Here is a 57,059-nt window from a genome sequence, read left to right as displayed (position 1 = left end):
CGGCAGGCCGTTGATGGTTGTTTCCTTGACGCTGTCGGGAATGAGGCCGTTGATCCAGCCCGCATTCATGTAGCTGCGCAGGCTGTCATAGCCGGTCAGATCGGCGCCATCAAAGCGCATGGCCGTGCCCGAGCCATTGCTGGCCAGCACGGCCTCTGGCGAGTTTTCCAGCACATAGCCGGCCGGCACCGAGAAACCGATGCCAAGCGCCTTGTGCAGGAAGTCGCGCCCGCGCACGAAGCCTTCCAGCGGATCATCGCCAAACAGCATGCCGTCGATGTTCGACAGATAGGCCGTGCGGTCACGCTCGCCGATGCCCGGTGCGCTGATGGCGCGCGCCTCCTGGACGGCAAGGTTCATGCGCTCCGGCGTGCTCGGATGCGAGGAAATGAAATCCGGCGCGGAGGAACCTTCCTTGCGCGCGCTCTGCAGGGCGGCAAAGGACGACATGGAATTGAGGAAGCGGGCGGCGGCGAAGGGATCAAACCCGGCGCGGGCCAGCGTGCGCACGCCGATCTTGTCCGCCTCCAGCTCCTGCGCCTGCGAGAAGCGGGCGAAGGAAAGCTGCGAGGAGATGACCGCCTCTTTCACCTTCTCCGGATCCTTCACCACATTGCTGACAACGCGGTTGGCAAGCTCGGTTGCCTCGGCCTTCTGCTGCCGCTGGATGGCGTGATTCGCCGTCACATGCGCCATTTCATGGGCCAGCACCGCCGCAGCCTCGGACGTGTCATTGGCCAGCGCCAGCAGCCCGCGGGTGATGTAGAGATAGCCACCCGGCAGGGCGAAGGCATTCACCGCCGGAGAATTGAGGATGGTGATGCGGTAGCTCTGGCTCGGATCATCGGAAGCGGCCACGAGACGGCCGACAACAGCCGCAATTGCCCGCTCCGCGCCGGGGTTCTGATAGACGCCGCCATAGGTCGCCACCACACGTGGATGTTCACGCGCGCCGATATCAGCCGCAAGGCCCGGCCGCAGCGTGCCCGGTGCCACGACGCCCACAGAAGCCGAATTGCCGCCCAGCATCTGGCAGCCCGCGAGACTGGCCATCAGGCCTGCCGTCAGCAGGGTGCGGAGCGCCTTGCGCACCGGAGTAGACTGGTTCTTCACTGGCACTGTTCCAACCGGCAATTCATTCACCGCCCGACACTCTGTCCCTGGCAAAAGCTTCAATCTGGACCGGATCGGTCACCTCCAGCAAAGGCCCGTTCCTGTCCTGCAAAATTCCCCTCACCCGGACCCAGCGCCCTTCCAGCGCCTCCGGCGGCACCCCTTTGGCGGCCAGTTCGGCATCCAGCCGGGCATCAATTGTGACTGTGAAATCCGAAGACCAGTGACGGCCAAAATTCAGATAGCGAGTCTTGCCGCTTTTTCCAAGAGATACAACAGGTCCTTCAACGATCGTGAAGAGCCCTGTGCGCTCCGAAAGCCCGGCCAGATCGCCCGAGCGCAACCGCACCCCTTCGCCCCAGTCCGCCCCAAGCTTCTTTCGTGCAACGCTTTCGCGAAGCTGGAGTTCCCTCAGGCACTCAGAGGAAATGGCCGGCGCCGCATTGCCACGGGCCTTCACGGGCGGCAGAACGAAGGCAAAACCATCGGAAAGAAGCCGCCCCTGCAGCCATCCGCCCGGTGCCTCCACCTGGGCGGACCGGCGGCCCCAGCGGTCTTCCGGCCCCAGGTCATGCACTGTCAGCCCGGTGCCGGGCGCCAGCATGTCCCGCAAGGCATCGCGGCCCGGCTGAGCCAGCCAGACGCCCGCCAGCACGATGCGGCGGCCATCTTCAAGGGTCAGTTCGCCGCTATCCGATATGGAGGCGAGGCGAACGGCTTCGGCCTTGCCTGCACTGCCATGGCAAGCCAGTTCGGAGGGAAGGCCGGCGGCCTGCGCCCGTGCAGCAGGCATGGCAAAGGGTGGAAGAACCAGCCCGAGCCCGCACACAAAGGCAGCGCTTCCCGCCCTGCCCCAAAGGCCTCTTGCCCTGCGTATCACAGAACTTGCCTGCATCCACCCTCCAGCCAGCGGAAACCACCTGCCCCGAACCGCCCAAAGTCCTGCAGGCCCGGCAAGCCACAGCCAGGTGAGGAATATCCCGGTCTGGCACCCCTGTCGCATAGGGGATGATTGCGGCTCATAAATGGCGGAAAAGGCACAAGATTTGTGCGCATTGCGGCTTCACCCGCAATTCACACCCACCGCGGCGGCACCCTGCCCCTGACAATGGATTGTCAACAGCCCCCTGCCACCACATTTCCCGCCACACACACTCTCGCCCTCACCCGCAAATCATGCTATGCGCATTCCCGGCTGGTCCCGTAGCTCAGCAGGATAGAGCATCAGATTCCTAATCTGAGGGTCACAGGTTCGAATCCTGTCGGGATCACCATTTTTTCAGGCCAGTCAAACCGCTGTTACCGCTCTGCACTCAGTGCAGCGGAATCTCCGGCAACACATGCTTCCTTCTCTTTCGTCATGGCCGGGCTTGTCCCGGCCATCTGCAAACCATTGATTTGTTTAGATCCTCGGCACAAGGCCGAGGATGACGATGGAGGGGCTACAGGTTTGCCGGCGGCCTAATGCCCGCCCGGACCTCTCAACCTCACACCTTCACCCAAGCTCCCGCCTTGTCCGATGCAAACAACGCGTCGAGGATGACCATGTTCTGGATGGCGTCTTCGGGGCCGTAAGGGAACGGGACTTCGCCGAGGATGGCGAGGCCGAAGGCGTCGATGAGTTCGGCATATTGATCGGCAGGCTCAACCTCGATGCGCTGTGCACCGGCATCGGCAAACTGGACGCCATCATCCAGCAGCAGCGAGACGGATCCGCCCTGCGGGGCGTTGTAGGGGATGGTGATTTCCAGCCGCTTCTTCGTGCCCACAAGCTGCAGACGCTGATAGGGCGCAAGCTGGGTGGCGACGGTGAAATCAAGACGGCGGCCGCCGCCGAAATCCAGAATGCCGCTGGAAAGACGGTCCGTGCCGAAGGCCGGATCCCGGTCGACCATCGACATGACGCGGACAGGCTCGGCCTCGAAGAAGAAGCGCCCGGCCACCATCGGATAGCAGCCGATATCCAGCAGCGCCCCGCCGCCGATGTCGGCCCGGTTGCGGATGTTGTCCGGGTCGGCGTTGAAATAGCTGAAGAAGGACTGGATGGCCCGCAGCTCGCCCAGCTCGCCCGAGCGGACGATCTCGCGCGCCTTCAGCCACTGCGGATGCCAGCGCACCATGAAGCCTTCGGCCACCAGCGGGCCGGACTTCGGCAGGGTGAGCAGCTGGCGCGCCTCTTCGGCATTGAGCGCCATCGGCTTTTCGCACAGGACGTGCTTGCCCACCCTGGCGGCCTCAAGGGTCAGCGGCACATGCAGGTGGTTCGGCAGCGGATTGTAGATCGCATCGATGTTCGGATCCGCCAGCAGCGCCTCATAGCTGCCGTGCGCCACCTGAATGCCGAGCTGGTCTGCGGTTTCCTGCGCTTTGGCCGCATCGCGCGAGGCAATGGCCACCAGTGAGCCGGTATGCGAGGCACGGATGCCGGGGATCACCTTTTCACGGGCAATCTTTGCGGTGGACAGGACACCCCAGCGGATGGGCCGTGAAACCAGAGACATGAGTTACGCTCCTCAACGTATGGAAAGCCGTTCCTCCGGCAGCTGCGGAGGAACGGAAAGACGGGAGCCGCAGATTGTCAGGCTTTGCTGCAGAAGGCCAGAGTCATGAGCTGAAAAACCTGCCCAGACTGCGTCACACTCTCAGTAACGCTTGGGCACGTAAAGTTCTTCCGGCAGCGTCATCCGCTCGTAATCCGGGTTGAACACGCGGTCCGGCAGCTTAACCGGATCATGCGGGATCTCCTCGTAAGGCACCATGGACAGAAGGTGCGAGATGCAGTTGAGCCGCGCCGCCTTCTTGTCGTTGCCTTCGACGATGAACCAGGGCGCCTCGGGAATGTTGGTGCGGGCGAAGGTTTCTTCCTTGGCCTTGGTATAGGCCTCCCAGCGCACCCGCGATTGCAGGTCCATAGGCGACAGCTTCCACTGCTTCAGCGGATCATGGATGCGCATCAGGAAGCGCAGCTGCTGCTCCTGATCGGTGATGGAAAACCAGTATTTCACCAGCTTGATGCCGGAGCGCACCAGCATACGTTCGAACTCGGGCACGTCGTGGTAGAATTCCTCCACCTGATCATGGCTGGCAAAGCCCATAACGCGCTCGACGCCGGAGCGGTTGTACCAGGAGCGGTCGAACATCACCATTTCGCCGGCAGCCGGCAGATGCGGCACATAGCGCTGGAAATACCACTGGCTCTTTTCGCGCTCGGTCGGGGCGGGCAGCGCCACGACGCGGGCGACGCGCGGGTTCAGCCGCTGGGTGATGCGCTTGATCACGCCGCCCTTGCCGGCGGCATCGCGGCCTTCGAACAGAACCACGAGTTTGTAGCCGGTGTGCTGCACCCAGTCCTGCATTTTCACCAGCTCGGCCTGAAGGCGCAGCAGCTCGTGGAAATAGACCTGCCGCTCCACCGTCGACTTGTGCTTCAGATCGGAAATGAAGGCGAGCTCACGGGCCAGTTCCGGCGACATGAGCTGGTCGTCGATCTCCATTTCCAGCTCTTCGTCCAGGCTGTCCAGCCACTCCGCCTGCGCCCAGCTGATATCCCGATTGTCGTCCATGACCGTCCCGTCTCCAGATCCGGCGGCTGCGCCGCCCCTTGATGCCGGCAAACTACACGCAGATTGCGACAGATTGCCGAAGGTCCCGGCCTGATGTGGGGATTTTCGCGCAAGCCGGAAAGAGAACCAGGAACGAAAACGGGCGGCAAAACGCCGCCCGTCCTGTCTTTGTGAGCCGGTTGCCGGATCAGAGCTTGTCGGTCACGACCGTGGTGGTGGCGCCAGAGGGCTCCTTGGTGATCACCGGGTCGGAGCCGCCGGAGAGCAGCGACTTCACGGTGCGCTCGTAAGCCTCCATGTCGAGCTTGCCGTCGGATCCATCCACCAGCTTCACCACTTCGCCGACCATGCGCTTCTGGTGCTTTTCGGTCTGGGCACCGGTCGCATCGTTTTCCAGCACGATCTCGGCGGCTTCATCCGGATTCTCGGCCGCATAGGCCCAGCCCTTCATGGAAGCGCGCACGAAGCGGGCGTATTTGTCCACCATGGCCGGGTCGTTCAGGCTGGCTTCCAGCACATAGAGCCCGTCTTCCAGCGTGGCGACGCCCTGATCCTCATATTTGAAGACCACCAGATCATCTGCCGGAATGCCGGCATCGATCACCTGCCAGTATTCATTGTAGGTCATGGTGGAGATGCAGTCGGCCTGCTTCTGCAGCAGCGGATCCACGTTGAAGCCCTGCTTCAGCACGGTGACGCCATCGGCCCCGCCTGCCGTGGGCATGTTCAGCTGGCTCATCCACGACAGGAACGGATATTCGTTGCCGAAGAACCAGACCCCCAGCGTGCGCCCCTTGAAATCCTCAGGAGAGGTGATGCCGGTTTCCTTGCGGCAGGTCAGCATCATGCCGGACTTCTTGAACGGCTGGGCGATGTTGACGAGCGGCACGCCCTTCTCGCGCGAGGCGAGGGCAGAGGGCATCCAGTCGATGATGACGTCGGCACCGCCACCGGCGATCACCTGCGGCGGGGCAATATCCGGACCGCCCGGCTTGATGGTGACATCAAGGCCTTCAGCCTCGTAGAAACCCTTGTCCTTGGCCACGTAGTAGCCCGCGAACTGGCCCTGCGTCACCCACTTGAGCTGCAGCGTCAGCTGGTCCGCCGCATGGGCCGCGCCCGTGGTGAGGGCTCCTGCCAGCATGGTGGCGGCGGCGAGGGCCTTTACTGCGAAATGCGCCATTCCCCTTCTCCTCTTGCATGCCCGGAGCTGAAGCCCCGGTCTCTGGAAGTGTCATGCGGGAGCAGGCGCGGCGGCGTGAAGACTGCCAGCCGGTTTCCGGTGGCGGGTCCCCCCATATCCTTCGCCTCCCCCTCCGGGCCCGTTTGCCGGGCCATCTTCTTGTCGTCACCTGACCATTTGGTCAAAAAAGCCTAGGGAACCTGCGGCCCCAAGGTCAAGGTGATTATTTACGCAGCGGCGGCTATTTTGTAACCAGACGCAAGGTCAAGAGTGCGCGGCTTTCGGGGCCGGGTCAAAGGGATTCCGTCTCCGCAATTGGATGGATTGCAGGCAGGCAGCTGTCATCTTATGTTCATATGAACGTCGCCAGCGGTTCATATGAACGGACTATGGGAGAGGAACCGCCCGGTGCACAGTCAGCCGAAAGACGGCAATGGCTTGAGGCCTGACCCCGGAAGAGCGGGCGGCAACCAGAGTGGTGGTGCGAATATGCTCGGTCAGCAGGACTTAAGCAACAGGCAATCGGAGATTGCCGATCTGGTGCAGAGCCATGGCTTCATGTCGGTGGAGAGCCTTGCCGAACGCTTTGACGTGACGACCCAGACCATCCGGCGCGATGTGAACCGGCTGTGCGAAATGGGCATCCTGCGGCGCACCCACGGCGGGGTGGAACCGCCCGTGCCGGGCGGCAACGTGCATTACAGCACCCGCCGCATCATGAACCTGCCGCAGAAGCGCCGCATCGCCCGCATGGTCGCCAGCATGATCCCCGACGGGGCCTCGCTTGCCTTTTCCATCGGCACTACGCCGGAACTGGTGATGCAGGAACTGGTGCGCCATGAGGGCCTCCATATCTTCACCAACAATCTCTATGTGGCGGTGACAGCCTCGGAGAACCCCGGCTTTCACGTCACCATTGCGGGCGGACGCCTGCGTTCGGGCGACAGGGACGTGCTGGGCACTGTGACGCAGGACTTCTTCGCCAGCTACAAGGTGGACTACGGCATCTTCGGCGTCGGCGGCGTGGATGAAGACGGCACGCTGCTGGATTTTACGGAAGAGGAAGTGGCGGCGCGGCAGGCGATCCTTGCCAACTGCCGCAATTCCCTGCTGGTGCTGGACCAGAGCAAGTTCGGCCGCGTTGCCCATGTGCGCGGCGGGCACCTCAGCCACCTCAGCCATGTGGTCTGCGATGGCCCCATCCCGGACGCGCTGGTTCCCGTGCTGGAAGCCTCGGGAACACAGCTCGTCATCTGTCCGCCGGAAGAAGACTGACCGGCCTACCGGCCGTCATCCGCACGTCTGCCCATCTGTCCGCCCGCGATCACCGCGACGGATTTCAGCACCATGAAGCAAGGCACATCCGGCGCCAGCTGCAGGCTGGTAGCGGAGCGGGCGGTAATCCGGGCGAGGAACAGATGCGGGCCGCAGACCAGTTGCACCAGCAGGCTGCCGGTCTGGGCCGGTGTCAGACCAGTCACCTTGGCCGGCAGCACGTTGAGAGCCGACAGGCCCTGCGGCACCTGGCGGGAGATGAGGATATCCTCCGCCTCGATGCGCAGCCGCACAGGCTCACCCGGACTGGCGGAGAGGCGCGGCAGCAGCAGGCGGTTCTCAGCTCCGTCTCCGTCAGGCAGGCCGACTTCCGTCAGGCCATCGTCCGTATGGGCACGAACGGTTCCCTCCAGCAAAGCGCCAGCGCCGGAAGGCCCGAGGGCGGAGAGGGACTGCGGATCGGCCAGAACTGCGCCCGGTGCCCCGGCATGGCGCACACGGCCAGCCTCCAGCAGCACCACATGGGAGGCAAGGCGGGTGACTTCCACCAGCGAATGACTGACATAAAGCACCGGCACATCGCTCTCGTGCGTCAACCGCTCCAGATAGGGCAGGATTTCCGCCTTGCGCGCCTCGTCCAGGGCCGCCAGCGGCTCGTCCATCAGCAGGAGACGCGGACGGGAGAGCAGCGCCCGGCCAATCGCCACCCGCTGCTTCTCACCGCCCGACAGCGACGCCGGACGGCGGGCGAGCAGCGGCGCAAGCCCAAGCAGATCAACGATCCGCTCCAGATCCACCGGCCTGCCGCCGCCGTTGAAGGCATGGCCATAGAGCAGGTTCTGCCGGACTGTGAGATGCGGGAACAGCCGGCCTTCCTGAAACACATAGCCGATGCGGCGCCGGTGCGGCGGGATGAAGACCTTTGCGGTACTGTCCCACAGCACCTCACCATTCAGCCGCACGTGACCAGCATCCGGGCGCAAAAGGCCTGCAACCGCCTGCACCAGCGTCGTCTTGCCCGAACCGGAACGGCCAAACAGCGCCGTCACCCCGGCGCTGCCGGTGAAGGCTGCATCCAGCGAGAAGCCCGGAAAGGCATGACGGATGGAAACATCAAGCGTCATCGGCCGGAAATCCTGCGGGCGACCCGTGCGGAGACGAATTCGGACAAAAGCAGCGCCGCCATGGCAATGGCAATCGCAATCAGCACCAGCCGGAAGGCGGCAGGCTCGCCGCCCGGCACCTGCAAAAAGGCATAGATGGCGGAGGGCAGCGTCTGCGTCTGGCCGGGAATGTTGGAGACGAAGGTGATGGTGGCGCCAAACTCTCCCATCGCCTTGGCAAAGGCGAGGATCGCCCCGGCGATGATGCCGGGCAGGATCAGCGGTAGGGTGACGGTGAGAAACACCCAGAGGCGCGAGGCCCCCAGTGTCGAGGCCGCTTCCTCCAGCTTCACATCCACCGCCTCGATGGACAGGCGCATGGCCCGCACCATCAACGGAAAGGCCATGACGGCTGCCGCGAGCGCCGCGCCGGTCCAGCGAAAGGCGAAGACGATGCCGAAGGTTTCCTCCAGAAAGTTTCCCACCGGGGCCCTGCGGCCAAAGGTGATGAGCAGCAGATAACCGGTGACGACCGGCGGCATGATCAGCGGCAGATGCACGAGGCCATTGAGCAGCTGCCGCCCGTAGAACCGCCCCCGCGCCAGCGCAAAAGCGGTGGCGAGGCCCAAAGGCAGGCTGATCAGCGTGGCCCAGAAGGCAACCTTGAGGGAGAGCGCCACGGCGCGCCACTCTTCAGGACTGAGCCATTCCGTCATTGCCACCCCGCCAAACCTGCCGATGCTTCAGGCCCATCACTGCTTCAGAACCGTAAAGCCTTCCGCCTGGAACACGGCAGCGGCCTTTTCACCCTTGAGATAATCCAGAAACGCTTCCGCCCCATCCCGTGCCGAAGCAGTGAGCGCTACAGGAAACACGATAGGAGCATGGCTTTGCGCCGGAAAGGTGCCAACAACGCTCACCTTGCCGTCCGCCGCCGCATCGCTGCCATAGACAATGCCGTAAGAAGCGCCGCCAACGGAAACAAGAGCCAGCGCCGCACGCACATTGTCCGCCTGCGCCACCTTGGGCGCAACAGATTCCCAAAGTCCCAGCGAGGAGAGCGCCTCCTTGCCATAGACACCCGCCGGAACGCTGTCCACCAGCGCCATGGCCAGCAGGCCGCTGCCGATCAGCCCGGACAGATCCAGCTCCGGGGTGAGTGCCACCTTGGGCGCATCGCTGCCATGGGCAACAAGCACGAGCGTATTACCCAGAAGATCAACCCGGGTTCCGGACCTGATCAGACCAGCCTCGTCCAGCTTGTCCATCCAGTCCGTGCTCGCGGAAATGAAAATATCCGCCGGCGCCCCCTGCTCGATCTGCCGGGCGAGTGCCGCACTGCCGGCATAGGACACCACAACAGACCCGCCTCCACCGGCTTGATAGTCCGCCACGATCTGCTGCAGCGCCGTCTGAAGCGAGGCCGCCGCAAAGACTGTCACCTCCTGCGCCTGCGCTGCGAAGCTGGAGAGGAACAGGGCCGCAACGGCGGCCACCGCGAGTGCGGCACCACGCAGGCGCCCCGCCGTGCTGCGCCAGAGATGGTTGGTCATGCGTCTCTCCCTGACAGGCATAAGGCAGCCATCAACTGCCTTGAGGTTGATGACAAAGCAGGTTTTCTTCTCTTTCGTCATGGCCGGGCTTGCCCCGGTCATCTGCAAGCCATTGATTTGTATAGATCCTCGGCACAAGGCCGAGGATGACGATGGAGAAGCAGCAGGTTTGTCAGCAGTCTGAAGGCAACCATCAGCTGCCCCGTTATATTCGACAGGAAACATCGCAAAGCTCACCTTGCAAGGCAAGCGTTATTTCTCACCGGGAATATCCCTCAGCAGGGCGCATATGGCGTCGATCTCGGGCGCGCCTTCCTGTGCGAGCCGCTCCACCAGCCGGTGATAATTCGCCAGAACCAGCTCCCCGGCCTCCGTCAGCCGCGCACCACCGCCCTTTGCCCCGCCGCGGGCACTGTCCACCAGCGGCTCGCGGAAAGCCGCATTGAGATGCTCCACCAGCTGCCAGGCGCGCTTGTAGCTCATGCCCATGCGCCGCCCGGCCCCGGCAATCGAGCCTTCCTCGCGGATGAATTCCAGAAGTTCGGCCTTGCCCGGCCCCAGCATCGCATCATTGCCGAAGACAAGCCGCAGCCTGAGGCGCGGCCAGGGCTCGCCCGCTGGCGCCGGAGAGGTATCGGAAGCGGTGGCGGAGGGATCATCTTGCATCATCCCGCCACCCTGCAAACCGCCCGCCACTTTGGCAAGCGGAAAGCTGCGCTTCTCCCGCGGCAGCGCCATCCGGCAGGCCGGCAGCCCCTCACATTCCGGTGCACGGCTTGCCGCGGACTGGGCAAGCGGGGCGGGACACTCCATATTGCATCCGAGGCCTTGAGAAGGCACCCCTCTCCCGCCTGACATTCAGGAGTTCATCCATGACACGATACGAGAAGTCGGCAGATGCCATTGCGAAGCTGACGCCCGAACAATACCGCGTGACGCAGCAGAACGGCACCGAACGGCCGGGCACGGGCGAATATCTCTATAACAAGGAGCCGGGCATCTACGTGGACATCGTCTCCGGCGAGCCGCTGTTTGCCTCCTCGGACAAGTATGAATCCGGCTGCGGCTGGCCGAGCTTCACCAAGCCGATCGAACCGGCCAACGTGGCCGAACTGCATGACGCGTCCCACGGCATGATCCGCACCGAAGTGCGCTCCGCCCATGGCGACAGCCATCTGGGGCACGTGTTCCCCGACGGCCCGCGTGACCGGGGCGGTCTGCGCTATTGCATCAACTCGGCCTCCCTGCGCTTCGTGCACAGGGACGACATGGAGCGGGAGGGCTATGGCGCCTATCTCGATCAGGTGGAGGAAATCTGACGATGACAGAGACAGCCATTCTCGCCGGCGGATGCTTCTGGGGCATGCAGGATCTGATCCGCAAGCTGCCGGGCGTCCTCTCCACCCGCGTCGGCTACACCGGCGGCGATGTGCCCAATGCCACCTACCGCAATCACGGCACCCATGCGGAAGGGATCGAGATCGTTTTCGATCCGCAGCAGATCAGCTACCGGCGGATTCTGGAGTTCTTCTTCCAGATCCACGACCCCACCACACCCAACCGGCAAGGCAATGACGTGGGCATGTCCTACCGTTCGGCCATCTATTACCTGAGCGATGAGCAGAAGCAGACGGCGATCGACACTGTCAAAGATGTCAATGCATCGGGCATCTGGCCGGGGAAGGTGGTAACGGAGATCGAACCTGCCGGTGACTTTTGGGAAGCCGAGCCGGAACATCAGGACTATCTTTTACGTTACCCGAATGGATATACTTGCCATTATCCCCGGCCCAACTGGGTCTTGCCCCGCCGCCCGGCGGCGGACTGATTTTCCGCGGCGGGCGCCGCTTCGGTGCCCCCCGTTCCAGCCTGTTTCTCCACGCCCGCCGGGCCGCATTGCCGGAATACCGATGACCGAGCCGCTTTTCCGTTTCGACAACAGCTACGCCCGCGAGCTTGAAGGCCTCTATGTGGCCTGGAACGGCGCGCCTGCGCCTGCGCCCCGGATGCTGAAATTCAACAAGGATCTGGCCAGAACGCTGGGGCTGGATGCGGTGCGGCTGGCCGGTGACGAAGGGGCACAGATCTTCTCCGGCTCCGTGGCGCCGGAAGGGGCGTCTCCATTGGCGCAGGCCTATGCCGGGCATCAGTTCGGCGGCTTCTCGCCGCAGCTGGGCGATGGCCGGGCGCTGCTGCTGGGGGAAATCCTCGACCCGGATGGCAGGCGCTTTGACCTGCATCTGAAAGGCTCCGGCCAGACGCCTTTTTCCCGCGGAGGGGACGGCAAGGCTGCCGTGGGGCCGGTGCTGCGGGAATATGTCATCGGCGAAGCCATGCATGCCCTCGGCATCCCCACGACGCGGGCGCTGGCGGCCGTCGCGACCGGGGCACCGGTGCTGCGCGACAGCGTTCTGCCCGGCGCCGTGCTGGCGCGGGTGGCCTCAAGCCACATCCGGGTGGGCACGTTCCAGTTCTTTGCCGCACGCGGTGATATTGCCCGGCTGACGAAGCTTGCCGCCCATACCATCGCCCGCCACGACCCCGGCCTTGCTCCGGATGGCAAGGTGACGCCCGAGGCAGCTCTTGGCCTGCTGGATCGCGTGGTCCGGCGGCAGGCCTTTCTGGTGGCGCAATGGATGCTCGTTGGCTTCATCCACGGTGTGATGAACACCGACAACATGACCATTTCGGGCGAGACCATCGACTACGGCCCTTGCGCCTTCATGGAAGGCTATGACCTCAGGACCGTGTTCAGCTCCATCGACACCCATGGCCGCTACGCCTATGGCAACCAGCCGGCCATCGCCCAGTGGAACCTTGCCCGGCTGGCCGAGGCTCTTCTGCCGCTGATGGGGGATGATGAAGATGCGGCCATCGAGAAGGCCGGCGCCTGCGTCAACGGCTATGCGGAGCATTTCCAGACCGCCTGGATCAACGGCGCGCGGGCGAAGCTTGGCCTTGCCTCCAGCGAAGAGGGCGACGACGCCCTGGTGAAATCGCTGCTTGCCGCCATGAGCACGCCGCAGGGCGCCCCGGGCCAGCATGCGGCGGATTTCACCGGCACCTTCCGGGCCCTCTGCCGCTTCGCGGATGAGGGCGAGGCCGCCCTCGCCCCGTTCTTCGGTGGCACGGAGCGTATCGCAGACTTCACGCAAGCCTACACGGCTCGCCTTGCCCGCGACAGCATGGCGCCCACCCGGCGCCGGGCTGCGATGGAAGCGGTGAACCCCATCTACATCCCGCGCAATCACAAGGTGGAGGAAGCCCTTTCCGCCGCCACAGAGGGCGATCTTGAGCCCTTCGACAGGCTGGTGGATGTTATCTCCCAGCCCTTCACCGAGCGCCCGGGCCTTGAGCCCTACGCCGAACCCGCCCCCTCCACCTTCGGCCCCTACCGCACGTTCTGCGGGACGTGAGGGGAAGGCAGCAGGTAATAACGTTCACTTCTCCGTAGTCATCCCGGACGCAGCAAAGCGGAGATCCGGGATAACTACGGGGGAAGCTTGTGGTTCACATCTCCCCTCACCCCAGCGGCGAAAAGCTCAGCCCGCCGGCATAGCGGCTGACCGGCTTGCCCTCATCATCCAGCAGAAGCAGATGCAGCCAGCGCTGGTCGAACAGGGCCCGCACGCCGGGATGGCGGGAGAGGATGTCCAACACGGCCTGTTCCGGTGCTTCCACCATCACGGTCAGCCGCAGCGGCTCGTGCATCAGCTTTTCCCCGTCATGCACCGACTGCCAGGTGAGGCCGGTGCGCAACAGGCCGCCATTGCCTTCCACCACGCCCATGCCGCCAGCCGCATTGTGCAGCAGCTTGTTGCCCGCACCGAAAAGCTGCGGCACCACGGCCGAGCCGTAATATTGCAGACTGATCCAGCTGGCGACGACGACCGGTGCGGTGAGGATCAATTCCAGCACGCGGAAGCCTTCGTCCTTTTCTGCCACATAGTCGTGCAGGAACACCCGCCCCCCGAGATCGGCCCCGGCGCTGTGCTGGCGCGGGGCGGCGATGAAGGCGGCGCAGCCTGCGAGGCCCCATTCGGGCCGGGTCTGCGACCAGTCCCGCGCCCTTGCGCCCATCGCCTGCTGCCGATCAGCCCCCGGCAGCTTCTCTGCCCGTTCCGCCCGCGCCAGAGCGCCAGCCGATGCCAGCCAGTCCTTCAGCTGCGCCAGATCCTGCGCATGGGCAGATACATCCACATCGCCCTCATAGAGTGTGACGCCATCAGAGGCGGTGTCATGCAGTCCGGCGAGGAACAGGGTGTCCTCAGGGATGCTGATGCCTTCAGTGGTCAGCCCTGCCCGCACTACCGGGTCATTCAGAAGCCCCGCCAGAAGCCGGGCGTTGACCTCGCCGGAATGGCCGCCGCAGGCGCCGCATTGCAGGGCGCTGGAATGCAGGTTGTTGCGCACATCCGAGCCATGGCCCGCAATCAGCACGATCCGGGCAAAGCCTTGCGTCAGCGACATGGCCCGCAGCACGGTGGCCGCCGTGGCAACCGCCTGATCTGGCGCCAGCGGCGGGTCAAACCGGGGTGCGGGTGTGACGTCAGCCGCAGCCTTTGCCGGCAGCAGCGCATCCTTGACCAGCTTGGCCGCATAGAGCGGACCTGCCGCCTCGACAAAGGCAAAGGATGACACAGCCGCCTGCCGGAACCGGCCAAAGGCCCGCTTTGCGCGCGCCGCAATCCGGGTGTTCCTGTCTGCCTCTTCCTGTCCAACCGGCGTTGAGCAGGAGAACCGGGCCGGCTGCAGGAGCACGGGCAACCGCTTTTCCGCCCGGCTTGAGGCAAAGCCCCGGTGGCTGGTGCCGATGCCGAAGAAACCGGCAAAGCCAAGGGTCCGGATGGCAGGATCCAGCGACTCCAGCGCCCGCCGGAACACTTCCGAACGCACGTCGATGCAGAAGGCTGCCTGCACGGCGGGCCTCTCCACGGCGCTGGCGGCAAGCGGCGTCTTGCGGGCGGCCAGCTTGCCGGAAAGCTTGCGCTGCGTGGCCCGCTCCGATGCTTCCTGCAGCACCGCGTCGATGATCATGTCTTCGGCAGGCAGGACAGGCTGGGCATGGGCAGCGGCCGTCTGCCGCCACTTCAGCAGGGCAGCCTCTCCCTTGATGCCCTGCCCGGCCAGATGCAGGAACAGTGCCTCTTCCCACACGAGCCGGATGGCCAAGAGGTCAAGAAGCGTTGCATCCGTGCTGCCGGAAAGCTCTGCCTCCCACAGCCGGTAGCGGGCGGCCTGCGCCCAGCCGCCAAGACCGAGCAGCAGCTGATGGAAATAGCTTTCCAGCGCCTCACCCGTCAGACCCAGCGTCGTCACGGCCCGCAGGAGAGCGCCCTGCGCCGTATCCGGTGCGGCGGCAACGAAGGCGCCAAAGCCTGTCAGCCCCATGATTTCGGGCGTGAGGTCATGCGAGCCGTTCATCTGCCAGCCGGCATAGACCGAGCGGCCCTTCGCCAGCGGCCAGAGTGCCTGGCCCTCATCGAACAGCGCGGCACAGAATGCGCCCATCCGGTCGGTCACCAGCGCCTCGAAATCCCAGTCCCCCAGCGCCGTGGCAAGTGCCGCGACGGTGGGCAGAGCCTGGGGTGCGGACCGCTCGGCATTCAGCCGGGCGATGACCGCCCCGGCATCGAGGGGCAGCGGCTCAGGGCTTGCCGCAAGTGCCTGTGCGATGTCTTCCCGTGTCAGATCCCCCGCCGCCAGCTTGGCGGCAAAGACGCTGCGGGGCGGAGTGATGCGCACACCGGCCAGCCGGGCCAGCTTTGCAGCCGTCTGGGCAAGGGTCATGCCCGTCTGGCCAAGGAAGGGATTGACGGCGACGGTTGCCGCCAGCGGGAAGGCAGGCGGGATCTGCCGCTGGGCGGCCTGTGCGGCCTCCATAACGGTGGCGAGCGGCAGGGCGGGAAGCGTATCACCAAGAGAAGCGGCTGCAGCCGGATGCATGTGCAGGGTCATTTCAGGTCTCCCGTTCGGAGAAAAGGACAGGAAGAGGTCGGCAGGTCAGGAGCGCAGGGCGGGCCGGGCCAGCCAGCGGTCCAGCAGCGCATTGACGTAAAGCCCGTTGGCGAGATGCACCCTGAGGCCAGCTGCAGCCGGATGCGCCGCCCAGAGCGGGAACATCGCCTGCGTCACCGCGATCACACCGAAGGTTGCCAGCGACAGCAGCAGCAGGGCCGTTTCCAGCGGGCCGGGCTCCGGCACCGGTGGCAGCGTGCCGCCGTAGATGGCTGCAGCCACACCGTGGAAGGCGAAGTAGGCTGCAGCGGTTGCCAGCGAGGCGGCAATCGTGCGCAGCATCAGCCCGCGCGGCGCGGCACCAGCCAGCCCCTGCGCCATCAGATAGGCCACACCGAAGATGAGGATGACACCGAGGGCCAGCGCCTGCGGCGGCTTGTCGGCCCAGCCGAAGGCCGCAGCCGCCAGGGCATAGACACCCACCGCCAGCGCAAAGGCCCGCGCCACGGCTCTGGCTTCCGGCACTGCCACCGGCCCCGGCCGGGAGGCTGCGGTCACAGCTTCCACCGCCGTGCCCGAGGAGAGGAAGGCGTGGGCCTTGTAGAGCGAATGAGCCACGATGTGCAGCAGCGCCAGATGGAACAGGCCGAAACCGCACTGCAGGACCATGAAGCCCATCTGCGCCACGGTGGACCAGGCAAGCGCCGTCTTCACCAGAGGCTGGGTCAGCATCACCAGCGCGCCGAAGAGCGCCGTGAAGCCGCCGATCACCACCAGCAGTGCCAGCACACCGGGGCTGAGCAGCATCACATCGGCAAAGCGCACCAGCAGGAAACCGCCCGCATTGATGACGCCCGCATGCAGCAGGGCCGACACCGGGGTCGGGGCTTCCATCACTTCCGTCAGCCAGCCGTGCAGCGGGAACTGCGCCGACTTGAGGCAGGCAGCCAGAGCAATGAGTGCAGCCGCCGCGACCGCCAGCGTGCCGCCTTCGCCCATCCGGGCCTCAGCCAGAATGGCCGCGATGTCACCCGTGCCATAGGTGAAGCCCAGCGCGAGCACACCGGCCAGCAGCACCGCATCGCCCGTCCAGGCGCTCAGCCGCTTCTTGGCCAGCACCTTGGTCACACCCGGCCGTTCCGGATAGAACCGCAGCAGCTGCATCAGCGACTGGCTGGCCATCACCCAGGCAAGCCAGATCTGCGCCAGCGTCGCGGCAGAGACGAGCAGGATCACGGCCGCCAGCGTCAGGCACAGCCAGCCCGTAAAGGCCCCCTGCCGCGCTTCGCCGTCGAGATAGGTCCGCGAGTAGCGCAGCACGATCCAGCCGATGAAGCTGACCAGCACCAGCATGGTGACCGACACCGCATCCAGCCGCAGACCGGGCATGAACAGATCCGCCAGCGGATGTCCCGTCTGCACGATGACCTGCTGCGGACCCGTGATCAGGAAACCGGCCAGAGCCGCCAGCGCCAGAAGAAAGGCCGCAAGACCGGAAAGCTCAGCCAGGCGCGGCAGCGGATGGGGACGGCGGCTCCGCCGCAGCACAGGACGCAGCGCAGCCACGGAGGCCACGAGAGCCAGCAGCCCGGCAGCGCCAGCAACGGCAATCACGCCATGGGACGCGGCAGAGAGAAGCGCAGCAGGCAGAAGCGCGGCGGACATTTCAGGCATCGGAACCTCCGGGTTACTCGGACGCCGCAGTTGGTATCAGCCCGCCAAACCCAATAAAAATACATTGTTTGTGCGTTTTCGTTCTATAAAATAGAACTATGCCTGACCTGAACTATCATCACCTGCGCTATTTCCGGGCCGTGGCCCATGATGGCAATCTGACCCGCACGGCGGAGCGGCTGAACCTGTCGCAGTCGGCCCTGTCCGTACAGATCCGCCAGTTGGAGGAGCGGCTGGGCCATGCCCTGTTCGAGCGGCGGGGCCGCCAGCTGCATCTGACCGAGGCCGGGCGGATCGCACTGGATCATGCGGACGCCATCTTCTCAGCCGGAGAAGAACTGATCGCCACCCTGCGCCAGACCGGCACCACCCGGCAGGTGCTGCGGGTGGGCGGCATGGCAACGCTGTCGCGCAACTTCCAGATTGCCTTCCTGCGCCCGGTGCTGGGGCGGTCGGATGTGGAAGTGGTGCTGCGCTCCGGCTCGCCGGCGGAATTGCTGCATCAGCTGGAAACGCTGAACCTTGACGTGGTGCTGCTGACCCGCCCGCCGGAGAACAAGGCGGATCTGCCCTTCATCGCCCACAAGCTGGCCGAACAGCCCGTCAGCCTCATCGGCCGGCCGGATGCACTCACGGCGGGCCTGAGCCTTGGCGAACATCTTGCCCGCGCGCCGCTGATCCTGCCGACGCGGGACAGCAGCGTGCGCACCGGTTTCGATGCACTGGCCGCCAGACTGGATGTCAGCCCGCAGATTGCCGCCGAGGTGGATGACATGGCGATGATGCGTCTTCTCGCCCGCGAGGGGCTTGGCCTCGCCGTGATGCCGCCCATCGTGGTGCGGGACGAGCTGGCCAGCGGCCTCTTGCGGGAAATCGACCGGCTGGAGGGACTGACAGAAAGCTTCTATGCGGTCACCCTGTCCCGCCGCTTCCCCAATCCGCTGCTGCGCGATCTCATCGCCGCGCGCCCGGCTGACTTTGCCGCCGGGAATGATGCAGACTGAGGTCAGAAACTATCGCGCACCTTGAGGTGCATATGGCTGTGGCTGGCGCCATCGCCATGCTGATGCACCTCCTCTTCCTCACTGATGGGCACAAGTGACAGCGCGCCGTGGCGCACGCCCCGTTCGGTGAAGAGGCCATTGGCGTAGTTCTCCACCGTCTCCACCGGCCCGCGCATCACCGCCACTTCCACCGCCACCGTGTGGTCCAGCGGCACGGACAGCGCGGCAACAGCCATGTGGTGATGCTCATGCCGGGACTGGGGCACCCGGCGGCCAAGGTCGCGCATCGACAGATCCACCGTATAGCTGAGCACGCCGACGCATTGCGCATTGCCCGAGGCCTTGCGCGCCAGCCCGCGCCGCAGAAGATCACGCAGGGCTTCGGAGCGGTTGGTCGCACCCGAGCGCGCCATGAAGGCGTCCAGCTCGTCCAGAAGATCATCCTCGATGCTGATCGTGATCCGCTGCATGGGCCCTGTGTCTCCGCCTCGTGTTCAACCATGCCGCCAATTTGGGCAAGGCGGCCCTGCCAAGAGACTTGCATCGGATTGCCGCCAGATGCAGTATGAAAAAACAAAATGAATTTCATACTCGTCAGGACGACCGCCCCATGCATCTGCGCAGCCGCCTTTTTGCCACCGCCTCCGCCCTTGCTTTCGGGCTGCTTGCCGCCGCCAGCGTGACGGCGCAACCCGCCCCCCCGGCGCTGGTGCTGGCGGTGGGAGGCGAGCCGGAAACCGGTTTTGACCCTATCACCGGCTGGGGCTCCTATGGCAATCCGCTGTTCCAGTCCACCTTGCTGAAGCTCGACACGGATCTGAACCTCACTGGTGATCTGGCAACCGCATGGACCCTTTCGGATGACCGCAAGACCTGGACGCTGACCCTGCGCGAGGATGCAAAATTCTCTGACGGCACCGGCCTGACGGCGGAAGATGCAGCCTTCACCTACAACATGGCGCGTGATGCAGGCGGCGTCGTGGACCTCACCAATCTGCGCGAGGCGCGCGCCACCGGACCCTACACGCTGGAAATCGAGCTGAAGGAACCGCAGATCACCTTCACCAGCCGCCTTGCCAGCCTCGGCATCGTGCCGAAAGCCGCCTATGGCCCGGACTATGCCCGCAAGCCCATCGGCTCCGGCCCTTTCAAGCTGGTCGAATGGCGCGAAGGCGAACAGCTGGTGGTGGAACCGAACCCGCATTGGCATGGCACGAAGCCCGGCTTCTCCCGCGTCAGCTTCGTCTTCGGCTCGGAAGATGCTGCCGTCAGCCTCGCCCGCACGGGCGCCGCCCAGCTCGTGGCCGTACCTTCCTCGCTGGTGGACGAGACGCCGCAAGGCATGAAAAGCCTGCATGTGAAGACCGTGGACAATCGCGGCGTCATGTTCCCGATGGTGCCGGAAACAGGCGCGAAGACGGATGAAGGCTATCCGATCGGCAACAGCGTGACCTCGGACAAGGCCATCCGCGCGGCGCTGAACGAGGCGCTGGACCGGCAGGCACTGGTGGATCTCGCCCTCTCTGGCCATGGACGGCCCGCCTATGGTCCGGCTGACGGCCTGCCCTGGGACAATGCAGATGCGAATGTGAAGGGCGGCGATAGTGAAGCGGCCCGCGCCACGTTGGCCGCAGGCGGCTGGCGCGACAGCAACGGCGATGGCGTTCTGGAAAAGGACGGCAAGGATGCCGCCTTCACCCTGCTTTATCCGGCGTCCGATTCCACCCGGCAGGCACTGACGCTTGGCGTCGTGGAACAGGCGAAAGCGATCGGCATCCGCATCACCCCACAAGGCAAGAGCTGGACCGAAATCCGCACCCTGATGCATGCCAATGCCGTGCTCTTCGGCTTCGGCTCGCACAGCCCGGCGGAGATGGTCCGGCTGAACGGCAGCCGCTATGCGGGCGCGGGCTATTACAATCCGGGCTATTACAACAACCCAGCCGTTGATGCCGCCTTTGCCAAGGCTGAAGGCGCAGAAAGCTTCGAAGCCTCCCTGCCCTTCTGGCAGGCGGCGCAATGGGACGGCGCCACCGGTTTCGGCTCCAAAGGCGATGCCGCCTGGGCCTGGCTCGTCAATCTGGAGCATTCCTACTGGGTGTCGGACTGCCTCGACACCGGCCGCCAGCAGGTCCAGCCCCACGGCCACGGCTTCCCCATCACCCGCAATCTCGAAGACTGGCGCTGGACATGCCAGTGAGGGCTGAACGTTCCGGTCTTACGGGCCGCTTGAGAGGAAAATGGCCCTCTCCTTTTGCCGCAGCGCCCCTCTCCCCCCTTGAGGGGGAGATGTCTGCGCCAGCAGACAGAGGGGGGTGGCAGCGCTTCGGCAAGGCACTACCTCTCTCACGCAGTGACAGTCCGTTACCCCCCTCTGCCCTCTGCCGGGGGCATCTCCCCCTCAAGGGGGGAGAGGAGCTGGTGCCTGACCGGAAGTCCGATGTAAACACTGCCCAGGCAAAGAGCCGCAGCGGCCATACTGATGCATCACTGCGGTTAGCTGTCCGCAATGGACGCGCCCCTGCACACCCGGCAAAGGAAGGCAGCCATCATGACTGACTGGCTGTTGCCTCTGCTCCGCGACCGCTTGATCCGGCTTGCATGGATGGTGCCGGTGGGGGCCTTTGGGCTGTTTGCGCTGGTCTCGCTGGCGCCCATCGACCCGGTGCAGAGCTTTGTCGGCGCGAAGATGATGCAGGTGGGGCCGGAGCAGCGCGAGGCGATTGCGGCGGCCTGGGGCTTGAACGATCCATTCGGCGAGCGGTTTCTCCGCTGGGCCGGCAACGCGCTCTCCGGCGACTTCGGCAATTCCATCACCTACAACGCGCCCGTGCTCGACATCATCCGCGACCGGTTTCCCGCCTCGCTGGCGCTGATTGCGGCGGCCTTTGCCTTTTCCTTCGTGCTCGGTCTTGGCCTTGGCACGGTGGCCGCGGCCACGCGCGGGCGCTGGCCGGACCGGATCATCCGGGGCTTTTCGGTGATGCTCGCCTCCAGCCCCGGCTTCTGGGTGGCGCTGCTGCTGGTCGCCATGTTTGCCGTGGGCCTCAACTGGCTGCCTGCCTGCTGCGCCGCCCCGCCGGGACTGCAGGCCGATGAAGCCACCCTTGGCCAGCGCCTGTGGCACATGATCCTGCCGGCTATCTCGCTCTCCATCGTCGGCATTGCGCCGCTGATCCTGCACACGCGCCAGAGCATGATTGCCTTTCTCGACAGCCCTGCGGGGCGGCATCTGGGCGCCCATGGCTGGGCGAGCCTGCCGCTGGCTTTCGGGCCGGGCCTGCGCCACGCACTCGGCTGCGCCCTGACCGTGCATCTGGCGGGTGCGGGCGAGTTGTTCGGCGGCTCCGTGCTGGCCGAAACCGTCTTTGCATGGCCAGGCCTCGGGCAGGCAACCGTGCGCGCCGCAACGGGCGCAGATGCGCCGCTGCTGATCGGCATCGGCCTTGCCACGCTGCTGTTCGTCTTTGCCGGAAACCTTGCCGCCGACATTGCCGCAAGGCTGCTCGACCCGCGCCTTGCAAGGAGGAATCCGGCATGAGCCTTGCCCAGACTGGCAGCGCCGCCCCCGCGCAGGCCCTTCCTGCCATGCCGCGCAGCAATCCGCAGAAGCGCGTTGCCCTGCTGGGGCTTGCCGCGCTTGGGCTCATCGCCGCCATCGGCCTTGCTGCGCCTCTGGTTCCGGAAAGCTGGTATGCGGTGAACCCGGCAGCACGCGGCCTGCCGCCCTCGCTGGCCCATCCCATGGGCACCGATCTTCTGGGCCGGGACCTGGCCGCCCGCACGCTCTCCGCCCTTGGCCGCAGCATCTGGGTGGGGTTTTTCTCTGCCGCCCTTTCAACGCTGATCGCGCTCGCCATCGGTCTTGCCGCAAGTCTCGACCGGCGGACAGACCGGCTGCTGGGCGGGGTAACGGAACTGGCGCTCGGCCTGCCGCATTTCGTGCTGCTGATCCTCATCTGCTACGCCGCAGGCGGCGGCACCACGGGAGTGATCATTGCGGTTTCCCTCACACACTGGCCGCGTCTGTCCCGCGTGCTGCGGCATGAGGCCCAGACGGTGCTGACCTCGGACTATGTGATGACCTCCCGCGCCCTTGGCCGCTCCCCCGGCTGGATCTCTCGCCGGCATCTGGTGCCGCATCTGCTGCCGCAGCTTGCCGCCGGTTTCGTGCTGATCTTCCCCCATGCCATCCTGCATGAGGCGGGCCTCAGCTTCATCGGCCTTGGCATCGAGCCGCATCTGCCCTCCATCGGCATGATGCTGTCGGAATCCCTGCGCGGGCTGATGGCCGGAAAATGGTGGATCGCCGCCGGTCCCGGTCTGGCCCTGATGCTGGTGGCGCTGTGTTTCGAGCTTCTGGGCGAGCGCCTGCGCAAGGCAGCAGACCCGCGTGCGGTGGATATCGTATGAGCCTTTCGGTCATCAACCTGACGGTCAGTTTCCCCAGCGCGGACGGCCAGCCCGTGCAGGCGCTTAAGGGTCTGAGCCTGACTGTGGAACGCGGCGAAGTGGCGGGGCTTGCGGGCGCATCGGGGGCAGGCAAGAGCCTTGTGGCTGAGGCGCTGATGGGCCTGCTGCCGGGCAATGCCATCACAGGCGGCCATGTGACCGTGGACGGCCAGAAGCCGCGCCCCGGATCGCTTGCCCTTGCGCCGCAGACTATTGACGCGCTCGACCCGCTCGCCCGCACCGGCCCGCAACTCGCCCGCTTCGGCAAGCCATTCGGCCGGGCGGTGGACGCCGGAAAGCTGCTGGCAGATGTAGGGCTTGAGCCGGACGTGGCCCATGCCTTCCCGCATGAGCTGTCCGGCGGCATGGCCAAGCGCGTGCTGCTGGCCAGTGCGCTTGCTTCAGGCGCAGACTTCATCATTGCAGACGAGCCCACCAGCGGGCTCGACCCGGACAATGCGGACCGCATCATGGCGCTGATTGCCAGTCTTGCCCAGAAGGGCCAGGGCCTGCTGGTGATCAGCCACGATCTGAAACGCCTGGCCGCCATCTCCCGGCGCATCACCGTGATGCAGGATGGTGCCATCGTCGAGACGGCAGATGCCGGATGCTTTGCCAGCGAAGGATCAGCCCTTTCCGCCCCCTACACACGCGCCCTGTGGCGGGCGCAGGAGATCTACGGCACATGCTGAGCGCGGAAAGGCTGAGCCTGAAACTCGGGCAGAAGCAGGTGCTGGACGGCGTGAGCCTGACGCTTGAGCCGGGCAGCGTGACCGGCCTTGGCGGGCTATCGGGGGCAGGCAAGACCAGCCTCGGCCGCTGTTTTGCCGGGCTTATTGCGCCAGCAGAAGGCGCCGTGCGTCTCAATGGTTCCGCCCTGCCACCCTTGCGCGCGGGACGCCCGCACCCGGTGCAATATGTGCCGCAGATGGCGGAGCTTGCCGTCGATCCGCGCTGGCGCATCGACGATATCCTGCGCAACGGCGGCACGCCGGATCAGGAGGTACTGTCCGCCCTCGGCATTGATCCGGCCTGGGAAACACGCCACGCGGGGGAAGTTTCGGGCGGCGAACTGACCCGTGTGTCGCTGACGCGGCTGATCCTGCCCTCCACGCGGGTGCTGATCCTCGACGAGGTGACGGCCCGGCTGGACGCGCTGTCGGAAGACGCCCTTTGGCAGGCGCTGCTGCCGCTGGCAAAGAAACGCGGTCTGACCCTCATGATCATCAGCCACAAGCAGGGCCTGCGGCAGCATCTGTGCAGCACGAGCTATCTTCTGGAAAGCGGCAGACTGGTTCAGGAAACCGGCTTGCCGGCCTCCGCGATGCGCCGGTCCTGAGCGCCCAGCGCCTCAAGTGCTTCGAGGGTTGTTTCGGCGGGCACCCAGCCCAGCGCCATCAGCGCGGCCGGGCTGGCGGCGAGCGAGCCGCCCAGCCGTTCGGCCATCTCGCCCTTGCCTGCCAGTTTCAAGCCCAGTTCCAGCAGGGCGGGCGGCACCGGCAGAAGACCCGGCCTGCGGCCCAGGCCTCGCCGGTAGGCCGCAATGATCCCGGCGAGCGTCACCGGTTCAGGGTCCGCCACGATCAGCGGCCGGTTGGGGGCTTCCGGCAGACGCATCACGCAGTCCACCGCACCCGCCAGATTGGCCAGCGAAATCAGCGAGCGCTTGCCGGTGAAAAGCCCAAAGGGCAGCGGCACGGGCTTGCGGGCCAGCGCAAACAGCGCTTCCAGATTACCCCTCGCGCCCGGCCCATGCACCAGCACCAGCCGCAGCGCGGCGTAAGGCATTCCGGCTTCGGCAATCGCGGCCTCGGCCTCCAGCTTCGAGCGCCCATAGGCATCGGTGGGCTGTGCCGCGTCTGCTTCCGTCAGCACGTGATCAGCCGAAGGGCCGGACTGGGCACGGATGGAGGACAGGAACACGAAGCGCTTCACGCCAGCCTTGCGCGCCGCCTGTGCCAGTGCCGCCGTCGCGTCGCGGTTGACAGCCCGGTAGTCATCCTCGGGACGGCCCGACATGGCATGGGCGATGCCGGCGGAATGGACCACGAAATCCACATCCCGCATCGCCTGATCAAGGTTGCGCGGACGGGCAAGGTCACCGATGAATTCCTGATCCGCGCTGACAGCATCCTCCACCGGACGGCGCAGCAGCAGCCGAAGGCGGTAACCCCGGCGGATGAGATCGGCAGCCAGATACTGGCCGGCAAAGCCGGTGGCACCGGTCAGCGCAACAAGCGGGGCTTCGGTCATGGGGCATCTCCGGTCAGCTGGCGTGAACGGGACAAGCGGTACTGCACCCGTCCCGCCCACACAAGCCCCGCTAAAACGGCGGGCCCTTTCCCGAAGCTGTCAGCCTCTTCCCTCGGCCATCGCCCGGACGAGCAGCAGCATGACGAGGGCCTGACCGTAAGGGGCGGGCACGTTGGGGATCTGACGGTAGAAGTCCAGCGTATGGCCCATGGGCGTACCATCCGACACCTGCAGCACGATGCCGCTGTCATCGATCCGCTCCAGAACCGCCGCCAGAGCCCGGTCAGCCACCGGGCGGTAATCCTGCGGCAGCAGGCCAAGGTCGATGCCGCGCAGAATGCCATAGGCGATGGCGGCGGTGGCGGAGGTTTCCTCCGGCGACTGCGGGTCCAGCACCAGCGTGCAGAACATGCCGTTGCCGCGCTGGTTCGCCGCCAGCGTGCGCACCTGCGCGTCCAGAATGAAGGTGAGATGCGCCTTCAGATGACCAGGAATCTCGCTGACGAGACCGAACAGCTCCGGGATCGCCACCGTGATCCAGGCATTGCCGCGTGCCCAGAAGGCCTTGGCGAAGTTGTGGTTCCCGTTGAAAGTCCAGCCGTGATACCACAGACCGGTGACCGGATCGGCGAGGAACCGTTCATGCACGAGGAACTGATAGAAGGCTTCCTCGATCCAGTCCTGCCGGCCGAAGCGCTGCCCGGCGCGGGCCAGAAACAGGCACGTCATGAACAGCGTGTCGTCCCACAACTCGCCATCGTTCATCCGCTCCTTCACCACATGCTGGAAACCGCCGTCGCGGGTGCGGGCAAGGCTGGTCATCAGCCAGTCCGCCCAGTCCTTCACCAGCGCCTCGAAATCCGGCCGGTCCACATGGTCGATCAGCACCGACAGCGGCAGCATGGGCGAGGAGGAATTGACCTGGCGCGGCGGGATGCCCTTGGAGATCTGCCAGTCATACCAGCGGGCAATCGCCTCGATCAGCGACCGGTCGCCCACCGCCTCCGCATGGCGGATGAGACCGTAGATGCCGACGCCCACTTCCCAGTCCCATTCCTCGAACTGCAGGTCATAGGCATCTTCGGAAATGGCGGCGGTTTCGTTCATGCCCTTGAGCCGGGCTAGGCCGACCGCCACGCGGGACAGCGTCGCGGACAAGGTGTCGGGATTGATCATCAACATGGCGGGGTCCTGTCAATCGGCGGATCAGATCAATGGGAGACGGCAGGAAACTGCCGGATGAGCGGGTCAAGGCTGCGGTTGGGGAAAGGCATCGCCGTGCCATCCACAACAAGGCCGGAGCCCCAGGAAAGCGCGAGGGACGGATGGCCCGCCCCCGAAAGCGTCAGGGTGAGGGCATCTGCATCAAAGGCGAGACCGAGGGCCTGAACGCTGGAGCGGAAGCGGGCAAAGGCAGCGGCAGGATCACCGGCACCGGCAGCCTCGCCCATCAGCGCCGCCCAGCCGCAACGGCTGGCATGGGCGCGGAACTCGATACCCGCGCCCGGCCCTTCCGTCACCGCCTCAAGCGGGGCGCTGGCCGAGAGAGCGGCAAAACCGGCACCGGAGCGCAGGAACAGCCAGTTGCCGTCCTGCTGCACCTCGTCAAAGGCAGAAGACTCCACATAGGCGTGGGTGAAACCGATGCGCGGATCCTCACCCAGATCGAACACCAGCAGCGCGGCGTTGCCGTGCTGGCCAACGCGGGGCATGACGCCATTGCCCGCCCAGTAGGACGGGCGCTGGCCGCCCCAGGGATCATCGGCACCGGGATGATTGACCCAGGCACGGGCAAAGGGATGGGCGGCAAAGCGCAGATCCACCTGATGCTGCTGGTGGCCCTTTTTGCCCGGCTCGCCATCCACCATGGAGGAGAGCTGCACATGGGCGGACTTGTAGAGCGCCAGCCGCGCCGCCTCGTCATGGCCCTGCACGTAATGGGCTGTCAGCGCCGTTCCCGGAGCGGGATTTACCACGTCAAGCGCACGTTGCGGCGGGGCATATGAGCCTGCCGCCAGCATCGGCAAGGCGGCCACACCATCATTCAGCCAGCCCTCGCCAAAGCCAAGGGTGGCGAAGGGGGCAAGCTCGGTCAGCGGACCGGCGCGCAGTTCCTTGTCATAGGCCCGGCCCATGGTGCCGGCCGGAACACCGCCCAAAGTATGCAGGCCGATCATCAGGAACAGCCGGTCCAGCAGTTGCGCCGCCCGCTCGCGGATGCGGCCGTCGCCCAGATGCTCCAGCGCCAGAAGGCCGATGAAGTCGATCGGGTAATAGGCGGCAGAATTCCACTCGGCGAGGCCATGCGCCTCGACACTGTCAAACCAGCGCATCAGCCGCTCTTCGCCAAGCCGTGCCTGCTCCGCACCCTTGCGGCCGGAACAGGTGAAACTGGCATCGGGATAAAGCCGTCCGGCGAGATATTGCGAGACGTGGAAACACAGCACGTGGTTCTCGCTCCAGAACCACATCACGTCATTTCCCGGCTCATCCACCCAGTAGCGGTAGCCCAGCACCGAGGCATCGATGGCATCCCGCAGATCCTGCGGCAGGCCCGCGCCGTAATCCGCCGCCAGCCAGAGCAGCGGCACCATCACGAAGTCGGAGCAATCGCGCCGCTCATCGATGGCTTCCAGCGTATTGGAGATGATCTCGCGGAAGGTATCATCCACCGGCTTTCCAGCCGCCTGCATGGCGATGGCCCGCCCGGCGCGCATTTCGCCGTGGCTGGCGAGAAACTCCAGCACTTTCGGCTTACGGTCAGCTAGCGGCAGGGCGCGCCAGTCGAGCTTTTCCAGCCGGTGCGTGGCAAAGGCGATGTGCCGCTCCACCCGCGCCGTGCCGATGGAGAAGGTCAGGTCCAGCGGATGATAGGCATCGGCCAGCCCCTCAGCACCCGGAAGGCTCACCCGTGTTTCCCCCTTCCGCAGCACGGCAGAGGATTGCAGCAGCGGCGGCTTGCCCCGCATGTGCACGCTGGGCTGGATGCGGGCGGCTATGGTCACATCCACATCCGGCGCATGGGCAAAGACAAGAGCCAGTTCGCCGGTGATGCTGTGGAACGGCTCCGGGCGCACGGAGGTGGCCAGCTCCATCAGCGCTGCAATGTCAGCAGGCGCCACATCCACCGGCAGCACCGCCGTGATCGCCGCATCGGACAGCAGCGTCAGCTCGAAGAACCAGATGGCATCGCGCTCGGCCAAGTCTTCGGTCAGCACGACCACCTCACTGCCTTCCGGCTTGAGGGTCAGCACGATGTCCGTACAGCTTTCCTTGTTGCGCTGGAACGGCTCGAAGGAGACGGCTTTTTCCCCATCCACCCAGATGGTGACGCCGCCGCAGGTGGCAAGGCGGAAGCGGCAGGGCGCAGGCGACGAAGGCACCAGCCGGGTCTTGAGCCAGCGCTTCAGCCGGGTTGGCCGGTGCCAGAAGCTGGAGAACTCCACCCGGCGGTTGAAGCCCGGCAGGTTCAGCGCCTCCACCTCGAAAGGCTCCAGCGTAACTTCTCGGGTCTTGATCTCGTCCCACAGGGCGACACGGCAGGGCAGATCGCCCACATCGACGAAACCGTTGATGAAGCGGTATTGCACCCGGTCCTCGGCCAGCGCCGGCGTTCCGGGGTAATAGGTCTGATGCACCGGCCCCATGGCCCAGGCGGTCACGCTGCTGCCTCGCGTCACGGAAAAACCGGCAACAGAGGATGCGGTCAAGGGCGCGGTCATTCATCCTCTCCTTCGCCGGGCAGCGGCAGGCTGAGTTCGATTTTCTCCAGCAGATCCGGCAGGCGGCCGATCTGGTTGAAGGTCAACATCGGGCGCTCGGCCCGGGTGCCGGGCTTGTGGCTGCGCCGGGTGGACCAGTTGAGGAAGAGGGAGATGAGGCCGAAGCGGTTGGCGCCCAGAATGTCCCGCTCCAGATTGTTGCCCACCATCACCGTGCGCGACCGGTCGCCATCCGCAAGATTCAGCGCCTTGCAGGCAGCTGCAAACATCTTCGGCGAAGGCTTCAACTCGCCGATGTCGCCGGAGATGATGTGAGCCTCGAAGCAGTCCCACAGGCCATGATGCTTCAGAATGTTCTCGAAGGTCGCGCGCGGGCCATCGGCCACCAGCGCCAGCCGGTAGCCGCTGCGCACCAGTTCGTGCAGCATGTCGCCAGCGCCGGGAATGAGATCAGCACTGGTGACCACTTCCGTTCCGGGGATCTTCACCTCGGTGCGCTCGTCCACCAGGGTGTCGCCGCAGTCCAGAAACACCGCGGCCAGATGCGGCACGCGGGTTTCCAGACTGGCAACGAGCGCCTCCACCCGCCCCGGCACCCAGCTATCAAGCATGGACCAGGGCATGAGGCACACGCCGCCTTCCTCGTCGCTGCAGCGGGAGAACTGCCAGGACGGGGAAAACGCCATGCGCTTCAGGGCAAGGCGCGCCAGACGGCAGCTCAGCGGGGAGGCCGAGATGCGTCCGGCATCGGAAAACCGGTTGGAGAGGTGCACGCCCCCATCCCCGGCGAAGGCACCGCACATGGCGGCAATGAGGGGCCCGGCGTGCCTGCGCATCTCGCCGTCATCGGCCCAATGGGCATGTTTGCCCGGCTCCAGATAAAGGACCGGACGCCCCGCCTCCACCGGCAGCGCGCCATCTGGACGCAGCATGCGGCGGCGTGCGCCATGGCGTGAGGCCTCGACCATGGCAATGCTGCCGTCCGCCTCCACATGCACCCAGACATGCTCAAGGTCATAAAGGTGCTGAATGTCCCAGTCGTACCAGATCGCATATTCGATCACCGTGCGCCCGCGCGGGCGGATGATGAACCTAGAGGACAGCGAAGGCCCCTCCTCCCGGTAGACCGCATAGCCGGCGGCCAGCGGGCGGAAGGGTTCGGCATCATCCATGCGCAGCACCGGCAGATAGCGGGCAGCAAGGGCAAAGTCAGGCGCCTGATCCGCATCCTCAGGCAGGCCGGAAAGCGGCAGATCTGCAAGAAGGTTGCGCATCAGCCGTGAACTCCGGTCAGGGTGAGGCTTTCGGCGTGATGGCAGCGCACCTGACGTCCGCCCTCCACCGTGCGCAGAGCCGGAACCGTGGTGCGGCAGTTTTCATCCGCGTAGGGACAGCGGGGATGGAACGGACAGCCGGAAGGCACATTCATGGCGTCGGCGATCTCGCCCTTCAGCGGCACGCGCTTGCGGGTGCGGTTGCCGCGCGGGTCCGGCTGCGGCACAGCGGCAAGCAGGGCTTCGGTGTAGGGATGCAGCGGGCGGGCGAACATCTCCTCCGTCGGGCCAACCTCCATCAGGCGGCCCAGATACATGACGCCGATCCGGTCAGAGATATGCTCCACCATGCCAAGGTCATGGGTGATGAAGAGATAGGTGAGGCCCAGCTGCTCCTGCAGGTCCTGCAGCAGATTGATGTTCTGCGCCGCGACGGACACATCCAGCGCCGACACCGCTTCGTCCGCAGCGATGAAACTGGGGTTGAGCGCAAGCGCGCGGGCAATGCCGATGCGCTGGCGCTGGCCACCGGAGAAGGCATGCGGATAGCGCTGCAGATACTCCGGGCGCAGGCCGACAAGGCGCAACAGTTCCGCCACCCGGTCGCGGATCTCGCTTTCCGAGCCAGCGCCATGCACCACCATGGGCTCACCCACCAGCTCCAGCAGCGTCATGCGCGGGTTGAGCGAGGAATACGGGTCCTGAAAGATCATCTGCATTTCGCGGCGGATGTCGCGCATCTCCCGGTCGGAGAGGCGTGAAATATCCACCACGGAGCCATTGCCGCGCCGGAACAGGATTTCCCCGCCGGTCAGGTCATAGGCCCGCAGGATGAGGCGGGCGATGGAGGACTTGCCCGAGCCACTTTCGCCCACAAGGCCAAAGGTCTCGCCCTTGCGGATATCGAAGGTGATGTCATCCACCGCCTTCACCGCCCCCACCTCGCGGCGGAACCAGCCTTCGTAGACGGGGAAATATTTCCGCACGCCCCTGACAGAGATGAGGGTGTTCTCGTCCATGATGAGATCCTGTGCGGCGGTCATTCGGCAGCCTCCGCAATGCCGGCGGTTCCGGCGAAATGGCAGCGGGCGCGCTGGCCGCTGGGGAAAACGGCATCCTCCGGCACGGTAACATCGCAAGTACCAGCCACCCCATGCATGCAGCGCGGATGGAAGGAGCAGCCGCCGGGCACGTTGTAGGGGTCGGGCACCATGCCGGAAATGGTGCGCAGGCGGCGGCCATGGCTCTTGCCGAGGCGCGGGATCGATTGCAGCAGCGCCTGGGTATAGGGGTGCTTGGGCTCGTAGAAGATTTCATCCACGGTGCCGGTTTCCACCACGCGGCCCAGATACATCACCGCCACCCGGTCGGCGATATCGGCCACCACACCGAAATTGTGGGTGATGAAGACGATGGCCATGTTCAGCTCTTCCTGCAGCCGCTTCAGCAACTCCAGGATCTGGGCTTCCGTGGTCACATCCAGTGCCGTGGTCGGCTCGTCGGCAATCAGCAGCGCCGGATCACAGGCCAGCGCCAGCGCGATCATCGCCCGCTGGCGCATACCGCCGGACAGGTGGTGCGGATAACGGTCCACGATGTCGGCCGGCCGGGGCATCTGCACGCGCTTCAGCAGCTCGATGGCCTGATTGCGCGCTTCGGCCTTGGACACCCTCTTGTGCAGCATCACCGTGCGCATGATCTGGGTGCCGATGGTGTGCACCGGCGACAGGGCCGTCATCGGCTCCTGAAACACCATGCCGATTTCGCCGCCGCGCAGGGAGCGCATGGTGCGGCTCTGCCGGTCTTCGGAGGAAATCAGCACCTCGTCACCCGATGAACGGCGGAAGCGGATGGTGCCGCTGGCATTGAGCGCATTGCGCGGCTGCAGCCGCATGATCGAGCGGGCCGTGACCGACTTGCCCGAACCGCTTTCCCCGACAATGCCCAGAACCTCGCCGCGGTTGACATGGTAGGACACGCCGTTGACCGCCCGCACCAGCCCGTCGCGGGTGGGGAAATGCACGCCGACATTGTCCAGTTCCAGCAGCCGCTCGGGCGGCATGGGGGCAAGATCGGGCCTTGGGGCTTTCTGCTTGAAAAACATGATGGCTCCTCCCCCTCAGTGGCCGTAAGGATCGGCGGCATCGCGCAGGCCGTCGCCAATGAAGTTGAAGGCGAGGACAACGAGCACGACCGCAACGCCCGGGGCCAGAAGCCAGGGGGCCAGGGAAATGGTGCGAAGGTTTTGGGCGTCCTGCAGCAGCACGCCCCAGCTGACGACCGGCGGACGCAGGCCCAGCCCCAGGAAGCTGAGCGCGGTTTCACCCAGGATCATCTCCGGGATCGCCAGCGTGACAGCCGCAATGATGTAGCTGGTCATGGCCGGCAGCATGTGGCGGGTGACGATCCGGTACTCCGAAGCACCCGCGAGCCTTGCCGCCAGCACGTAGTCCTCCGTCTTCAACGAGAAGAAGCGGCCACGCACGACACGGGCGAGATGCGTCCAGCCGATCAGCGACAGGATGATGGTGATCAGCACATAGACGAACAGCGGGTCCCAGGCGATGGGCAGCGCCGCCGCCAGGCCCATCCACAGCGGGATCGTCGGAATGGAGCGGATGAACTCCATCAGCCGCTGGATGCCGGCGTCAAGCCAGCCGCCGTAATAGCCAGAGATCGAGCCCAGCGCGAGGCCGAGGATGAAGGCGAAGGCCACGCCGATGAGACCGGCCGACAGGGTGACGCGGGCGCCATAGAGAAGCCGGGTGAAGAGATCGCGGCCAAGGGAATCGGTGCCCAGCAGGTTGATCTGCTGCTTGCGGTCATCGATGCCGAAGAGATGAACACGCGTCTCGTAAAGCCCGAGCAGGTGATACCTTTCCCCTTCCACGAAGAAGCGGATGGGCAGCGGCTTTTCCGTGTTGGGCTGATAGATCACCCGCGCGGTTTCCGGATCGCGCTTGCGCTCCAGCGGGTAGATGAAGGGCCGGTGCAGGCTGCCTTCATGGAAGATGTGCACCATGTTGGGCGGGGCAAAGGTGTTGAGGCGGCTGATCGTCTCCGGCCGGTAGGGCGAAACGAAATCGGCGAAGAGCGCCAGAACGCCAAGCACTGCCATGAAGACGAGCGAAGCCACCGCCAGTCTGTGCTTGCGGAAACGCCACCAGATGAGCGTCCATTGTTTCGCGGTCGAAAGCTCTCCGCCCATCACCTCCTCGCGCGGGGCAAGCGGGGGCAGGACCGGCATTTCAGCGGGCGTGGTCGACAGCGTCTGATCGAGGGTCTGGGTCATATGGCCTTGCTCCTCATGCAAACCGGATGCGCGGATCGGACAGCGCAAGCAGGATGTCGGACACCACCGTGCCGATGACGGTGAAGACGCTGAGAATGAGAATGAAACTGCCGGCCAGATACATGTCCTGCATCTTCAGCGCCTGCAGCAGCAGCGGGCCTGTGGTGGGCAGGTTCAGCACCACGGCGGTGATCACGTCGCCGGAAAAGAGCGCAGGCAGCGCCCAGCCGACCGTGGAGATGAAGGGGTTGAGCGCCACGCGCACCGGATAGCGCCAGACAACGGTGCGCTCGGTGAAGCCCTGTGCGTAAGCCGTTTCCACATAGGGCTTGCGCAACTCGTCCAGCATGTTGGCGCGCATGACGCGGATCAGTCCCGCTGCACCGCCCGTGGCCAGCACCACCAGCGGAATCCAGAGGTGTTCCAGCAGGTTGATGATCTTGGCCAGATCCCAGGGCTTTCCTTCGAACTGCGGCGAGATCAGCCCGCCCACATCCATGTTGAGCCAGACAAAGGCGGTCCACATCAGGATCAGCGCCAGCAGGAAATCCGGGACGCCCTTGCCGAGAAAACCGAAGACCGTGAACACATAGTCGAAGATGGAATATTGCCGGGTGGCCGAATAGACTCCGACCGGAATGGCGATGAGCCAGGTGAAGATCATGCTGAGGGTGGAAATGAGCAGCGTCAGCCCGAGGCGGTCCCAGATCAGGTCACTGACGGGCGCATTCCATTCCAGCGACCGGCCAAAGTCGCCGTAGAAGACGATGTTGGAGATCCAGCGCCAGTATTGCACCAGCAGCGGATCGTTGAGCCCGAACTGGGCGCGCATCATCGCCTCTTCCGCCTCGGTGATGTACTCCCCGCCATTGCGCAGCTGCGCCGCATAGGCCGTGACGAAATCGCCCGGCGGCAGCTGGATGATGAGGAAGGAGATGAAGGAGACGAAGATCAGCGTGGGCACGGCCCAGGCCAGACGCCGCAAGATGTAACCAAGCATGAACACCCTCCAGTTCCGCACGCAGCCTCGGGGTGGAAGCAGGCAGTACGCCGCGCGGGCGGGAACAGGATTTCAGATTGACCGGATCCGGCACCCCCTGCCCTTCGGCATCGGGGGCGCCGGTCTGAACGTTGCAGCCGCAGATGCTACTGCTTCATCCACATCTGCTGGGTCACACCCAGACCAATGCCGCGGGTGATGTCATCCTCGATCAGGTCATCGGGGAAGTTCATGAAGTTGTTCTTCACGATGGTGATGGCAGGCAGTTCCCCGACCACACCAATGACCCAGCCCTGCGTGACGAAGGTCTTGATCAGGTCATTGAGTGCGCCATCGGCTTCGGCGCGGCTCGCAGCCTTGGCCGCCTTGTCCCAATCCTCGAAGAGCTTGCGGATCGCGTGATCTGCAGGCGGCTCGATGCCCGAGGCACCCTTGGTCGAGTACCAGATGTAATACTGGTTGGCGTAGGAATCATTGCCCATCATGATGCGCGGGTCAGCCGCCACGACCGACAGGCGGTCGAAGGGATACCACTGCATCTGGAAGTCATTGTTGTCGCGGTTCGCGTCCCACTGGGTCCGGTCGATGATGCGCGGCAGCAGCTCGACACCGATATCCTTGAAATTGGCAGCGATGATTTCCATGGTCTTGGGACCATTGGCATGCTGCATTTCGACAACGATGGACAGGCGCCTGCCATCCGGGCGCAGGCGGAAGCCCTGGGCATCGCGCTTGTCGAGACCGGCCTTGTCCAGCAGCTCGTTGGCCAGATCGGGATCATACTCGGCCCAGTGCGTTTCCAGCTCGGGATCGAAATTCGGCGACCCGGTGACGGGAGAGGCCTGACGGGGCTCGGCAAGGCCGGAGAAGATCAGCTCGTTCACCGTCTCACGGTCGATGGAAACGCTGAGTGCCTGCCGGACTTCGGGCGTTTCGAACAGCCCGCGCAGCACTTCATCCTTGACGGTGAGGTTCGGCACCAGCGCCCAGGTCTGAGCCTGCGTCCAGCGGCGGACCGTATAATTCCCCTTGGCCTCGTTCTCCTTGTAGAAGGTGAAGTCCTGCGGCTCGACATAGCGCATCTGCATGTCGATCTGGCCCTGCACGATCATCAGGTTGAAGGCTTCCTGATCGTTGAACAGCTTGTGGGTGATGCGGTCGATATAGGGCAGCTGGTTACCGGCCTGATCGACGGCGTAATAATAGGGGTTGCGGACCATGGTCACGATCTCGGCCGGAGCCGGGGTCTCGATCTTCCAGGCGGTGATCACCGGCAGATCCGGGTTCTGCCACCAGGCGGTTGCCGCCCCGCGCGAGCCCCACAGGTCGCTCCACTTTTCGACGCCGAACTTCGCAGCCGCCGCCTTCAGCTCCTCTTCCGAAGCATATTTGTTGTTGAACTGCTTCAGATAGTGCTTCGGAAACAGGAAGCTCGGGCGGTCAAGGCTCGGGTTGCCGGTGGAATCCTTGGCGAGGATTTCAAGGAAATAGACATAAGGATCCTCGAAGCTGACCTTGAAGGTCTGCTCGTCGATGATCTCCAGCTTCATCGGCTTGCCGCCGGGGGCGAGCGTCTGGTCAATCTCGGCCAGAATGTCCTTGTTGAGATAGACATCCTCATACCAGAAGCGCACGTCTTCCGTGGTCACCGGCTCGCCATCCGACCACTTCAGCCCCTTCAGCAGGGAGAAGGTGAACTCCCGCGAATCCTCGCTGACCGAATAGGACGAGATATAGCCCGGCACCAGTTCCAGCGGGCCGCCGGTCTTCTGGCCCCACTTCACCACGCGCTCTTCCATGAGCTTGGTCGGGCCCCAGCGGTCGCCCGGCCCCTTGTAGGCGCGCTGCCAGTTGCCGCCATACTGGCCAACCTCAGCCGCCTCGATCACCGCCGGTGTCTCCGGCAGGCGCTGATCCACTGGCGGCAGCTTGCCCTCCTTCACAAGTGCTTCCAGCATCGGCGCTTCCTGGAAAGCATGGGCGGAACTGATGGCAGAGCCTGCCAGCAAGATCACCGCCAGTGAAGTGAAAATATTTTTACGAACCCCCATATCAATCTCCTCCCAGAGCCAGAAGCGCAACCATCAACACAGCAGATTAGCTTCTGATAAACTTGACGAAGGAGACGATCCCGCATTGAAAGTACAATTTCAAGAACAAAAATATTTTCATTTACTCGAAGCTTCCCTGGCACTTTCGCGGATAATGAGCTGGCAGGCCAGTTCGATCCGGACGGGCGGGAAATCGGGTGCGTGCACGGCAAGGCGGTTCTCGAGCGTCTGAACGGCCGCCGCGGCCAGATGGTCCAGCGGCACCCGGACGGTTGCCAGCGGCGGCGTGGTCAGCTCGCCGATGGTCACACCGTCAAAGCCGATGACGCTGACCTCCCCGGGGACGCTGATCCCGGCAGCGCGCAACGCATTGAGCGCACCGATGGCGAGATTGTCGGCCGCGCAGAAGATGGCCGTATTGCCGCCCAAGCCTCCCCGGGCTGCGATGAAGCGTGACAGCGCCGCCTCCCCGTGACCGGGTTCATAACCATCGGCATAGAGCACCTCGCAGGCCTCGGGCGAAAGGTCCCGGGCCAGCAGGGCATCTCGCACCCCGTCTAGGCGGCGGCGGATGGTGCTGCGGCCATGCCAGGTAAGATGCAGGATGCGCTGATGCCCGCGCGACAGCAGCCACTCCGCCGCAAGCCGCGCGCCATAGCGGTTGGACGGCACCACAGTGTCGATGGACATGGAGGGATCATCGCCATTGAGCAGCACCGTGGCGATGCCGGACGCGGCCAGCCCCTTGATCAGGCGTGGCGTGTGGTCGTGCACCAGAATGATGCCATCGGCCCCACAGGCGCGTGCTCCGGCAATGATCTCCGGCGCACTCAGATCCCCTTCACTGGCATGCGGCACCAGCTTGATGGCCCGGCGCTCGCACTCCCGTGTGAGGCCGGAGAGCATCGTCCAGGAAAAGAGGTTGGTGTTCACATGCGGCAGATTGGCGTTGGGCACCGCGAGATAGAGCGTCGAGAGCGAGGCAATCGCCCCCTTCTGCTGGCGCTTGGCCAGATACCCCAGCCTGCGGGCTGCATCCAGCACCCTGGCGCGCACCTCGGCGCTGATCGGCGCCGTGCCGTTGAGCACATGCGAGACAGTGCTGAGCGCAACGCCCGCCTCCTGCGAGACATCCTTGATGCCGACCTTGCCCGGCGTCTTCTTCTCCATGCCAGCTCCTCCCAGAGCACACAGCAGCGCGTGCGGCTTTCAGCCTGCGTAATAGGGATTGGTGAAGAGCCGCGGCTCGCCGCCATTCCAGATCTCATAGCGCAGGAACCGGCTGGCGAAAGCCGTTTCGTGGGTCAACGTGGCCCCGTCCGGGGACAAAGCCTCCACGACGCCCTTGTCCGTGATCACCCGCAGCTCGTCTCCGGCTGCAAGGCCGGTTAAGCTGGTGGCCAGTTTCTGCCCGGCCCTTGTTTCTTCGCCGAATTGCGGCCCGGCTTCGTCCGCAGGCTTTGCCATGCGGTCATCAGGGCCTGCCGCCACCACATTGCGCCCCGCACGGATGGCCTCCAGAATGCCCGCGACCGTATGGCTTTCCGCCAGCAGACGGTTGGATGGGTGACCATGGCGGCGGCGGTTCTTGAGGTGGAAATCGCTGCCCGCCGTCACCGGAATCCGGCGTCCTGCACAAAGCAGTTCCTGCCAGAAATCAATGGCCTGCTGGTTCATCGGCGTCCAGTTGCCGTTCCAGATTTCCATGGCATCAAAGGCCACATCAAAGCCTGCCTGCCAGCGCCCGCCATCGGAGTTCTGGAAAGGATGGTTGATCACCACCGTTGCGCCCTTGGAGCGGGCTTCGGCCATCTTGTCCGCCACATCCTGCGGCGATCGGCAGCGCCAGTCCTCCACCGGCCGCTCCAGCCCGAAGAAATTGGTGTGGCCGTAGAATGAGGTCAGTTCCATCGCCGGGATCACCAGAATGTCCGGATCATCCGGGCGGATGATGTTTTGCGACACGGTGTTGTGGTCGGTGATGGCGACGAAATCGAGCCGCGAGGCGCGGGCGCGGTGGATCGCATCCAGCACCGTGACGCCGCCGTCGGAATGTTCCGAATGGCTGTGAATGTCGCCCACCAGCCATGTCCTGCGCTTGGGCACGAGGCGCACGCGCAGGTCCGTGTAGCAGTTGGGGCCGATCTTCACGATGCCCAGCACCACATCCCAGCGGCCCGGCAAGGCCCCAAGATCATAGCCCGGCGTCGCCCTGTCAGCTGCCACATGCACATGGCCGCGCTCGGAGCCCGACCAGCCGCGCATGCGCCCGTTCTGGGCAAGGCCAATGTCGATGACGCTGCCGCCGCTGCCGGCCGGGAACACATAGCTGACCTCGATCCGCTCGATGCTGTCATCCACCGTGAAAGGGATCTCGATGAAGGACTTTTCGCCTTCCGGAAACTCGGTGATGCGGCGGGTGAATTCGTGCAGCGGCTGGGTCATGTCAGGCTCGGCATTGAAGAAGTGGCAAGAGCGCTCCGCGACAGGCTGAGCGTCAGGATTTCAAACGGCGCAAGGGAGAGACTGACAGCGCCCTCCTCCACCGTCAGGGCTTCAGGCTCACGCTCCAGAAGGTCCGTGCGCGACACGGCGGCGATGGCTGGGTCCAGCCGCAGCAGCGCCTTACGGCGGGTGCCGGAAACCTCCCACAGGCGCAGGATGATGGCATCGCCCTCTTCGGCCTGTTTCACCGCCTCGATGCAGACACCATCGCCTTCCAGCGTGAAAGGCAGGGCAGCAAAGCCGCCAGCGGCAGCATCCGCAGCGGGAACGAAACGCAGCGGCAGATTGAAGGCTTCCGCCGCCTGGTGCACTGCCACCTTGTCCCCGTCATGCAGCATCACCGCATAGCGCAGGTGATGCGCGCCCTGATCGGCCTCTGCCCAGGGCCAGGTGGGCGAGCGCAGCAGCGTCAGGCGCACATCGCTGCCGATCGCGTCATAGCCGTATTTGCAATCATTGAGGAAAGCGGCCCCGAAATCCGGCTCGCTGACATCGATCCAGCGCTGCATGGAACACTCGAAGCGGGCCTTGTCCCAGGAGGTGTTGCGGTGGGTGGCGCGGCGCACGTGGCCGAACTGGATCTCCGCATCAATGGCCGCCGTGTTGAACGCCAGCGGGAAGGCGGCCTTTACCAGCGTGTTGTGCTCGTGCCAGTCAATGAAGCAATCCACCTCCACCTGCCGGGCGCCCGCCTCCAGCGAGATGACCTGCACGATGCGCGAGGATTCATACCGCCATTCAAACCGGATGGCCGCCCGCAAGGGTCCGCGCTCCACCACCTCTGCCGAGACAAGATCGTCGATCTCGAAGACCTGATCCTCGAAATCGGCATCAATGTCCCAGGCATCATATTCGGCCGGCATGTCGCGGAAGGCCTGAAGCCGGTTGGCTTTCGCGCCCGCCTTCAGCACCTGGCGTCCGGTCTTGCGGTCGAGGAGCGAGACCATGCGGCCAGCCTCATCGAACAGCACCTCGACATGCTCATTGGCAAGCCTGTCTGGCGAGACTTCCAGCCCGTCCAGCGGCGCTGGAGCCGTGTGCGCCTCCAGGCCGGCAAGCGCCAGCGGCGGCAGGGCCTCGACGCGCACCGCATGAGCCGCCGAACCATCGGCATGCACGATAGCCTGACCTGAAATGAGGCCGCCGGCATCCGGCATCATCACCAGCCCGCTGCGCGCCGTGCCCGACGGATTGAACACCTGCGCCCCCTCACCCGGCAGCACCGCCAGCAGACGGGTTCTCAGCTCATCCGCAGCCGAGAACAGGCGCTCATAATCTGCATCGCTGTCCTCATAGACCGCGCCGATGGAAGAGCCGGGCAGGATGTCGTGGAACTGGTTCAGCATCACGATGTCCCAGAGACGGCGCAGCTCTGCCGCCGGATAGGCCACGCCATACTGCGCCGCCAGAACAGCCAGCAGCTCCAGTTCCCGCAGCGCGGTTTCCGCCAGCCGGTTGCTGCGCTTGTTGCGGGCAACGGAAGTCAGCGTGCCGCGGTGAAACTCCAGATAGAGTTCACCCACCCAGGTGGGATAGTTCTCCGGATTGTCCGCCATGCGCTTCAGCAGCCGCTCGAAGAAGGGGCGCATGGGCGCATGTTCCACCTTCGGGCAGCCGGGGATGCCGCGTTCCATGCGGCGGATGTTGTGCAGCATCTCCCGCGTCGGCCCGCCGCCGCCATCACCATGGCCATAGACGAGGAACAGCTCCTTGCTGAGATGCTGCTGCCCGTGCCGCCGCCAGGTGCCCATCACATGGGTAGGCTTCAGGTTGGGGCAGTAGGTCGTGCCGATGCTCTTGGAGTCATATGGCTGTGTCGTCAGGAAATAGGCGGCCACCTTCGTGCCGTCGATACCCTGCCAGAACAGGCTTTCTTCCGGCATGCGGTTGGTGTCGTTCCACGACAGCTTGTGCGTGACGAAAGTGTCCAGCCCCGCCCGCTGCATGATCTGCGGCAGGGCGGCGGAATAACCAAAGGTGTCCGGCAGCCACACCATGCGCGGGCGCACGCCATAGGTCTGCTCGTGATAGCGCACGCCATAAAGGATATGCCGCACCAGCGACTCGCCGCTGGAAATGTTCACATCCGGCTCCAGCCAGAGCGCCCCCTCGATCTCGAAACGGCCCTCCTGAACGCGGGAGGCGATACGTTGCGCCAGTTCCGGATAATCCTGCGCCAGATAGTCGAGCAGGACGCACTGGTTGTACATGAACTGATAGTCGGGAAACTCGTCCATCAGCGTCATGGCCGTGGCCATGGAGCGCGCCATCTTCTGCCGCGTCTCGCGCACCCGCCACAGCCAGGCGACGTCGATATGGGTGTGGCCGGTGGCGGTGATGACGGGCTTTTGCTCGAAATCCTGAGCCGCATAAATTTTACCCGCGTGATAACGGGCAAGCGCCAGCGAAGCGCGGAAGCGAGCCTCGTTGCCGGGGCGCAGATCAATGGCATCCACCGCCGCATCCAGTTGCCGCAGGATGAAGGAGCGGCGCGGATCATCCTCCGCCAGAAGCCGCGCCACATCGAGCGGCACCCGCAGATCGTAATAGGTTTCCTCAACATCAAGGTCATGGCGCACCAGATGGCAGGCAAACCCGAGCTGGCGCCGGTCCTCGATGGTTCCGGCCTCGATGAGGATATCGAAGGCCTCGCCGGGGCGGGCGTCCTCGGTCAGCGGAAATTCCCGGTGGTTGCCATCAACGCCCTGCACGATGCGGCCGTTGACACGCACGAGGCACTGCGGATCGGACCGGCCCATGACGCTGCCGAAGGCCGCTTCCACATGCACGGCAAGGCGCTGGCCGATCAGCTCATCGGGCAGCGTGATGCCGCCGCCGAACCAGTAATAGCCATCCGGCTCACCCCAGACGAGATCGCGGCTGACCGGCGTCCAGTCTTCGCGCGAGGAGGCAACAAGGGCGGCGCGGGTTTCAGAGGACCCGGCGCAATAGCGCAAGGCCACCTCGTGGCCGGTGCGGGTATAGATCCTCTGCTGCAAACGCGACAGCAGATGATCCAGCTTGCGGATCAGCTTGCTCACGAGGGCTCCTCAAAGACCGTAGACAGACCAGACGGCGGGCACATCGGAGACAACAACCTGCTCCTGCGCATGCCATCCCTGCGGCAGCGGCAAGGGGCGCTCGATCACCACATCCTCCAGCACCAGCCCTTCCACGTTATGGGCATAAAGACCGGGCATGCCGCCCGGATAGGGCACGAGGCCGATAACCTTGCCATCGGCGCCCATCACCCAGGCATTGGCGCGCCCGGCAGCATCCGGCGAAGGGGCCAGATCGGCGGCGGTGGGGCGCACATCGTAATAATGGCCGCGCCAGGCCCCGTCAGCCTGAACCAGACGGATGCGCGACAGCCGCAGACCCGAGATGGCACCGGGCTTGTCGGCGATGAGGTTCACCGCCCCTTCCATGCGCCCGGAAATATCCTCGAACACCACATCGCGCACATCGCCCGCAGCCTTGCCGCCGGGCGTACCCAGCGGGCGGCGGTCCAGCACGGTGATGGTCACCGCCTCGCCCGAGCCCCAGAAGCCTTCCGGCGTTTCCTCGCAGGACAGGCCGATGCGGCGGAAGGCAATGTTGCGCACCTTGCCGCCATCGCGCGAGAAGATGCCAAGCGCCCGGTTGGAGCCGAGGATGCGGCAGTCGCGGAACTCGATGTTTTCGAAATCGCCGTGGCTTTCCGTGCCCAGCTTCAGCGCGCAGCTGCGGCTTTCGATATCGCAATCGGCCACGACAATATCGCGGCAGGCACCGGCAGGGGCGCCATCAAGGCGGGCGCTGGTCTTCAGCACGATGCCATCGTCGGCCGTGGAAATGCGGCAGCGTTCCACATGCACATCCCGGCAGGCATCCAACACCATGCCGTCGGTGTTCGGCATTTCCAGATCATTGGTGACCGACAGACCCGAAATACGCAGGCCCTCGCACTCGACGAAATGCAGCGTCCACATGGGCGAAGCTTCGACGGAAAAATCTGCGAACGTCACGCCCTTGCAGTTCTCCAGCACCATCACGCGCGGGCGGGCGGCGGCGGGAATGAGCGTGCCCATATCCTCCAGACGGCCCGCCACATAGGCAGATCCCGGCGCACTGATGAGACCGGGGCCGGTGATGGAGATATTCGTGGCATCCTTCGCCGTGATCATCGCCCGGCTGGATTTCTCCGCCTCGATGCCAACCTCATTGGCCGCATAGGCCTCGTAGCTTTCGGCAAAAACGAGCACGGCACCGGCGCTGAAACGCAGATCAAGCCCCGAAGGCAGCTTCAGCCCGGCGCAAGCATAACGTCCTGCAGCCAGCCGCAGCGCCTCGCCCTTTGCCGCAGCCGCCTCCATCGCCGCCTGCAGCGCAGCCGTTGCGTCACCCTCTACGGGCGTAAATATTTTTTCATCTGTGCGCAAAGCACCCTCCCACCCGCCGCCCTCCAGCAGCGAAAGATGCAACAGGATTAAACGGTTTTTGCTGGCGATCAAGGGCATGGGAGGCGGCAACAGAAATTTCGTGGCGGAATTAAAAATGAAAAAATTTCATTTCCTATCGGTTCCCGGGTTTCCCCGCCCCACGCTCCGCACCGTCCCGGCCTTGTGCCGGGACCTGTCAGGTACGTGCAGTCTTTCCGCCCCCTCGGCCGTCACCCCGGCCTTCGAGCCGGGGACCACTCGCTTCCAGAGCGCAGATGACCGGCATGAAGTGGTGAAGCATATAGGGGTCAATGACCTGCCACACAGCTTGAGAGAATGGCATCTCTCAGCAAACGAGTAGTCCCCGGATCTCCACTGCGTTCCGCCCGGGGTGACGGCGGAGAGGCGGAGCGCCCCTCACAGGCCCCACCGGAAACCGGTTCCCCCTCCCCCCCGAAATGCGCTAGAGCAGGGCAACCTCTTGCAAGGCCTGCGCCCGGTGCTGGCCTGCCTCACATCAAGGATATCCAGATGCCCGAAGGCACCCCGCTGAATGCCCCCTTTGCCGAACTGACCAGGCCGGACCTGCGCCGCGAGATGGCCGGGATGGTGACCTTGCGCGATGCACTGAGGCTTGCCGTCAGTGCCTTTCAGGAGGCGGGGCTCTATTATGGTCACGGCTCGGCAACGGCGGTGGATGAGGCGGTGTTCATGATCCTTGAAAGCCTCAACCTGCCGGTTGACGACTTCAACGCCTTTGCCGATGCGCGCCTGACAGAACGGGAAAAGACGCTGCTGGGCGAGCGGCTGGCCCTGCGCATCGAAAAGCGCCTTCCCGCAGCCTATATCACCGGCCGCAGCTACCTGCTGGGCCTGCCGTTCCGGTCCGACGCCCGTGCGCTGGTGCCGCGTTCCTATATTGCCGAACTCCTGCGCTCGCCGCTGTTCGACGGCTCGGAGCCTGCGCAGAGCCTCATCGGCGATCCCTATGAGGTGACGTCCGTTCTGGATCTTTGCACCGGCGGCGGCTCGCTCGCCATCTTTGCCGCCTATGCCTTCCCCAATGCCGCGGTAGATGCGGTGGATCTGTCGCCCGAGGCCCTGAGCCTTGCGGCCGAGAACGTGCGCGATCACGGGCTTGAGGACCGCATCACGCTGCTGCAGGGCGACCTCTTTGCCCCGGTCAAGGGCAAGACCTATGACCTCATCATCACCAACCCGCCCTATGTGGGGCCGGAGGTGATGGAGGTGCTGCCGGGCGAATTCCTGCACGAGCCGCAGATGGCGCTGGCCGGCGGCGGTGGTGACGGGCTCGATCTGGTGCGCCGCATCATCGAGGAGTGCCGCGCCCACCTCAACCCGGAAGGCGGCATGCTCTGCGAAATGGGCGAGGACCACGACATTCTCGACGAGGATTATCCGGACTGCGAATTCCTGTGGCTCGATTCCGAAGACTCCGCCTCCGAAGTCTTCTGGCTCCCCGCCACATCGCAGTGGAGCTGAGGGCAAGCCGCCCGCAAGACGCTGCGCCGCAATCGTGTCACACGGTTGCGGCGCTTATCCCGGCACCCTTGATCGCACTTGCAAAGACCGCCGGTTTTGGGTCAGGTGCCGGGAGGTCCAGCCGCGCGCAGGTTTGATTGCCTGGCGCAAGGACCGGTGATTTTCTGGGCGGGAGCAACCATGCGCGAGGTCAATCCGAAGGTCTTTGTCAGCGCAAAGATGGTTGCCGAGCGGGCCGGGGTGTCGCGGTCAGCGGTCTCACGCACCTTCACCGACGGCGCCAGCGTTTCGGAGGAAACCCGCCGGAAGGTGATGGAAGCCGCCGAAGCCCTTGGCTATCACGTCAATCACCTGGCCCGGCAGTTGCGCGAGCGCAGCAACATCGTCTGCCTGATCGTGTCGGACATGACGACGCCCGTGCGCGCCGGAATGCTCGAAAGCCTGACGCGCAAGCTTCAGGCCGCAGGCAAGATCACCATGGTGATCAACACGGAGAGCAATGAGGAAAGCGTCGGGCGCGCCCTGAAGCTGACGCTGCATTACAGAGCCGATGCGACTGTGGTTCTGTCCGGCACCCCCTCTTCGTCGCTGGTCCATACGGCGCTCACCAACGGCCAGCAGGTCGTGCTGATCAACCGCGACGATGGCTTGCACGGCGCCCAGAATGTCGGCGTGGACAATGGGATGGCAGCCAAAGAAGCCCTCTTCCTGCTCCGGCGCGCAGGCTGCCGGAGAATTGGCCTCCTGACGTCGCAGGCGCGCACGCCAAGCCTGCTTGCCCGTGAGCGCTGTTTCACCGCCGCCGCCTCTGCCTGCAACCTCGAGGTCACCGTCTTTGAGGCGGGGCCGACAGGCTACCGTTCCGGCTATGAAGCGGCCCGCCGTGTCTTTGCCCGCTCCATCTCGCCCGATGGCGTCTTCTGTGTCACGGATCTGCTCGCCCTCGGCTTCATGGACGGCGCCCGCCAGGAATTTGGATTGAAGATCCCGGAAGACCTGTGCGTCATCGGCTTCGACAATATCGAACAGGCGGGCTGGGAAGCCTATCAGCTTACGACCTTTGAACAGCCGCTCGACCGCATGGCGGGCCATGTGGTGGATCTGCTGACCTTGCCCGAGCCATTGCCTAAACCTTTGCCTGAACCATTGCGCGGCAGACAAAGCGGTGGCGCCGCCATCTTTGAACCGCTCCCGGTCTGGCGCCGTTCCGTGCGGGCAAAACCAGCCTGACACCAGGATTTCCATGCCTCGCGCAGGACACCAAGCCTTATGGCGCCGCCCCATCACGCCCTGAAATTATTCAGGCGCTGCACGGGCTTGACCCGTTTCTGACGCGCCAGTCCCGTCAAAGACCGGCGGACGAACCAGTTCTTGCACACATGTGCAAAGCCATCTTGTCATGAAAGCGTTGCGTTGGCGCGATAGGCAGTCACCGCCGGAGCCGGACATATTGCACTCATGTGCAGTCAGGTGTCCTGCCATGCAGAAACCCGTTCTGATGGCAGCCGGTGCTTCTCCTTTCCGGGCCGGAAGGGCGGGGCTCATGGAGAGCGAACGGCAGCGCCGGCCGGCTGCCGTAAACGGCGCTTGTGCCGCCTCTCGTTTGTTTGACCGCCGGCACGTGCCGGGTGCTCCTGCCTGGCCGCCATTGGAGAAGACAATGAACCGTCGCGCCTTTCTGATCTCTTCCGCTGGCTCCGCCGCCGGCATGATGCTGCTGCCGAAACTGTCCTTCGCCGCTGAAGGGCGGATCGACTGGTACACCGGTGCCGACAGCAACATTCTCGATTTCTGGACCAACATCGTGAAGCCGGCCTTCGAGGCCGCGCATGCGGGTGTGAAGCTGAACCTCGTCGATGCCGGCGACAACTCGGGGATCCAGGCCATTGCCGAGCGCGCAATCGCGGCAATGCAGACACAGACCGATCCGCAGGCTGACTATTTCGAGCATGCCGATCCGCGCCTTCCGCTTGGCGCGATCGAGGCCGGCCTCTATGTCAACATGAAGGAAGCAGGGCTGGCCAACTATGCGAAGGTGAACCCGCTGGCGATCGACAGCGATTACAGCCTGCCCTATCGCGGCTCGCAGGTTCTTCTTGCCTATGACACCGCCAAGCTGTCCCCGGCTGACGCTCCCAAGACCTGGGATGCGCTGGTTTCCTGGATCAAGGCCAATCCGGGCCAGTTCGTCTATAACCGTCCGGACAAGGGTGGTTCCGGCGGCAACTTTGTCCGCCGCGCCATCCACCAGGCCAACGGCCTCGATCCCAAGGCTTTCCGGGTGGACAATTACACGGAATCCTTCGGCAACGAAGCTCTGGGCAAGGCCTGGGACCTGCTCACGGACATTGCCCCCTCGCTCTATGACAACGGCGCCTATTCCTCGGGCAACACCCAGTCGATCCAGTTGCTGGCTCAGGGCGTGGTCACCATGACGCCGGTCTGGTCGGACCAGGTGCTGCAGGCCATTGACAATGGCGTGCTGCCGGAAACGACCGGCATCGTGCAGCTGCAGGATCTGGCCCTGTGCGGCAACTTCTCACGCGCCGTGGTGCTTGCCAATGGCCGCAACCGCGATGCGGCCCTCGCGCTTGCCAATTTTGTGCTGACCGAAGAAATCCAGAGCGCCATCCTGACCGAACTCGGCGGCTTCCCCGGTGTCAGCTGGGATTATGTTTCCCCTGAGTTGCGTGAAAAATTTGCAGACATCATCCCGGCTTCCATCCCGACCTTCCCGGCCGGCGCCTGGGAAACCGCCGTCAATGACGGCTGGTACCGCAACGTGGCACCGAACATCAACCGCCAGCAGTGAGCGGACAGACCGTGCCCGTCCGGCAAATCCATCCGGCAAGCAGGGGGCCAGCCGGCCTCCTGCTCGTCGCCGTGCCTGTGTTCCTCGCAGGCTGGCTCGTCATCTGGCCGATCTTCAGCGCCCTTTGGCGGACCGTCTGGCGTCCGCAGGCCGATGGGCAGATGGGCTTTGACCTGTCGAGCTACATCTTCTTCTTCTCCGATGCCTACAGCCTCAACAACCTGTCGCTGACGCTCTGGACCACGGGCGTCTGCGCGGCACTGCTTCTCGCCGTGTCTCTGCCGATCGCCCTGTACCTTCGCTTCGCCAGCAGCCGGACCGCCGCCTATGTGCAGGCGCTCGCTATCCTGCCGATGTTCGTGCCATCGATCATCCTGGCCTATGCCTTCATCCGTGTTCTGGGTCCCAACGGCATGGTGGATCTTCTGCTGAACAGTGCCGGACTGCCGAAAATCCGCACGCCCTATCTGACGCCATGGGGACCGGTCATCGGCCTTGTCTGGGACAACATCCCCCTGACCGTGCTCATCCTTCTGTCCGGGCTCGGGTCCGTCAGCAACATGGCCATCGAAGCGGCCCGGGATGTGGGGGCAAACCGCCTGCGCGTGTTCTGGCACATCATCCTGCCGCGGATCGGAAATTCCATTCTGGTGGCTCTTTCCTTCGCAGTCCTCGGCATCTTCTCCGCCTTCACCCTGCCTTATCTGCTGGGACCCGCGTCCCCGGAAATGATGGGCCCCTTCATGCAGCGCACCTTCCGTGACCTGAATGACCCGATAGCGGCCATTACCCAGGCCGTCATCACATTCAGCATCTGCCTCGTCTTCGGGCTCTTCTATGTGCGCTCCGTCGCCCGCAACCAGGGAAAGTGAGACGACCGTGAGCAAGCTGACCGCCCCGCGTGCGCCCTTCGATGGAACAGGCCTTCTCTTCGCCGTCCTTCTGACGATTGCCGTTGTCCTGCCGCTGCTCGTCGTCGGTGTCTGGGCCTTCACCGAAGTCTGGCGCTATCCGAGCGTCATGCCTCAGCAATTCGGGCTTCGCTTCTGGGAGCAAACGCTGAACCGCTCCGATGTCTGGAATGCCTTGCGGCTCAGCCTCACGCTCTCGGCAGTCGTGACACTCGCATCGGCAGTGATCTGCCTGCCCGCGGCCTATGCCTTTGCCCGCATGCGCTTTCCACTGAGGAACATCCTGTTCTTCTCGTTTCTCGCAGGCCACGCCTTTCCAAAATTCGGCCTGCTGGTCGCGATTGCGGCGATCTTCCTGCAGCTCGACCTGATCGGAACCTTCTGGGGCGTGGCGCTGATCCAGCTCGTCAACACGCTGATGTTCATGATCTGGATTCCCGTTGCGGCTTTCCAGGCGGTGGACCGCCGCATGGAGGAAGCGGCGCGTGATGTTGGAGCGGGGCCATTCCGGGTGTTCTGGTCGGTTACCCTGCCCCAGGCCGCTCCGACGATCGCAGCAGCCCTGCTCCTCACCTTTGTCAGCACCTTTTATGAAACCGAGGGCGCCTGGCTGATCGGCGCCCCCGGCATCCGCACCATGCCGGTGCTGATGATCAGCTTCATCAACAACCAGATGGTGATCCAGTTCGGCGCCGTGCTCTCGGTCATGCTCTGGGTTCCGTCCTTCATTGCCCTGATGTTCGCCCGCCGGGTGATCGGAGGCGCCTCCTTCGCCCGCGGCTTCGGCGGCTGAACGGTTCTTTCGGGAAAAAACAATGTCTGTTCTCAGCATAAACGGCATCTCCAAGGTCTTCCCCGGCGGAACCACCGCCGTGGACGGCTTCTCGCTTGAAGCCGCCGATGGCGAACTGGTCTGCCTGCTGGGGCCTTCCGGTTCCGGCAAGTCAACAGTGCTGCGCATGGTTGGGGGATTTGAGCGGCCGAGCGCGGGCGTGATTGCGATCGACGGTGAAGACGTGACACGGATTCCCCCCGAGCGGCGCCCCACGGGGATGGTTTTTCAAAGCCATGCGCTCTGGACCCATATGAATGTCTTCAACAATCTGGCCTTCGGGTTGAAGCTGCGGCATATGCCTGCGGCGGAGATCCGGGACAGGGTCGAGGCTGTGCTCGAACTGGTGGGTCTCGCCGGATATGGCAAGCGCATGACCACACAGCTGTCAGGCGGGCAGCAGCAGCGTGTCGCGCTGGCGCGTTCCCTGGTGCTGGAGCCCAAGATCCTGCTGCTCGACGAGCCTTTCGCCAGTCTCGACCAGCACCTGCGCGAACGCCTGCGCGAGGAGGTCCGCGATATCCAGCTGCGGCTGAAGATCACCACCCTTTTCGTCACTCACGGGCAGGACGAGGCCTTGTCCATGGCCGACCGGATTGTCGTGATGCGCAATGGCCGGACCGAGCAGGCGGACCGGCCGGACGTGGTCTACCGGAACCCGCAGACGCCATTTGTCGCCGGCTTTATCGGTTCCATGAATTTCATCGAAGGCGTCGTGGCCAACGGCCAGTTCATGCATGATGATCTCAGCGTGCCGCTGCCGGTGGCAGACGGTCCTGCGACCCTCGCCGTGCGGCCCGAAGCCCTTGGCCTTGCCGCAGACGCGAATGGGCCGGCGACGATCCATCGCATCACCGATTTCGGCACCCATGGCCTTGCCGATCTGGTCCTTGCCGATAGCACCCGGCTGAAAGCCATGGTTCCGGCACCCGATCACTTCGCGGCAGGGCAGACTGTCGGCCTGAGGCCCTCGGCCTTTGCAGCCTTCCGCAACGAACGGCAGATCTACAGGACAACGGCCCATGGCTGACCCGCTTTACATCGGCACCAACGGCCACCGCACCCGGCTGAAATGGCACAGGGCCCGCCGCAAGGGAACGGATGCGGAGTTCACGGCCTCGCGGATCATGGAAGCCATGCAGCTTGGCGCCAGCGTCGAGGTCGATCTCGTCGTGCATGCTGATCGCGGCTTTGCGATCCTGCATGATCTGGATCTGGCACGCAGCACCACGGGGACCGGACTGGTGCGTGACACCAGTGCCGCAGTCCTGCGCAGCCTGGAACTCAGGGGAAATAATGGCGCGCCGATTGGCGAGACCGTGATGCTTCTCGAAGATCTCTGCGGCCTGCTGGCACGCGCGCCCGCCCATCCTGACGCCCTGCTGCAGCTCGATTTCAAGGAAGACCTGTCTTGCCTGGATGAGCGCACCGCCGCGAATTTTGCGCAGGCAGCCGGACCGGTTGCCTCCCGGCTGATCCTCTCCGGTGGTGATGTCGGCGCCGTTGCCCTGCTTGCCGCCCGGACGCCGGGACTGAAGACCGGCTACGACCCGACCTATCCCGGTGTGCTTGATGGCCTGAAGAGCGTGCAGGACTTCATGAGCTTCATCACCCGCGCCCTTCAGGCAGCACCGGATGCAGCGATGATCTATCTGGACTATGAGCTGGTGCTTGCAGCCGATGCCGCAGGTGCGGATCTGATCGCGGCGGTACAAGCCGCCGGCCGCCAGGTTGATGCCTGGACGATCCGGACGGTCGAGGCAGAGACAATCGCGGCGGCCCGCCGTCTGATCGAATTGAATGCCGATCAGATCACCACGGACGACCCCGAAAAACTTTACGAGGCCCTGGCATGAGTACCGGCTTGCAGACGATCGAGGCGGGCAAGGTGCTCGCAGACATGGAAGAAGCCGCGCGCCTCGCGGGAGATCTGACCCTCGGCTATTTCCACAAGCGCGGCACACTCCACATCGGGGTGAAGGGGCCAGGGGATTTCGTCAGCATTGCCGACGAGCAATCCGAGATCCTGATCCGCGATTACCTGTTGAGCCGTTATCCGGACTGGAGCTTCACCGGTGAGGAGTTTCCCTCTGTCGAAGGCGCCAGCACGGCATGCCGCTTCCTGGTGGACCCGATCGATGGAACGACCAACTTCCTCAATGGCATGGATTATACAATCACCATCGCCTTGCGGCAGGGCGCAAGAACCCTGTGCGGTCTCGTCTACAATCCGGTAACCGGTGAAATGTTCACGTCCGTCCTCGGCGGCGGCGCCTTCGTCAATGGCGAGAAGCTCACCATCCGCGACAATGCGGACACCGGCCAGATGGTCATCGGCACGGGGCTTCCGGCACCGGGCCTGAGCCTCTATCCCGGAGCCTATGACCGGATCGATGCGATCCGCGCGCCAATTGGCGCTGTACGGGTCATCGGCAGCGCGGCCAACTGCTGCGCCTATGTCGCCAGTGGCCGTTTCAGCGGCTATTTCGAGCAGACCGGCTTCATTGATACGGCCGCCGGCATCCTTCTCATTCAGGAGGCAGGCGGCATTGTAACCGACTGGTGGGGCAGAGGGCCCGAACACTATGAGCGCTCCGGCATCCTCATCGCCGCCGCCCCCTCCGCCCATGCCTATCTGCTCAGCCATTTGCAAAAGGTAGCCATTCCGGACCAGTGGCGCGGATAGGGCTCCACGTGAGCTTTGCGCGCGTGACGGATCGCTGAGCCTCAAGGCGTCCCGTCTTTACGCAGCAGGATGACCGTTCCCGCAGGATCCGAGGTCCAGAGGCCTGAGACACCGGTCAGCGGCTCTAGCTCATCACGCCGCGGGCTTCCCAGGCTGGCCAGGGCAGCATCGGGATTGTCATCAAAAAGTTCGATCCAGACATCGGTCTGACTTTGATGCGGCACGCGGCCGCGATAGAACTCGACAGTTATCTCGGGCCAGGCTCCTCTTCAGGTGCCACGGCTCCCCGGCCAGGCCGTGAGTGCGAGATCGATCAGCCGCTTCAGCCGGGCATTGCAAGCGCCATCGCAGGCCTGTGCCGACATGCCTTGGATAATCGCACCATAAAAGCGCGCCAGCGTATCGGTGTCGGTTTCAACAGGCAGCTCACGTTCCTCGACGGCCCGGTCAAAGCGGGTTTTGAGGATCTGCATCGATGCTTCCCGCAAGGCCGCTGTCATCTGCGCGACGGATGCGTTTTCTTCCGCATGCTGCAGAACGGCCGTCGAGACCATGCAACCTCGCGGCTTGCCGGGCTGGGTGTCTCCATCAGCGATATCATAGAGATACAGCCTGAGGGCATCGTAAGCTGGAAGAGGAGACGCCAAGATCGCCAGCCGCCGGCTGCTTTCACGGGCGATGCTGAACTCCAGCGCCTGACGGTACAACGCCTCCTTTGAGCCGAACATGGAGTAAAGTGTCGGCGGATTGATCCCCATGGCCTTCGTGAGATCGGCGGTTGAGGTCCCTTCATAGCCACGCTCCCAGAACAAGCGAGCCGCGATGTCGAGGCCCACGTCGCGATCGAGCGCGCGCGGTCTGCCCCGTTTGCGAACTGGATTCGACATTAAATAGTGATCCCTATTAATTTATTGACAGGAGTCGCCACGCCATTATTGTAGCGACTGCTATTTAATTTAGCAGCGGAGCGATTCATGACCAAGAGACTTGAAAATAAGATAGCCCTCATCACTGGAAGTTCACGCGGCATCGGCCGGGCGGTTGCGCTTGCCTTCGCGAAGGAAGGCGCCGCTCTGATCGGCTTGCACTATACCGCAAATGCCGATGCGGCCAATGCCACGCTTCGCGACATCGAGGCGCTCGGGGTGAAGGCGGTTGGTGTCAAGGCTGACTTGCGGGAGGGCAAGGAGGCGGCCGATCGCCTTTGGGCACAGTTCAGCGAGGCCGCACGTGCCGAGACGGGTTCCGCCGCTCTCGACATTCTGGTGAACAACGCCGGCATCGCGCCCGCCCTGCCCTTGAAGCAGACGAGCGAAGCCGCCTTCGACGAGGTTATGACCATCAATTACAAGGCGCCCTTCTTCCTGATCCAAGCAGTGGCCGATCATATTCGTGACAATGGCCGCATCATCAATGTGTCCACCGGGTTCACCCGGATTGCAGCGCCGACACATCCGGCCTATGCGGCCTCCAAGGGAGCGCTGGAGACATTGACACTGGCGCTGGCACCTGAGTTCGCCCCTCGGGGAATTACGGTCAATGCCGTGCTGCCGGGCGTGACGGAAACGGACATGAATGCCGAGTGGCTGGCATCGCCCGAAGCGCGCGCCGGCGCTGAGGCCCTCTCGGTTTTCTCACGTGTCGGCAAGCCGGAGGACATCGCCGGCGTCATCGCCTTCCTCGCATCGAACGACGCGCACTGGACGACCGGCCAGATGATTGATGCGACCGGCGGCGCCCGGATCTGAACGATCCCATCTCCGCCATGCAGCCATGAGCGGGCCGCCTCTCATGGCCCTGGCGGGCGCATCGCCATTTGGATGCGCTCGCCAACGCGGCATCATCCTTGGAAGCAGGCAATGTTTACTTTGGACGCACGGAGGAGGATTGGGCCTTCGTTTCGCCGCAGCGCTCCTCTCCCCCTCAAGGGGGGAGAGGAGTTGCTGCCTGACTAGCAGTCCCTTGTAAACACTGCGTCCCTCGCTCCCGGCATGACCGGTGAGGGGATAGATCGCTCCAGATAACCCGCCGGCCAGGAACATGTTCGTGCATCAAAGGTTTGATCCCGGAAACGAAGGAAGGGAGCGATGAAAGAACCTGTGACATCCGCAAAACTCCGCGATGAGATCGACCACGGTCAGACTGCGGATAAAGTGTCTTTCCCTGACCCTGCAGCAGCGCCGCTTGGAACCGATGATGAAGCAGCCGGAAACCCGCCAACGGCAGAGCAAGTCACCATGGCACGCAAGCAAGAGCTGAAAGAGGGACCGGCACGCCAGCATGAACTTGACGGCCGGCAGGGACGAGGAAGGGTTAAGCTCCTTCTTGTCGCTGCGATCATCCTCGCCGCAATCGCGGGCTACTATCTGAGCCGCTAGGAGCCGTCCGGCAACCCGCGGCAACCCGGTCAACGTCCCTCGCCCGGTGCTGCCACATGGCGGGAACATCCGGGATAGCCGGGACTTTACACAGAGAACTCAAGCCGGAGAGAGCCATGACAGATCGAGCCAGCCACAAACCCTATGACCAGCCAGCCGGCGGATGGGGATCGCTCAAGTCATTGCTCAAACATTCGGTCCAGCAGGGCGCAGTGTCGAGCGGGGCCGGGTTGATGCGCTCTCACAACAAGACCGGCGGCTATATGTGTACAAGTTGCGCATGGGCTAAGCCCGGAAAACCCCATCTGGCCGAATTTTGCGAGAACGGGGCGAAAGCGACGTTCTGGGATCTGACTGCAAAGCGCACAACGCCGGAGTTTTTCGCGAAGCATAAAGTCTCCGGCCTGCTCAACTGGACGGACCATGACCTCGAAAACGAGGGACGCCTGACCCATCCGATGCGGTATGACGCCGGCAGCGACACCTATGTCGAGGTGTCCTGGGCAGAAGCTTTCGACGATATCGGCGCGCATTTGAAACGCTATTCGCCCAAGGATGTGGTGTTCTACACCTCGGGCCGTGCCGCCCTCGAGACATCCTATATGTATCAGTTGCTGGCCCGGCTTTACGGCAACAACAACCTGCCCGACAGTTCCAACATGTGCCATGAAACCACCTCGGTGGCGCTGCCGCAAAGCATCGGCACCCCGGTTGGCACGGTCCTGCTCGAGGATTTTCAGGAAACGGACTGCATCCTGTCCTTCGGTCAGAATGTAGGCACCAATTCGCCGCGCCTGCTGCACACGCTGCAGGAGGTGCGCGAACGCGATGTGCCCGTCGTCGTGTTCAATCCGTTGCGCGAACGCGGCTGGGAAGCCTTTGTCAATCCGCAGCGGCCCGGCCAGATGCTGACCAACAAGGCCACCCCGATCGCAACACAATATTACCAGCCATGCGCCGGCAGCGACATTGCGGTGATGACCGGCATGGCCAAGGCGCTGTTCGCCTGGGATGATGCTGCACAGGCCGCGGGCGAAGCGCACGTTCTCGACGACAAATTCATCGCCGCCCATACGCATGGGTTTGAGGCATTTGAGGCGATGGTGCGCGGCACCGCTTGGTCCGATATCGAAGCCGCCTGCGGGTTGCCGCGCGACGCGCTACAGGCGGCCGCAAGGACCTATGCCGAGGCGAAGTCGGTCATCGCGATCTACGGCATGGGCCTGACACAGCACAAGCTGGGCGTCGGCACCGTGCAGATGCTGATCAACCTGCTGCTGATGCGCGGCAATATGGGGCGGCCGGGAGCAGGTATCTGTCCGGTGCGCGGGCATTCGAATGTTCAGGGCCAGCGCACGGTGGGTATTGCCGAAAAAACCGAACTCGTGCCGCTGGACAAGATGGCGGAACGCTATGGTTTCGCCCCGCCGCGCGAAGACGGCATGAACACCGTCGAGGCTTGCGAGGCCATCGCCGCCGGCAAGGTCAGCGCCTTTGTCGGGCTGGGCGGCAATTTCATCCGCGCCATCCCCGAGCGCGACTTGATGGAACGCAAATGGCGAGATCTCGATCTTTCGGTGCAGATCGCCACCAAGCTCAACCGCACGCATCTCATCACCGCCCGCACCACCTATCTGCTGCCGACCCTCGTGCGCTCCGAGATCGACGAACAGGCCACCGGCCCGCAGATTGTCACAATGGAGGATTCCACCACCTGCATCCATGCCTCCCGCGGGAAATACCGTCCGGCCAGCCCGCATCTGCTGTCCGAACCGGCGATCGTGGCCGGAATTGCCAAAGCCGCCCTGCCGGAAAACCCTTCGGTGCCGTGGGATCTATGGGTGGCGGATTACGCGCTGATCCGCGACGAGATTGAGGCGGTCTTCCCCGATGATTTTCGCGGCTTCAACGCCCGGCTTGATCTGCCGGGGGGCTTCCCGCGCCCTGTGGCCGCCCGCCAACGCATTTGGGAGACCGACACCGGTAAGGCAAATTTCAAGACACCCTCGGCTCTGCACGCCAGTTTTGCTAGCGGCAGCGATCCCGGCGTCCTGCGCCTGATCACGCTCCGCTCGAACGATCAGTTCAACACCACCATCTACGGCGATGCCGACCGGCTGCGTGGCATTCATCACTCCCGCATGATCGTGATGATGAACCCCAAAGACCGGATGCGGTTCCAGATTGCCCAGAACGAGCTGGTCCGGCTGACCGCTGCCACGGACGATGGCGTGTCACGGAGTGTCGGCGGCTTGCAGGTGATCGACTATGACATCCCCGAAGGCACCATTGCCGCCTATTATCCAGAGTGCAATGCACTGATCCCGCTCTGGCAATATGCTGAGGAGAGCAAGACCCCCGCCGCCAAGTCCGTCCCGGTGCTGGTCCACCGGGAGGTTCTGATGCATGAGGGCTGACCTGGCTCCGGCGGTGCGCGCCTGTATTTGCAGAACGTGGCTTTCGACGGCTTTGCCCGTTTGTTTTTGTACTTGTTTTGTTCTTTTGTGATTATATAGGTGTTTTTAATGGTTTTAACCCCGT

The 57,059-nt window shown here is 64.3% G+C and carries 47 protein-coding genes and 1 tRNA gene (1 of these 48 running past the window's edge); 22 read left to right on the top strand and 26 right to left on the bottom strand.

Annotated features, from left to right (window positions below; translation table 11 throughout):
• Positions 1 to 1,113: the 5' portion of a M48 family metalloprotease gene (locus ACVNHC_RS24080; RefSeq protein WP_208982623.1), read on the bottom strand. It extends 357 nt beyond the left edge of the window; the window shows 1,113 of its 1,470 coding nt (coding positions 1-1,113); it begins with the start codon at positions 1,111 to 1,113; its stop codon lies beyond the left edge, outside the window.
• A 22-nt stretch (positions 1,114 to 1,135) separates the two neighbouring features.
• Positions 1,136 to 1,906 (bottom strand): hypothetical protein, encoded by a 771-nt coding sequence (locus tag ACVNHC_RS24075; RefSeq protein ID WP_457169845.1) that lies wholly within the window; start codon positions 1,904 to 1,906, stop codon positions 1,136 to 1,138.
• Between the two features lie 404 nt (positions 1,907 to 2,310).
• Here ACVNHC_RS24075 and ACVNHC_RS24070 point away from each other — a divergent pair.
• A tRNA-Arg gene (locus ACVNHC_RS24070) sits at positions 2,311 to 2,387 on the top strand.
• A 213-nt stretch (positions 2,388 to 2,600) separates the two neighbouring features.
• Here the strand turns inward: ACVNHC_RS24070 and ACVNHC_RS24065 are convergent.
• From ACVNHC_RS24065 to ACVNHC_RS24055, 3 genes are all read right to left on the bottom strand, one after another.
• Complete coding sequence (locus tag ACVNHC_RS24065) at positions 2,601 to 3,614, bottom strand: Gfo/Idh/MocA family protein (RefSeq protein WP_457169844.1); 1,014 nt, start codon at positions 3,612 to 3,614, stop codon at positions 2,601 to 2,603.
• A 141-nt stretch (positions 3,615 to 3,755) separates the two neighbouring features.
• Positions 3,756 to 4,676 carry a polyphosphate kinase 2 gene (gene ppk2, locus ACVNHC_RS24060; RefSeq protein ID WP_050472318.1) on the bottom strand — a complete coding sequence of 307 codons (921 nt, stop codon included), beginning with the start codon at positions 4,674 to 4,676 and terminating at the stop codon, positions 3,756 to 3,758.
• A gap of 187 nt (positions 4,677 to 4,863) precedes the next feature.
• Positions 4,864 to 5,820, bottom strand: a complete 957-nt coding sequence (locus ACVNHC_RS24055; protein ID WP_374630207.1) for an ABC transporter substrate-binding protein — start codon at positions 5,818 to 5,820, stop codon at positions 4,864 to 4,866.
• 528 nt (positions 5,821 to 6,348) lie between these two features.
• Between ACVNHC_RS24055 and ACVNHC_RS24050 the strand changes: the two genes are divergently transcribed.
• Positions 6,349 to 7,134, top strand: coding sequence for a DeoR/GlpR family DNA-binding transcription regulator (locus tag ACVNHC_RS24050; RefSeq protein ID WP_050472316.1), 786 nt, complete (start codon positions 6,349 to 6,351; stop codon positions 7,132 to 7,134).
• 5 nt (positions 7,135 to 7,139) lie between these two features.
• On the opposite strand, the gene modC is transcribed toward ACVNHC_RS24050, so the two are convergent.
• The 4 genes from modC to ACVNHC_RS24030 form a co-directional block, all read right to left on the bottom strand.
• Complete coding sequence (gene modC, locus ACVNHC_RS24045) at positions 7,140 to 8,258, bottom strand: molybdenum ABC transporter ATP-binding protein (RefSeq protein ID WP_457169843.1); 1,119 nt, start codon at positions 8,256 to 8,258, stop codon at positions 7,140 to 7,142.
• Positions 8,255 to 8,953 (bottom strand): molybdate ABC transporter permease subunit, encoded by a 699-nt coding sequence (gene modB / locus ACVNHC_RS24040; RefSeq protein ID WP_457169842.1) that lies wholly within the window; start codon positions 8,951 to 8,953, stop codon positions 8,255 to 8,257. Before modB ends, modC begins: the two co-directional genes overlap by 4 nt.
• A gap of 36 nt (positions 8,954 to 8,989) precedes the next feature.
• Positions 8,990 to 9,790: a molybdate ABC transporter substrate-binding protein gene (gene modA / locus ACVNHC_RS24035; protein WP_457169841.1), complete on the bottom strand. Its 801-nt coding sequence runs from the start codon at positions 9,788 to 9,790 to the stop codon at positions 8,990 to 8,992.
• Positions 9,791 to 10,042: 252 nt separating this feature from the next.
• Complete coding sequence (locus ACVNHC_RS24030; RefSeq protein ID WP_094463619.1) at positions 10,043 to 10,459, bottom strand: winged helix-turn-helix domain-containing protein; 417 nt, start codon at positions 10,457 to 10,459, stop codon at positions 10,043 to 10,045.
• Positions 10,460 to 10,662: 203 nt separating this feature from the next.
• On the opposite strand from ACVNHC_RS24030, the gene msrB reads away from it, so the two are divergent.
• From msrB to ACVNHC_RS24015, 3 genes are all read left to right on the top strand, one after another.
• Complete coding sequence (msrB, locus tag ACVNHC_RS24025; protein WP_050472312.1) at positions 10,663 to 11,109, top strand: peptide-methionine (R)-S-oxide reductase MsrB; 447 nt, start codon at positions 10,663 to 10,665, stop codon at positions 11,107 to 11,109.
• 2 nt (positions 11,110 to 11,111) lie between these two features.
• Positions 11,112 to 11,618 carry a peptide-methionine (S)-S-oxide reductase MsrA gene (gene msrA / locus ACVNHC_RS24020; RefSeq protein WP_457169840.1) on the top strand — a complete coding sequence of 169 codons (507 nt, stop codon included), beginning with the start codon at positions 11,112 to 11,114 and terminating at the stop codon, positions 11,616 to 11,618.
• Positions 11,619 to 11,700: 82 nt separating this feature from the next.
• A complete protein-coding gene (locus ACVNHC_RS24015) occupies positions 11,701 to 13,206 on the top strand; it encodes a protein adenylyltransferase SelO (RefSeq protein ID WP_457169839.1) in 1,506 nt (501 codons plus the stop codon).
• A gap of 106 nt (positions 13,207 to 13,312) precedes the next feature.
• Here ACVNHC_RS24015 and ACVNHC_RS24010 read toward each other — a convergent pair whose 3' ends face one another.
• Positions 13,313 to 15,748 carry a YbcC family protein gene (locus ACVNHC_RS24010; protein ID WP_457169838.1) on the bottom strand — a complete coding sequence of 812 codons (2,436 nt, stop codon included), beginning with the start codon at positions 15,746 to 15,748 and terminating at the stop codon, positions 13,313 to 13,315.
• Positions 15,749 to 15,793: 45 nt separating this feature from the next.
• Positions 15,794 to 17,422 (bottom strand): proton-conducting transporter transmembrane domain-containing protein, encoded by a 1,629-nt coding sequence (locus tag ACVNHC_RS24005; RefSeq protein WP_457169837.1) that lies wholly within the window; start codon positions 17,420 to 17,422, stop codon positions 15,794 to 15,796.
• Positions 17,423 to 17,520: 98 nt separating this feature from the next.
• Here ACVNHC_RS24005 and ACVNHC_RS24000 point away from each other — a divergent pair, with 98 nt between their 5' ends.
• Positions 17,521 to 18,426, top strand: a complete 906-nt coding sequence (locus ACVNHC_RS24000; protein WP_457169836.1) for a LysR family transcriptional regulator — start codon at positions 17,521 to 17,523, stop codon at positions 18,424 to 18,426.
• A gap of 2 nt (positions 18,427 to 18,428) precedes the next feature.
• Here the strand turns inward: ACVNHC_RS24000 and nikR are convergent, their stop codons facing one another.
• Positions 18,429 to 18,896: a nickel-responsive transcriptional regulator NikR gene (gene nikR / locus ACVNHC_RS23995; RefSeq protein WP_050472307.1), complete on the bottom strand. Its 468-nt coding sequence runs from the start codon at positions 18,894 to 18,896 to the stop codon at positions 18,429 to 18,431.
• Positions 18,897 to 19,036: 140 nt separating this feature from the next.
• On the opposite strand from nikR, the gene ACVNHC_RS23990 reads away from it, so the two are divergent.
• The 5 genes from ACVNHC_RS23990 (at position 19,037) to ACVNHC_RS23970 (ending at position 24,217) form a co-directional block, all read left to right on the top strand.
• The gene (locus ACVNHC_RS23990) at positions 19,037 to 20,626 is read left to right on the top strand and encodes an ABC transporter substrate-binding protein (RefSeq protein ID WP_457169835.1); all 1,590 of its coding nucleotides are present in this window, start codon (positions 19,037 to 19,039) and stop codon (positions 20,624 to 20,626) included.
• Between the two features lie 351 nt (positions 20,627 to 20,977).
• On the top strand, positions 20,978 to 21,967 hold the full coding sequence (locus tag ACVNHC_RS23985) for an ABC transporter permease (RefSeq protein ID WP_457169834.1): 990 nt from the start codon (positions 20,978 to 20,980) through the stop codon (positions 21,965 to 21,967).
• The gene (locus ACVNHC_RS23980; RefSeq protein WP_457169833.1) at positions 21,964 to 22,839 is read left to right on the top strand and encodes an ABC transporter permease; all 876 of its coding nucleotides are present in this window, start codon (positions 21,964 to 21,966) and stop codon (positions 22,837 to 22,839) included. Before ACVNHC_RS23985 ends, ACVNHC_RS23980 begins: the two co-directional genes overlap by 4 nt.
• Complete coding sequence (locus tag ACVNHC_RS23975; protein WP_457169832.1) at positions 22,836 to 23,570, top strand: ATP-binding cassette domain-containing protein; 735 nt, start codon at positions 22,836 to 22,838, stop codon at positions 23,568 to 23,570. Before ACVNHC_RS23980 ends, ACVNHC_RS23975 begins: the two co-directional genes overlap by 4 nt.
• Positions 23,564 to 24,217 carry an ATP-binding cassette domain-containing protein gene (locus ACVNHC_RS23970; protein WP_457169831.1) on the top strand — a complete coding sequence of 218 codons (654 nt, stop codon included), beginning with the start codon at positions 23,564 to 23,566 and terminating at the stop codon, positions 24,215 to 24,217. The genes ACVNHC_RS23975 and ACVNHC_RS23970 overlap by 7 nt, the downstream gene beginning before the upstream one ends.
• Here the strand turns inward: ACVNHC_RS23970 and ACVNHC_RS23965 are convergent.
• From ACVNHC_RS23965 to pglB, 13 genes are all read right to left on the bottom strand, one after another.
• Entirely contained in the window at positions 24,175 to 25,131 is a 957-nt protein-coding gene (locus ACVNHC_RS23965) for an NAD-dependent epimerase/dehydratase family protein (protein WP_457169830.1), read from the bottom strand. The two genes, ACVNHC_RS23970 and ACVNHC_RS23965, sit on opposite strands and share 43 nt — an antisense overlap.
• A gap of 99 nt (positions 25,132 to 25,230) precedes the next feature.
• Positions 25,231 to 26,307, bottom strand: a complete 1,077-nt coding sequence (bglB, locus tag ACVNHC_RS23960) for a beta-galactosidase BglB (RefSeq protein WP_457169847.1) — start codon at positions 26,305 to 26,307, stop codon at positions 25,231 to 25,233.
• A gap of 35 nt (positions 26,308 to 26,342) precedes the next feature.
• On the bottom strand, positions 26,343 to 28,853 hold the full coding sequence (locus ACVNHC_RS23955) for a hypothetical protein (protein ID WP_457169829.1): 2,511 nt from the start codon (positions 28,851 to 28,853) through the stop codon (positions 26,343 to 26,345).
• Complete coding sequence (locus tag ACVNHC_RS23950) at positions 28,850 to 30,127, bottom strand: HAD family hydrolase (protein WP_457169828.1); 1,278 nt, start codon at positions 30,125 to 30,127, stop codon at positions 28,850 to 28,852. Before ACVNHC_RS23950 ends, ACVNHC_RS23955 begins: the two co-directional genes overlap by 4 nt.
• Complete coding sequence (locus ACVNHC_RS23945; RefSeq protein WP_457169827.1) at positions 30,127 to 31,170, bottom strand: ABC transporter ATP-binding protein; 1,044 nt, start codon at positions 31,168 to 31,170, stop codon at positions 30,127 to 30,129. The genes ACVNHC_RS23950 and ACVNHC_RS23945 overlap by 1 nt, the downstream gene beginning before the upstream one ends.
• On the bottom strand, positions 31,167 to 32,231 hold the full coding sequence (locus ACVNHC_RS23940) for an ABC transporter ATP-binding protein (protein ID WP_208977513.1): 1,065 nt from the start codon (positions 32,229 to 32,231) through the stop codon (positions 31,167 to 31,169). The genes ACVNHC_RS23945 and ACVNHC_RS23940 overlap by 4 nt, the downstream gene beginning before the upstream one ends.
• 15 nt (positions 32,232 to 32,246) lie before the next feature.
• Positions 32,247 to 33,374 carry an ABC transporter permease gene (locus ACVNHC_RS23935; protein ID WP_457169846.1) on the bottom strand — a complete coding sequence of 376 codons (1,128 nt, stop codon included), beginning with the start codon at positions 33,372 to 33,374 and terminating at the stop codon, positions 32,247 to 32,249.
• 58 nt (positions 33,375 to 33,432) lie between these two features.
• A complete protein-coding gene (locus ACVNHC_RS23930; RefSeq protein WP_050472530.1) occupies positions 33,433 to 34,419 on the bottom strand; it encodes an ABC transporter permease in 987 nt (328 codons plus the stop codon).
• 146 nt (positions 34,420 to 34,565) lie between these two features.
• Positions 34,566 to 36,470, bottom strand: a complete 1,905-nt coding sequence (locus ACVNHC_RS23925; RefSeq protein ID WP_457169826.1) for an ABC transporter substrate-binding protein — start codon at positions 36,468 to 36,470, stop codon at positions 34,566 to 34,568.
• Between the two features lie 117 nt (positions 36,471 to 36,587).
• Positions 36,588 to 37,640: a LacI family DNA-binding transcriptional regulator gene (locus tag ACVNHC_RS23920; protein ID WP_122522222.1), complete on the bottom strand. Its 1,053-nt coding sequence runs from the start codon at positions 37,638 to 37,640 to the stop codon at positions 36,588 to 36,590.
• 39 nt (positions 37,641 to 37,679) lie between these two features.
• Entirely contained in the window at positions 37,680 to 38,915 is a 1,236-nt protein-coding gene (locus tag ACVNHC_RS23915) for a CehA/McbA family metallohydrolase (protein WP_457169825.1), read from the bottom strand.
• Entirely contained in the window at positions 38,912 to 42,016 is a 3,105-nt protein-coding gene (locus tag ACVNHC_RS23910) for an alpha-mannosidase (RefSeq protein WP_457169824.1), read from the bottom strand. The genes ACVNHC_RS23915 and ACVNHC_RS23910 overlap by 4 nt, the downstream gene beginning before the upstream one ends.
• 9 nt (positions 42,017 to 42,025) lie before the next feature.
• Entirely contained in the window at positions 42,026 to 43,396 is a 1,371-nt protein-coding gene (gene pglB / locus ACVNHC_RS23905; RefSeq protein WP_457169823.1) for a polygalacturonase PglB, read from the bottom strand.
• Positions 43,397 to 43,927: 531 nt separating this feature from the next.
• Here pglB and prmB point away from each other — a divergent pair.
• From prmB to ACVNHC_RS23865, 8 genes are all read left to right on the top strand, one after another.
• The gene (gene prmB / locus ACVNHC_RS23900; protein ID WP_374630177.1) at positions 43,928 to 44,899 is read left to right on the top strand and encodes a 50S ribosomal protein L3 N(5)-glutamine methyltransferase; all 972 of its coding nucleotides are present in this window, start codon (positions 43,928 to 43,930) and stop codon (positions 44,897 to 44,899) included.
• Positions 44,900 to 45,079: 180 nt separating this feature from the next.
• Positions 45,080 to 46,129 (top strand): LacI family DNA-binding transcriptional regulator, encoded by a 1,050-nt coding sequence (locus tag ACVNHC_RS23895; RefSeq protein ID WP_457169822.1) that lies wholly within the window; start codon positions 45,080 to 45,082, stop codon positions 46,127 to 46,129.
• Positions 46,130 to 46,559: 430 nt separating this feature from the next.
• On the top strand, positions 46,560 to 47,711 hold the full coding sequence (locus ACVNHC_RS23890) for an extracellular solute-binding protein (protein ID WP_457169821.1): 1,152 nt from the start codon (positions 46,560 to 46,562) through the stop codon (positions 47,709 to 47,711).
• Positions 47,708 to 48,583 carry an ABC transporter permease gene (locus tag ACVNHC_RS23885; protein ID WP_050472293.1) on the top strand — a complete coding sequence of 292 codons (876 nt, stop codon included), beginning with the start codon at positions 47,708 to 47,710 and terminating at the stop codon, positions 48,581 to 48,583. The genes ACVNHC_RS23890 and ACVNHC_RS23885 overlap by 4 nt, the downstream gene beginning before the upstream one ends.
• Positions 48,549 to 49,415, top strand: a complete 867-nt coding sequence (locus ACVNHC_RS23880) for an ABC transporter permease (RefSeq protein ID WP_050472291.1) — start codon at positions 48,549 to 48,551, stop codon at positions 49,413 to 49,415. Before ACVNHC_RS23885 ends, ACVNHC_RS23880 begins: the two co-directional genes overlap by 35 nt.
• A 22-nt stretch (positions 49,416 to 49,437) precedes the next feature.
• Positions 49,438 to 50,484, top strand: coding sequence for an ABC transporter ATP-binding protein (locus ACVNHC_RS23875; RefSeq protein WP_050472290.1), 1,047 nt, complete (start codon positions 49,438 to 49,440; stop codon positions 50,482 to 50,484).
• The gene (locus tag ACVNHC_RS23870) at positions 50,477 to 51,310 is read left to right on the top strand and encodes a glycerophosphodiester phosphodiesterase (RefSeq protein WP_457169820.1); all 834 of its coding nucleotides are present in this window, start codon (positions 50,477 to 50,479) and stop codon (positions 51,308 to 51,310) included. The genes ACVNHC_RS23875 and ACVNHC_RS23870 overlap by 8 nt, the downstream gene beginning before the upstream one ends.
• Positions 51,307 to 52,140, top strand: a complete 834-nt coding sequence (locus ACVNHC_RS23865; RefSeq protein WP_244293664.1) for an inositol monophosphatase family protein — start codon at positions 51,307 to 51,309, stop codon at positions 52,138 to 52,140. The genes ACVNHC_RS23870 and ACVNHC_RS23865 overlap by 4 nt, the downstream gene beginning before the upstream one ends.
• Before the next feature lie 269 nt (positions 52,141 to 52,409).
• Here the strand turns inward: ACVNHC_RS23865 and ACVNHC_RS23860 are convergent, their stop codons facing one another.
• Entirely contained in the window at positions 52,410 to 53,027 is a 618-nt protein-coding gene (locus ACVNHC_RS23860; RefSeq protein ID WP_123195252.1) for a TetR/AcrR family transcriptional regulator, read from the bottom strand.
• 87 nt (positions 53,028 to 53,114) lie between these two features.
• Between ACVNHC_RS23860 and ACVNHC_RS23855 the strand changes: the two genes are divergently transcribed.
• From ACVNHC_RS23855 to ACVNHC_RS23845, 3 genes are all read left to right on the top strand, one after another.
• A complete protein-coding gene (locus ACVNHC_RS23855) occupies positions 53,115 to 53,888 on the top strand; it encodes an SDR family oxidoreductase (protein WP_050472286.1) in 774 nt (257 codons plus the stop codon).
• Between the two features lie 339 nt (positions 53,889 to 54,227).
• On the top strand, positions 54,228 to 54,518 hold the full coding sequence (locus ACVNHC_RS23850; protein WP_457169819.1) for a hypothetical protein: 291 nt from the start codon (positions 54,228 to 54,230) through the stop codon (positions 54,516 to 54,518).
• 116 nt (positions 54,519 to 54,634) lie between these two features.
• Positions 54,635 to 56,935, top strand: a complete 2,301-nt coding sequence (locus ACVNHC_RS23845; RefSeq protein ID WP_457169818.1) for an FdhF/YdeP family oxidoreductase — start codon at positions 54,635 to 54,637, stop codon at positions 56,933 to 56,935.
• The last annotated feature ends 124 nt before the right edge of the window (positions 56,936 to 57,059 follow it).

The sequence above is a fragment of the Pannonibacter sp. Q-1 genome (assembly GCF_054073275.1).
This window is presented reverse-complemented; position numbering and strand designations above follow the sequence as displayed.

What these genes read in the sequence shown, in the direction of transcription:
- ACVNHC_RS24010 (WP_457169838.1), bottom strand. Translation starts at nt 15,748, where the DNA reads ATGACCCTGCACATGCATCCGGCTGCAGCCGCTTCTCTTGGTGATACG.
- ACVNHC_RS23915 (WP_457169825.1), bottom strand. Translation starts at nt 38,915, where the DNA reads ATGACCCAGCCGCTGCACGAATTCACCCGCCGCATCACCGAGTTTCCG.
- ACVNHC_RS24005 (WP_457169837.1), bottom strand. Translation starts at nt 17,422, where the DNA reads ATGCCTGAAATGTCCGCCGCGCTTCTGCCTGCTGCGCTTCTCTCTGCC.
- bglB (WP_457169847.1), bottom strand. Translation starts at nt 26,307, where the DNA reads ATGATCAATCCCGACACCTTGTCCGCGACGCTGTCCCGCGTGGCGGTC.
- ACVNHC_RS24055 (WP_374630207.1), bottom strand. Translation starts at nt 5,820, where the DNA reads ATGCTGGCAGGAGCCCTCACCACGGGCGCGGCCCATGCGGCGGACCAG.
- ppk2 (WP_050472318.1), bottom strand. Translation starts at nt 4,676, where the DNA reads ATGGACGACAATCGGGATATCAGCTGGGCGCAGGCGGAGTGGCTGGAC.
- ACVNHC_RS23855 (WP_050472286.1), top strand. Translation starts at nt 53,115, where the DNA reads ATGACCAAGAGACTTGAAAATAAGATAGCCCTCATCACTGGAAGTTCA.
- ACVNHC_RS23940 (WP_208977513.1), bottom strand. Translation starts at nt 32,231, where the DNA reads ATGTTTTTCAAGCAGAAAGCCCCAAGGCCCGATCTTGCCCCCATGCCG.
- msrA (WP_457169840.1), top strand. Translation starts at nt 11,112, where the DNA reads ATGACAGAGACAGCCATTCTCGCCGGCGGATGCTTCTGGGGCATGCAG.
- modA (WP_457169841.1), bottom strand. Translation starts at nt 9,790, where the DNA reads ATGACCAACCATCTCTGGCGCAGCACGGCGGGGCGCCTGCGTGGTGCC.
- ACVNHC_RS23990 (WP_457169835.1), top strand. Translation starts at nt 19,037, where the DNA reads ATGCATCTGCGCAGCCGCCTTTTTGCCACCGCCTCCGCCCTTGCTTTC.
- ACVNHC_RS23970 (WP_457169831.1), top strand. Translation starts at nt 23,564, where the DNA reads ATGCTGAGCGCGGAAAGGCTGAGCCTGAAACTCGGGCAGAAGCAGGTG.
- ACVNHC_RS24050 (WP_050472316.1), top strand. Translation starts at nt 6,349, where the DNA reads ATGCTCGGTCAGCAGGACTTAAGCAACAGGCAATCGGAGATTGCCGAT.
- ACVNHC_RS23950 (WP_457169828.1), bottom strand. Translation starts at nt 30,127, where the DNA reads ATGCGCAACCTTCTTGCAGATCTGCCGCTTTCCGGCCTGCCTGAGGAT.
- ACVNHC_RS24065 (WP_457169844.1), bottom strand. Translation starts at nt 3,614, where the DNA reads ATGTCTCTGGTTTCACGGCCCATCCGCTGGGGTGTCCTGTCCACCGCA.
- ACVNHC_RS23975 (WP_457169832.1), top strand. Translation starts at nt 22,836, where the DNA reads ATGAGCCTTTCGGTCATCAACCTGACGGTCAGTTTCCCCAGCGCGGAC.
- ACVNHC_RS24030 (WP_094463619.1), bottom strand. Translation starts at nt 10,459, where the DNA reads ATGATGCAAGATGATCCCTCCGCCACCGCTTCCGATACCTCTCCGGCG.
- ACVNHC_RS23935 (WP_457169846.1), bottom strand. Translation starts at nt 33,374, where the DNA reads ATGCCGGTCCTGCCCCCGCTTGCCCCGCGCGAGGAGGTGATGGGCGGA.
- prmB (WP_374630177.1), top strand. Translation starts at nt 43,928, where the DNA reads ATGCCCGAAGGCACCCCGCTGAATGCCCCCTTTGCCGAACTGACCAGG.
- ACVNHC_RS23945 (WP_457169827.1), bottom strand. Translation starts at nt 31,170, where the DNA reads ATGACCGCCGCACAGGATCTCATCATGGACGAGAACACCCTCATCTCT.
- ACVNHC_RS24075 (WP_457169845.1), bottom strand. Translation starts at nt 1,906, where the DNA reads ATGCCTGCTGCACGGGCGCAGGCCGCCGGCCTTCCCTCCGAACTGGCT.
- ACVNHC_RS23980 (WP_457169833.1), top strand. Translation starts at nt 21,964, where the DNA reads ATGAGCCTTGCCCAGACTGGCAGCGCCGCCCCCGCGCAGGCCCTTCCT.
- ACVNHC_RS23985 (WP_457169834.1), top strand. Translation starts at nt 20,978, where the DNA reads ATGACTGACTGGCTGTTGCCTCTGCTCCGCGACCGCTTGATCCGGCTT.
- ACVNHC_RS23955 (WP_457169829.1), bottom strand. Translation starts at nt 28,853, where the DNA reads ATGACCGCGCCCTTGACCGCATCCTCTGTTGCCGGTTTTTCCGTGACG.
- ACVNHC_RS23965 (WP_457169830.1), bottom strand. Translation starts at nt 25,131, where the DNA reads ATGACCGAAGCCCCGCTTGTTGCGCTGACCGGTGCCACCGGCTTTGCC.
- ACVNHC_RS23865 (WP_244293664.1), top strand. Translation starts at nt 51,307, where the DNA reads ATGAGTACCGGCTTGCAGACGATCGAGGCGGGCAAGGTGCTCGCAGAC.
- nikR (WP_050472307.1), bottom strand. Translation starts at nt 18,896, where the DNA reads ATGCAGCGGATCACGATCAGCATCGAGGATGATCTTCTGGACGAGCTG.
- modB (WP_457169842.1), bottom strand. Translation starts at nt 8,953, where the DNA reads ATGACGGAATGGCTCAGTCCTGAAGAGTGGCGCGCCGTGGCGCTCTCC.
- ACVNHC_RS23845 (WP_457169818.1), top strand. Translation starts at nt 54,635, where the DNA reads ATGACAGATCGAGCCAGCCACAAACCCTATGACCAGCCAGCCGGCGGA.
- ACVNHC_RS23890 (WP_457169821.1), top strand. Translation starts at nt 46,560, where the DNA reads ATGAACCGTCGCGCCTTTCTGATCTCTTCCGCTGGCTCCGCCGCCGGC.
- msrB (WP_050472312.1), top strand. Translation starts at nt 10,663, where the DNA reads ATGACACGATACGAGAAGTCGGCAGATGCCATTGCGAAGCTGACGCCC.
- ACVNHC_RS24015 (WP_457169839.1), top strand. Translation starts at nt 11,701, where the DNA reads ATGACCGAGCCGCTTTTCCGTTTCGACAACAGCTACGCCCGCGAGCTT.
- ACVNHC_RS23870 (WP_457169820.1), top strand. Translation starts at nt 50,477, where the DNA reads ATGGCTGACCCGCTTTACATCGGCACCAACGGCCACCGCACCCGGCTG.
- ACVNHC_RS23880 (WP_050472291.1), top strand. Translation starts at nt 48,549, where the DNA reads ATGTGCGCTCCGTCGCCCGCAACCAGGGAAAGTGAGACGACCGTGAGC.
- ACVNHC_RS24000 (WP_457169836.1), top strand. Translation starts at nt 17,521, where the DNA reads ATGCCTGACCTGAACTATCATCACCTGCGCTATTTCCGGGCCGTGGCC.
- ACVNHC_RS23925 (WP_457169826.1), bottom strand. Translation starts at nt 36,470, where the DNA reads ATGGGGGTTCGTAAAAATATTTTCACTTCACTGGCGGTGATCTTGCTG.
- ACVNHC_RS23875 (WP_050472290.1), top strand. Translation starts at nt 49,438, where the DNA reads ATGTCTGTTCTCAGCATAAACGGCATCTCCAAGGTCTTCCCCGGCGGA.
- ACVNHC_RS23895 (WP_457169822.1), top strand. Translation starts at nt 45,080, where the DNA reads ATGCGCGAGGTCAATCCGAAGGTCTTTGTCAGCGCAAAGATGGTTGCC.
- modC (WP_457169843.1), bottom strand. Translation starts at nt 8,258, where the DNA reads ATGACGCTTGATGTTTCCATCCGTCATGCCTTTCCGGGCTTCTCGCTG.
- ACVNHC_RS23920 (WP_122522222.1), bottom strand. Translation starts at nt 37,640, where the DNA reads ATGGAGAAGAAGACGCCGGGCAAGGTCGGCATCAAGGATGTCTCGCAG.
- ACVNHC_RS23860 (WP_123195252.1), bottom strand. Translation starts at nt 53,027, where the DNA reads ATGTCGAATCCAGTTCGCAAACGGGGCAGACCGCGCGCGCTCGATCGC.
- ACVNHC_RS23930 (WP_050472530.1), bottom strand. Translation starts at nt 34,419, where the DNA reads ATGCTTGGTTACATCTTGCGGCGTCTGGCCTGGGCCGTGCCCACGCTG.
- ACVNHC_RS23850 (WP_457169819.1), top strand. Translation starts at nt 54,228, where the DNA reads ATGAAAGAACCTGTGACATCCGCAAAACTCCGCGATGAGATCGACCAC.